Source organism: Neobacillus niacini (assembly GCF_046591715.1).
GTDB classification, from domain to species: Bacteria; Bacillota; Bacilli; order Bacillales; family Cytobacillaceae; genus Neobacillus; species Neobacillus niacini_L.
This window is the reverse complement of sequence record NZ_JAWVNQ010000019.1, coordinates 1-50,922: the sequence shown is the minus strand read 5'-3', so window position 1 is coordinate 50,922 and position 50,922 is coordinate 1. Positions and strand designations below refer to the sequence as shown.

Here is a 50,922-nt window from a genome sequence, read left to right as displayed (position 1 = left end):
AGTCACGAATGGAATCTATTCGTACCCGTCCAATGACAATTTTTATAAAAGAGGAAACGATATTTTTCAGATAATAAAGGAACTCAGAATAACTAAACAAAAGTGTTCTCCAAACACAAATAAAAAAGTACGAAGTGTTTTTGAATAAATCGTATCTAGACATACACCCAAAAGCAATTACCAACATAAGATATAGCGAGGGTCGCCCTGAAGAAGATAATTCTAAATTTTGTATACAATTACAAAAAATCGGAAAGAATAGATGTATGGAGGTGGTGTGGTTGAGTTCATTAGCACATAATCATTATCAGGAAACATGTGTTATTTGTGAAAATCAAAAACAAAAAGGGATACATCTATATACTTCATTTATATGTACAGACTGCGAGAAAGATCTAATTCAAACCGATACACATGATCCAAAATATAAATACTATCTGAAACAACTAAAAAAAATAACAACACCTGAAATTTTTTCATAAAAAGTCCGCCCGGGCTTTATTTTTTTTGTAAAAGGGGGTAGGTATGGTCATTTTTTGTTAAAATAAATGAGACTCATTTAAGGAGCATACCAATGAACAAACAAACCCGTATTCCTTTATATGAAGCATTAACAGCGCATAAAAATAAAAGTCTAATATCCTTTCATGTGCCTGGACATAAAGCAGGAATGATATTCCCACAGCAGTCTCAAACTATTTTTCAAGAGATTCTAAATATAGATGCAACAGAATTATCAGGCTTAGATGATTTACACGCCCCTCTTGGCGTCATAAAAGAGTCCCAGGAACTCTTAGCAGCCCTTTATCAGGTAAAGGAAAGCTTTTTCTTAGTCAATGGGTCTACCACGGGTAATCTTGCGATGGTCTTGTCTGTTTGCGGGAAAGATGATGTGGTTCTTGTACAGAGAAATTGCCATAAGTCAGTCTTAAATGCTCTAAAATTAGCAAAAGCCCGGCCAGTATTTTTAGAACCTGAGTACAACCATGAGTGGAGGACTGCAACAGGTGTTTCTAGGGATGTTGTCGAAGAGGCAATTGACCTTTATCCTGAAGCGAAAGCAATTGTCCTAACCTACCCGAACTACTATGGAATGGTGTATGATTTAAAAAGTGTTATCGAGCTTTCACATCTTCATAACATACTTGTATTAGTAGATGAGGCACATGGACCTCATTTTATTTTTGGAGATCCCCTTCCGTTGTCAGCAGTCCAGTTAGGAGCAGATTTGGTCGTTCATTCAGCACATAAAACTCTTCCGGCAATGACCATGGGTTCATATTTACATATAAACAGCCATCGGGTTAACAGCGGCATTGTCAGAGATTATTTGCAAATGCTTCAGTCAAGCAGTCCGTCATACGTGATCATGGCTTCACTTGACCTAGCTAGAAATTACTTAGCAACATACCAGCAAAGTGATATGGAATACTTACAAAAAGAAATAGTACGTTTTAAAAAAGAGCTCGCTGCGATTCCGAGCATAAAGGTTTTGGAGTATCCTGATTTACTAGGGGACACATTAAAGGTAACCATTCAGTCATGCTCTAAGCTAAGTGGATTTGAACTTCAAAAAAAGTTAGAAACGCTAGGAATTTTTACAGAGCTGGCAGACCCTTATAATGTGCTGATGATTTTTCCGTTATTGAAGAAAAATCACGAGTACCCGCTGCGAGAGGCAAGCAGGAAGATGACAGAACTTCTTAGAGATTTACCCTATTTTCCTATAAAGGAAGAAGTGGAAAGCAACAAAACTAAAATCTCTGAGTTAGCCATACCATTTGAACAAATGACCACTTATGAAAAGATAGCTGTGGACTTAGGAGCAGCAGCAGGAATGGTAAGTGCGGAGACGATTATTCCTTATCCGCCTGGAATTCCTCTTTTACTAACAGGCGAGCGTATTACAGAGGAAAAAATAAATCAGCTTACCCAGTTACTATATACAGGAGCCAGATTCCAAGGAGGTACGATCTTGGACAGGCAGCAGATTAATATATTTAGGACAGGTTAAGATTTTGGAGGTTTGCAATTAATGAAGAGCGGTTATTTTATCACATTTGAAGGTCCTGACGGTGCAGGAAAAACAACAATCATTAGTATGGTAGCAGAGGAATTAAAAGAAGCTTTACTAACACGGGAACCAGGCGGCATTGATATTGCAGAACAAATAAGAAGCGTGATATTAGATAAAGACAATACTGCGATGGACCCTCGGACGGAGGCATTGCTCTATGCCGCAGCGAGAAGGCAGCATCTGGTGGAAAAGGTTAAGCCGGCAATTGAGAATGGCAAGGTGGTCCTTTGTGACCGTTTTGTCGACAGTTCATTAGCCTATCAAGGGCATGCCCGTGGATTAGGAATTGATGAAGTATTCACAATTAATCAGTTTGCAATTGAAAAAATGATGCCTGACCTGACAATCTATTTTGATATCGAACCAGAAATAGGATTACAGCGGATTAACAAAAATAAAGGACGGGAAGTAAATCGGCTGGATTTAGAAAAACTAGATTTTCATCAGAAAGTCAGAGAAGGTTATCACCTCGTAATGGAAAGGTTTCCGGATAGAATTGTGAAAATCGACGCTTCAGGGGAAGTGAATGATGTCTTTGATAGAACGATGGAAATTTTAAAAGGTAAATTATTCGAACAAAGAGCCTTCTAAGTGAGGCTTTTTTATTTTTAGAGACAATTTTCAATTCCAGCACACTTCGAATATCAATGTGTGAAGGACAAATACCTGTTATAATATAGGAAAGATAACTGAAATAAGGTAAAGGGGTTGGTTGGGATGAAACTTATAATCGCTGTTGTTCAGGATCAGGATAGTAACCGTTTATCAAAGGCGCTGGTTGACAATAATTTTAGAGCAACTAAACTGGCAACAACAGGCGGCTTTTTGAAATCTGGCAATACCACCTTTATGATTGGAACAGAGGATATTCGTGTAGACCGTGCATTGCAAATCATAAAAGAAAATTGTAAATCGCGCGACCAATTAGTGGCGCCTGTTTCGCCTATGGGCGGGAATGCAGATTCCTTTGTACCGTATCCAGTTGAAGTAGAAGTTGGCGGTGCTACTGTATTCGTTCTGCCAATTGAACAATATATGCACTTTTAAAACATAACTATTGGTAAGAGAGTGATAAACTTGGTAAAAACATGGGATCAATTAGAAGAGCTGCAGCCTGCGGTGCTAAAAATGTTAAAGAACAGTTTGTTGAAGAATCGTGTTGCCCATGCCTACTTACTGGAGGGAATCAGAGGGACCGGAAAAAAGGAAATTGCCTTCTTAATCACCAAGGCCTTATTCTGTGATTCTTTAATCGAAGGCTATAAACCTTGTGAGACTTGTCATAACTGCCGGAGGATAAACAGCGGCAATCACCCTGATGTTCATAAGGTTGAGCCTGATGGATTATCAATTAAAAAGCAGCAAATCCAATCTCTCCAGGAGGAGTTCTCTAAAAAAGGGGTAGAATCGTCTAGGAAAGTATATATGATTACAGATGCAGACAAGATGAGTGTGAGTGCAGCAAATAGTTTACTAAAGTTTCTTGAGGAGCCAAACTCACAAACCACCGCCTTTTTATTAACAGAGCAGCTTCAGCAGCTGTTGCCAACCATTCTTTCACGGTGCCAAATTTTATCATTTAAACCATTATCTCCACAATCAATGATTAACCAGTTGATTGAAAATGGCGTCAATCCAATGAAAGCGCCACTATTAGCACAGTTAACGAATAGTCTTGATGAGGCATATGAATTAAATGTTGATGATTGGTTTGCACAAGCTCAAAAAATAGTGTTAAAATTATATGAGGTGTTGAAGAAAAATCCTTTAGAAGCAATGGTAACACTTCAAGGAGATTGGTTCACACACTTTAAAGAGAAAGAACAGATTAATCGTGGTTTAGATCTTTTACTTCTTATTTTTAAGGATTTATTATATATACAATTAGATAAACAGGAGCAAATCGTCTTTAAAGCTGAAAGCGATCGGTTAAGGCAGTATGCTCTTGAAACATCCGGACGGCGGTTATCGGATCAAATGTCGGCTATTCTCGAGGCAAAAAGGAAGCTTGCGGCCAATATGAATCCGCAGCTTATGATGGAAGAGCTTGTGTTAACTTTGCAGGAGGGATCTTCATTTGTATGATGTTGTAGGAGTACGCTTTAAAAAAGCGGGGAAAATCTATTATTTTGATCCAGGAGATCTCTCAATTCAAAAGGATGACTTTGTGATTGTTGAAACGGTACGAGGGGTGGAATATGGCAAGGCCGTCGTTCCTCGCAAACAGGTTGAAGAACATGATGTTGTTCTGCCATTGAAAAAGGTGGTAAGAATTGCAGATCATAAGGATCGAATGATTGTAGAAGAAAATAAACAAGCTGCCCAGGAAGCATATGATGTTTGTAATGAAAAAGTAAATGGACATCAATTAGATATGAAACTAGTGGATGTTGAATATACATTTGATCGAAATAAGGTGATCTTCTATTTTACAGCTGACGGCAGAGTTGATTTTCGTGAGTTAGTAAAAGATTTAGCATCTATTTTTCGGACAAGAATCGAATTGCGCCAGATTGGTGTCAGGGACGAAGCAAAAATGCTCGGAGGAATTGGTCCGTGCGGAAGAATGCTTTGCTGTTCTACGTTTTTAGGAGATTTTGACCCTGTTTCCATTAAGATGGCTAAGGATCAGAATCTTTCATTGAATCCTACTAAAATTTCTGGTTTATGCGGCAGACTTATGTGCTGTTTAAAATATGAAAATGATGAATATGAAGCAGCAAAATCACAGCTGCCTGACTTGGGAGAAATGATTGAAACTCCTCAAGGACGTGGGAAAGTGGTAGGATTAAATATATTGGAGCGGGTACTTCAGGTGGAAATAAAGGACCATGATCGAGTTCTGGAGTATACTTTGGATGAAATCATTAAAGAGGGTGCCTTTTCTATACAATCCACAGATTAAGAGGTGTGCGACGTGGATAAAAAAGAGATATTTGAATCAGTAAGTAATATGGAAACACAAATTGGCCATCTTTACCAGCAACTCGGGGAATTAAAGCAGCATTTAGCCGAAATACTAGAAGAGAATCATTACTTAAAGCTTGAAAACGAACATCTAAGACGCCGTTTAGATGTAACCACGGAAAAAGATAAGAAAGACGAGAAAGTGAAAAAAGGGACAACTTCCCGTGCATCTGCCGGTGATCGAACGTTGGACATCGGTGAAGGCTATGATAACCTTGCTCGTCTTTACCAGGAAGGATTTCATATTTGTAATCTTCATTTTGGAAGCTTGCGTAAGGAAGGCGATTGCTTATTTTGTCTTTCCTTTCTTAATAAGAAATAACGCAGAGGAGGTTGACCCAGGTCAGCCTTATTTTTTTACATATAATTTTGAGGTGGATTGTAGTGGTTATATTAAAAGATGATGAGCGGCTTGATTATTTGCTGGCAGAAAATTTAAGGATTATTCAGAGTCCATCCGTTTTTGCCTTCTCACTTGATGCCGTTTTGCTGGCTCGATTTGCGTACGTCCCTATTCAAAAGGGAAATATTATTGATCTATGCAGTGGAAATGGAGTTATTCCATTGTTTTTAAGTGCACGAACAAAAGGCAGGATTACGGGTGTGGAAATACAAGAGCGCTTGTATGATATGGCCGTAAGAAGTATTGAATATAACAATCTGGGGGAAAGGCTTCAGATGATTCATGGAGATATTAAAGAAGCTCCTAAGCAGCTGGGGCATGGAAAGTTTGATGTTGTTACCTGTAATCCGCCGTATTTTCCAACACCACAAAAAGAAGAAATGAATCCAAATGAACACTTAGCTATTGCTCGTCATGAAATTCTCTGTACGCTAGAGGATGCTGTAAAGGCATCAAGCCAGTTGGTAAGGCAGGGAGGGAAGGCGGCTTTCGTCCATCGTCCGGGAAGATTAATGGATATCATAACAGCAATGCGTAAGTATCGCCTAGAACCAAAGCGGATACAGTTTGTCTATCCAAAGCAAGGAAAAGAGGCAAACACATTATTAATTGAAGGAATTAAAGATGGCAGCCCTGATTTGAAAATACTTCCTCCTTTATTTGTTTATAATGATGAAGGGGAATACACTGCCGAAATCAGGAAGATTCTATATGGAGAAGAGTGAGGGGATAGAGCTAATGTGGCAGCAAAAGAGTTTTGAGAATGAGGAACATAAAGGAATACTTTATCTTGTCCCAACTCCAATCGGCAATCTAGAGGATATGAGTTTTCGTGCAGTAAGGATATTAAAAGAAGCAGACTTGATTGCAGCTGAGGATACTAGAAACACAAGAAAGTTATGTAACTACTTTGAAATCCAAACGCCTGTTGTCAGCTATCATGAACATAACAAAGAAGCGAGCGGTGAGAAACTCATTCATAAGATTAAGGACGGGATGAAAATTGCACTAGTCAGTGATGCAGGGATGCCAGCTATATCAGATCCAGGATATGACCTAGTCCTTGCTGCAATCAGTGAAAAAGTAACGGTAGTTCCTTTACCGGGTGCAAATGCAGCTCTTCCGGCTTTAATTGCATCAGGATTGTCCTGTCAGCCTTTCTATTTTTATGGTTTCTTAAACCGAGGGAAAAAGGAAAAGAAAGCAGAGTTAGAAACCTTAAAAAGACAAACAGGAACGCTCGTTTTTTATGAGTCACCGCATCGCCTCAAAGAAACCTTGACAAGTATGTATAATGTCTTTGGTAACCGTAAAGTCGCAATTTGCCGGGAATTAACTAAAAAGTTTGAGGAGTTTATTCGAGGTACCCTTGAGGAAATTTTAGATTGGGCTAATCAAGATGAAATACGTGGTGAATTTTGTTTAATTATTGAAGGTGCAGATGAAAGTAAAGTAAAGGAAGAAGAAATGAATTGGTGGGAAACCATGTCGATAGAGGAACATGTCAATCACTACATTAGTATTAAAGAGGTTCCCTCAAAAGAAGCGATCAAGCAGACTGCAATTGACAGAGGACTAAGCAAACGGGAAGTGTACCAGGCTTACCATATCAACTAGTATTAAAAAAGCTTCTCCCGAAAAAGGAGAAGCTTTTTGTTTATTATTTTACTAATTCAAATTGGCTTTTGATTTCGTTAACTAACTGCTCTGCGCCTTCACGGCTAAGGATTAGTTTTCCGCCGGCAAGTGCTAAGTTTTCATCAGAAACTTCGCCCGTTACTTGGCAAGTCATATTTGGCTTGTATTTCTTTAAGATAATGCGCTCATCATCAACATAAATTTCTAGGGCATCCTTTTCTGCAATACCAAGTGTTCTTCTTAATTCGATTGGAATAACCACACGGCCTAATTCATCAACTTTACGTACAATACCTGTAGATTTCATTTTACTAGCTCCTCTCATTATTAACCTATTAATTTATTTCTCTATCTCTATCTATTCGTCATTATTCGACATTATTTTTATAAACTAATAATACCAGCCATTCCCATTTCCGTCAATTACTTTTAAATAAAAAGTAATGGCAAATATTATCAGTTTACAAGAATGTTGATATATCAACAAATAATGAATGACTATTCATCTGAAATAGATTTTTAATACTATTGTTGTATTACTATAATTGTTTTTAATGAAATTGTAACATTCGACAAAAAACTACAATATTGACAATTTCACTTATATAATTTTCGACAGGAATCCGTAGTTTTATGGGGGGAGATATTGAAAAAATAAAATTAATCTTTTGTTTATATATGGGTTTATTGCACATTTATTGATTTTTGGGTATATTTTGATGATATAAGAGGGTGAAAAAGGGCTATAATGATTTAGTAGAAAAGTCGATTGACCTATTAGGAGGATATCAAATGCAAGGAAAATTAAAAACTTTTTATCTCACTACTCCGATTTATTATCCAAGTGGAAATTTACATATTGGCCATGCGTACACAACTGTAGCTGGTGACGCTATGGCACGCTATAAAAGGATGCGCGGATTTGATGTTATGTATTTAACAGGAACCGATGAACATGGGCAAAAAATTCAGCGCAATGCAGAGGAAAAGGGGATTTCTCCTCAGCAGTATGTTGATGAAATTGTGGATGGGATTAAGGATTTATGGAAAAAGCTCGATATCTCCTATGATGACTTTATTCGCACAACCGACGAGAGACATAAACAGATTGTCGAAAAGATCTTCGCCAGACTGCTTGAACAGGGGGATATATACCTCGATAAGTATGAGGGCTGGTACTGTACGCCGTGTGAATCTTTTTATACAGATCGCCAGTTAGTTGATGGAAATTGTCCTGATTGCGGCAGAGGGGTAGAAATTGTTAAAGAGGAATCTTACTTTTTCAAAATGAGTAAGTATGTGGATCGTCTATTGCAATACTATGAGGAAAATCCTGAATTTATCCAGCCGGAATCACGTAAAAATGAGATGATTAATAATTTCATAAAGCCAGGCTTAGAGGATTTAGCCGTTTCTAGAACAACCTTTGATTGGGGAGTAAAGGTGCCGGGTGATCCAAAACATGTAATTTATGTATGGATTGATGCCTTATCGAACTACATTACGGCTCTCGGTTATGGGACAGATAATGATAGTAAATACTTGAATTATTGGCCAGCAGATGTCCATCTTGTTGGAAAAGAAATTGTTCGTTTTCATACGATTTATTGGCCGATTATGTTGATGGCGCTTGATCTCCCGCTTCCTAAAAAGGTTTTTGCTCATGGCTGGTTATTAATGAAGGACGGCAAAATGTCCAAATCAAAAGGAAATGTCGTAGATCCTGTCACACTAATTGATCGCTATGGTCTTGATGCACTTCGTTATTACTTATTAAGAGAAGTGCCATTTGGTTCAGATGGTGTCTTTACTCCTGAGGGGTTTGTCGAAAGAATTAACTTTGATCTGGCCAATGACCTTGGTAATCTGTTAAATCGTACAGTGGCAATGATTGAAAAATATTTTGATGGGATTATTCCTGCTTATTCGGATTCAATCGGTGAATTTGATCAAGCACTGCTTCAGGTTAATCGTGAAACAGCAGCTAAATATGAGGAAGCTATGGAAAAAATGGAGTTTTCAGTTGCATTAACATCCATTTGGCAGTTAGTAAGCAGAAGTAATAAATATATAGATGAAACACAGCCATGGACATTGGCGAAGTCTGAGGAGCGCAAAGATGAGCTTGCAAGTGTCATGGCTCATTTAGCTGAATCATTAAGAAGAATAGCTGTTCTTCTTCAGCCTTTCTTAACGTTGACCCCTAATGGAATTTTTCAACAGCTTGGCGTTAATGACGATGAGCTTAAAGCTTGGGAGAGTTTAGAGACTTTTGGGGCGATTCCAAATGGAACAAAGGTTTCGAAAGGAAGTCCTTTATTCCCGCGCCTTGAAATTGCAGAAGAAGTTGAATTTATCCGAGCTAAAATGGGCGGATCAACTCCGAGTGCCGAGGAGAAGCAGGCTGTAAAGGAAGAAGAAAAGCCTGAGACATTGGATGAAATTGCTATAGACGATTTTATGAAAATTGATTTGAGAGTGGCAGAGGTTATTCAGGCGGAGCCTGTTAAAAAGGCAGATAAACTTCTAAAGCTTCAGCTGGATTTAGGCTATGAAAAACGACAAGTAGTGTCTGGTATTGCGCAATATTATAAGCCTGAGGATTTAGTTGGAAGAAAAGTAATTTGTATTACAAACCTAAAGCCAGTGAAGCTGCGTGGTGAATTATCACAAGGAATGATACTGGCAGGTTCAAAGGATGGTTCTTTATCATTAGCGACAGTTGACCAATCACTGCCTAATGGTTCAAAAGTAAAGTAGAAATTCCTAATGGAAATGTTCCACGTGAAACAAATTTCGTGGCATTTCCATTTTTTCTTTATTAGTTCGACAATAAATAATGATGATATTCGATAAAGGGGTTTGGCAAATGCTATTTGATACACATGTCCATTTAAATGCAGAACAATTTGAGGAAGATTTAGAAGAAGTAATCTCAAGGGCACAAGAAGCAGGCGTGTCAACAATGGTTTGCGTAGGTTTTGATCGGCCGACTATAAAAAAGGCTATGGAGCTTGCGGACAGATATGAATTTATCTATGCCTGTGTCGGCTGGCACCCTGTCGATGCTATTGATATGACAGAGGATGACTTAGTATGGATAGAAGAGCTGGCATCTCACCCAAAAGTAGTGGCAATTGGGGAAATGGGATTGGATTATCATTGGGACAAGTCTCCAAAAGACATCCAGAAGGAAGTGTTTAAAAAGCAAATCCGGTTAGCAAAGAGAGTTAAGCTTCCGATTGTGATTCATAATCGTGAAGCAACAGCGGATATTGTAGAAATATTAAAAGAGGAGGATGCGGCTGAAGTTGGAGGAATCATGCATTGCTTCAGCGGGAGCCCTGAAGTTGCATTAGAATGTCTAAAAATGAATTTTCTTATCTCATTAGGAGGACCTGTTACGTTTAAAAATGCCAAAAAGCCCAAAGAAGTGGCAGCGGCTGTTCCGTTAGAAAAACTGCTGATTGAAACGGATTGCCCGTATTTAGCACCGCATCCTTATCGTGGAAAACGCAATGAACCAGGATATGTAAAGCTTGTAGCACAGGAAATTGCGGAGATCAAGGGCATAACTTTCGAGGAAGTGGCAGAGGCAACAACAGCAAATGCAAAAAAATTATTCGACATAAACTGATAGACAAGTTTGTCGAAGTTAATAGAAGCTTGTCCAAATTTTTTGCTATAACTTAAAGTTCTACACGTCTCCTTTTCCTCATAGGATAACCGTGTCGAGAAGTTTTCCTTTGCAAATTTCCCAACTATATGCATAATTAGAAATACGTTCACAACAAATGCAAGGGTTGACAGCCGGCAGCATGTTTCTCAATAATCTCTCCGAGAAAAGGAGGCGTTTTTCATCGTATTCAAAAACATGAAAAACCTGTTTCCAAAGTCTTTGAGTAAGAAGAGGTTGGCAATCACTTTTGCTAGTTTTGTAGTTTTAGCAGCGCTTCTTGGTTTTTCATACTATGAAGGATCTAAGTATACGGTTGCACTGACTCTTAACGGACAGCAAAAAGTAATAAAAACACATGCCAATAAGGTTAAGGATATATTCACTCAGCTGGGTATATCACCAAACTCTAAAGACTACTTGTCACCTCCCGCAGATGCTGAGGTGAAAGACAATTTACATATTGTCTGGAAACAAGCCAAACAGGTTCAAATGGTCCAAGACAACGAGAAAAAAACGATATGGACAACAGCAGGTACGGTTGCTGAGCTCCTAAAAGAGCAAAAAATTGTATTGAACGAACAAGATGAAATCTCACCTAGACCCGAGGAAAATATTAAAAATAAGATGGAAATCAGCATTAAATCAGCTCTTCATCTTACATTAGTTGACGGCGGGATAGAGCAGCAGGTATGGTCCACTTCGGCTACGGTCGCTGACTTTTTAACACAACAGGGAATTAAACTTAATGAATTTGACCGAGTTGAACCGTCATTATCAGAGACATTGAAAAGGGATGGCGTTATAAACGTCATACGCGTAGAAAAAGTCACCGATGTAGTGGAAGAACCAATTCAATTTGCTGTTATCACCAAGAAAGATGAGAGTTTAGAAAAAGGAAAACAAGTAACAATTAATGATGGCAGGCAGGGTCTTATTTCAAGAGAATATGAAGTCATCTTAGAAAACGGTAAAGAGGTTTCAAGAAAATTAATTAGTGAGCAGAGTCTTAGAGAGAAACTCGATAAAGTTGTGGCTGTTGGAACGAAGGATTTAGATATTCAAGTTTCCCGTGGAGCAGAAACTGGAACTGAGTTTTATGTTAATACTACTGCCTATACAGCCTATTGTAATGGCTGTTCAGGGGTAACAGCAACCGGATTTGATTTACGTGCCAATCCAAATGCAAAAGTAATTGCTGTAGATCCCCGCGTGATTCCGCTGGGAACAAAGGTGTATGTAGAAGGCTATGGCTATGCTGTAGCAGCGGATACTGGCGGAGCAATAAAGGGCCATAAGATTGATGTATTCTTTCCAACTAAGGCGGAAGCGTTCCGCTGGGGAGTCAGAAAGGTCAAGATTAAAATATTACAATAAGCTTGCCATTGCAGAGGTTAATCAGCCTCTGCATTTTGCTTTTTCGCTAATATTCTTTATACTTACAACGAATACATTCAAGTATTTACTTCATAATATGAAGGCATTTGTTAATATAGACGATGGACATTACAAAAATGTTTCATTTATTTTTCAATTTTAATTTAGTTTTTTTATCATTCATGTACGGAGGAAATAATGAAGATTAAGGAATTCATTGTGGTGGAAGGAAAGGATGATACCACAGCGATTAAACGAGCAGTTGATGCGGATACCATTGAAACCAATGGGTCGGCGATTAATGAAGATACCCTTGAAAAAATTAAAAGAGCACAAAAATCTAGAGGAGTAATCATCTTTACTGACCCTGACTATCCAGGTGAGAAGATCAGGAAAACAATAGCCGAAAACGTACCGGGCTGTAAGCATGCTTTTATACCGAAGGAAGATGCTATCGCAAAAAATGGAAAAGGCCTCGGTGTTGAACACGCCTCTCTTGAGGTAATAATCAACGCTTTAAGAGACGCACAAATAATGTCAGATGTGATTAAAGAGGAAATTACACAAGAGGATTTAATTACAGCGGGCCTCATTGGAGGAGCCGGTTCCAAAGAGCGAAGAATAAAGTTGGGAAAAATTTTAAAAATTGGTTATACCAATGGTAAACAGCTTTATAAGCGATTGATGATGTTTCAAGTCAGCAGGCAGGAATTTATAGAAGCACTTGGAGTTGTTATACAGGAGGAAAAAAATGAATAAAGACATTGCTACCCCGATTCGAACACGGGCCATCCTAGAAAAATACGGATTTTCATTTAAGAAAAGTTTGGGACAGAACTTTTTAATCGATACAAATATCTTACATAGAATCGTTGACTTTGCAGAAATGGGTGATAACTCAGGGGCAATCGAAATTGGTCCTGGTATCGGGGCTCTTACCGAACAGCTTGCACGCAGCAGTAAAAAAGTGGTTGCGTTTGAAATTGATCAAAGATTACTGCCTATCTTATCGGACACTCTTTCGCCTTATGATAATGTAAAGGTAATCCATAAGGATATACTAGAGGCAGATGTTCAGGAAGTCATAGATGCGGAGTTTACCAATATCGAGGATCTTATGGTTGTCGCCAATCTTCCATACTACGTGACTACACCGATTATTATGAAGCTGCTCGAGGAACAGATTCCTATAAGAGGGATTGTGTGTATGCTTCAAAAGGAGGTCGCTGACCGCATTTCAGCTAGTCCTGGGACAAAGGAATACGGATCGCTTTCAATAGCTGTACAGTACTACACAAAGGCGGAGACTGTTATGATTGTTCCGAAAACGGTCTTCGTCCCGCAGCCAAATGTAGATTCAGCCGTAATCCGGTTAATTAGAAGGGAGAAGCCGGCTGTAACCGTTAAGGATGAAAAGTTCTTCTTTCAAGTCACTCGTGCAAGTTTTGCACAAAGGAGAAAAACAATATTAAATAATTTAACAAGTCAGCTGCACGGTGGGAAAGAGAAGAAGGAAGAAATTATTCGTGCTTTAAATGCTGCTGGAATTGAGCCGACAAGAAGAGGGGAAACTCTTTCTGTTAGTGAATTTGGAAAATTGAGTGATGAATTATATACCTATTTTCAATAGACCTGTTTAGGTCTATTTTTTTTATGCCTGTGTTAATTAGGCTGTTGATTTGCGCTAATTTGAACGGGTCATTCACACTAACTTGTGTAGTTGCATAGCCTATCAAAGAGAAACTTTATTTGGAAGGCCTATAAGCTGGTCTAATTGGAGTGACGGCAGTGGAAATAAAGATGATGGATATTGTCGGCAGACGATCCTATAACTGTGATATTCTATTCCGGGTTATTGATATTCAAATACTAAATGGCCAGAGATTTGCAGTCCTATACGGTGAGGATATTCGTTTAGTGGCAGATGCTCCTTACGAGGATTTAGTGGTGATTAACAAAAATGTAAGGTCTAAGATATTACAAGAATACAAAAACCTGGAAGAACAATCGTTCCGCCTATTTGCACAGGATATTGATTTAATAAAGCAAAGGCAGGATTATGAAGCAACAGGCGGCTATGTACAGCCTGCCAATTATTTTCAAATGCCAGGAAAGGTTCTTCACTTAGATGGAGACCAAGATTACCTGCAAAAGTGCATGACTCTATATGAGAAAATAGGTATTCCTGTTTATGGGATACATTGTAACGAGAAGGAGATGCCAAAGAAAATTGGCGGCTTAATTGATCAATTTCGTCCTGATATTTTAGTCATTACTGGTCATGATGCATATTCAAAGGCAAAGGGGAAGATTTCTGATATTAATGCCTACCGCCACTCAAAGCACTTTGTCCAAACGGTCAGGGAGGCAAGAAAAAAAATTCCTCATTTAGATCAACTTGTTATCTTTGCAGGTGCCTGCCAATCTCACTTTGAATCTTTGATCCATGCAGGTGCAAATTTCGCGAGCTCCCCATCAAGAATTAATATTCATGCATTAGATCCCGTATATATAGTTGCAAAGATAAGTTTTACACCATTTATGGAGAGTATCAATGTTTGGGATGTTTTACGAAACACACTAACAGGAGAGAAAGGTCTAGGGGGCATTGAAACAAAAGGAGTCTTACGAACAGGAATGCCTTATAATCCTGTTCAAGAAGACGAATCATAAGTCCTTATAGAAAAGAAACAGGCTCCTGGAACTTAGTAAACCGGGAAAATCAACTAGCCAAAACTTTTCTAGGACTTATTTTTTTTACTACACATAATCCTCCCTTTTTAAGGCAAACATAATGATTGTTGAAATTTGGGAGAAAAAGTAGAAGAAAAGATATTGACAATCTTTTTGTCGGACTGATATAATTTTATGTTTTTATTTGACAAGGACTATGTCAGTGTGATATACTTTACACAGTGAGGTGGACCGAATGCCAAAAACCTTAGCCGATATCAAAAAGGCTCTTGATTCAAATTTAGGGAAAAGATTGTTGCTCAAGGCAAACGGAGGACGCAGAAAGACAATCGAACGATCCGGCGTATTAGCTGAAACGTACCCTTCGGTTTTTGTAATCGAGTTAGATCAAGAAGAGAATGCTTTTGAACGTGTTTCATACAGCTATGCTGATGTTCTTACAGAAACAGTTCAAATAACCTTCTATGAAGATGCAGCAGGAAACATAGCTTTAAGTTAGTGTTAGAATATAAGGCAATATTTAGGCAGAAAATCAACTGATTTTCTGCCTTTTGCTTTTATTAATGGCTCTTATGTTATTCGTTGTTGATTTTCGTATAGGTTTATGAATATTTAGTCGGAGATTTTCCCCTTATTGTATCTAGAGAAAGCTTACGAAGCAGATATAAGTGGAGATATTCCGGTTATTTGCTTAAAATAAGAAAAAATCCAAGGATTTAGATACAATTAGCGGAAAAACTCCGCTTATTTTTAAAGAAATATGGGTATATTCCAAAATAAACGGAAATCCTCCGCTTATTTTCCAAGCATAGTGATATCAACATTCAGTTTTAACAAAGCCTTTAATAAACTTTAATGAAATAATTTCTAATTAACATACTAATAATGCCGTGAGTGTGAAAAAGGGGTTGTTTAGATGGCAAGAAGAAGAGGTGTTATGTCTACACGATTCAAAGAAGAACTCGCAAAAGAACTTGGATTTTATGATGTCGTCCAAAAAGAGGGCTGGGGCGGCATCCGGGCAAAGGATGCAGGCAATATGGTAAAAAGAGCCGTTGAACTCGCTTCAGAGCAGCTGATGAGAAACAACAGGAATAGATAAAAGAAGCTGTTCACTGTGTTCCAATTTGTTATGCCGCACTTGCTTCTCATTGTTTAAACAAAACAGACACCACGGCAGGCCAGGGGGATGAAAGCCCTCTGGCTTTAAATATTATCGCTTGACTTTTTTCCTATTTGAAGTTTTGTGGTAAAATAGGAAAAAATATATGATCGATATAGAAGTGTAGGTGGGCGTAGTGAAGCTTTTAGTAAAAGCACCAGCCAAAATTAATTTATCCTTGGATGTTTTGCATAAACGTCCTGATGGTTTTCATGAAGTCGAAATGATCATGACGACAATTGATTTGGCGGACCGAGTTGAACTGACATTATTAGAGCAGGATAAAATACATATTCTTTCCCATAACCGCTATGTACCTGATGACCAGCGGAATTTAGCCTTTCAAGCAGCTCAATTGTTAAAGGATCGATATCAAGTAAAAAAAGGTGTGCAGATAACCATTGAGAAAACAATCCCAGTTGCAGCCGGCCTTGCTGGGGGAAGCAGTGATGCGGCAGCAACGCTAAGGGGGCTTAATAAACTGTGGGGCCTTGGATTAACGTTGGACGAGTTAGCCGATCTTGGTTCTGAAATAGGCTCGGACGTATCATTTTGTGTGTATGGCGGCACGGCACTGGCCAAAGGAAGAGGAGAAATGATTACAGATCTCCCAGCTCCGCCGACATGCTGGGTTATTCTAGCAAAACCTTTTATTGGTGTTTCAACCGCAGAAGTTTACCGACGGCTGGATTTAAATGGTACGAAGCACCCAAATATTAAAGAGATGGTTAAAGCCATTGAAAACAATGATTATCAAAGCGTATGCGAGAATGTTGGAAATGTTTTAGAGGATGTAACATTAAAGCTTCATCCAGAGGTAGCACAAATTAAGGAGCAAATGAAGCGTTTTGGTGCGGATGCTGTATTAATGAGTGGAAGCGGTCCAACTGTCTTTGGTATTGTTCAGCACGATTCGAGAATGCATCGGATATATAATGGCCTAAGAGGTTTTTGTGATCAAGTATTTGCGGTTCGAATGCTTGGAGAGCGACATACTCTTGATTAAAAACGGACAATAATGATATCCTATTTATAGAATATTCGTCTTTGGGGGATTGTTATGAAGTTTCGCCGCAGTGAACGATTGATTGATATGACGAGTTATTTACTTGACCATCCGCGCCAGCTTGTGCCGCTCACTTTCTTTAGTGAACGTTACTCTTCTGCTAAATCTTCTATTAGTGAAGACTTAGCAATTGTGAAAGAGACTTTCGAACAAAGAGGTATTGGCACCTTGCAAACGGTTCCTGGTGCAGCGGGTGGAGTTAAATTCTTTGTAAATGTCAGTGATGAAGAAGCAAGACCATTTGTAAATGAATTATGTTCTTTAATTGCACACCCAGACCGTCTTTTGCCAGGGGGATATCTATACTTAACCGATATCCTGGGGGATCCAGCCATCGTACAAAAAGCCGGCCGGATTATTGCTTCTGCTTATGTAAATACAAAGATTGATGTGGTCATGACCGTCGCAACAAAGGGAATTCCCCTTGCATATGCTGTTGCGAGTCAATTGAATACACCGGTTGTAATTGTAAGAAGAGACAGTAAGGTAACGGAAGGACCAACGGTTAGTATCAACTATGTTTCAGGATCGGCAAAGAGAATTCAAACAATGGTGCTCTCTAAGAGAAGCTTGGCAGAAGGGTCAAAGGTATTAGTTGTCGATGACTTTATGAAGGCTGGCGGAACCGTTATGGGAATGATCAGCTTACTAGAGGAATTTAACGCTCAAGTAGCGGGAATAGCTGTTTTGGTGGAAGCTGAAAAAATTGAAGAGCGTCTTGTCGATGAATACAAATCGCTTGTCAAATTAACTGATGTTGATGTGAAGGAAAAAAGGATTCAAGTAACAGAGGGAAACTACTTTAAACAGAAGAACGGAGGAGTACTATGAAAATTGTTCAAACCAATGATGCGCCACAAGCTATTGGACCCTATTCACAAGGGATGATTGTTAACAATCTTTTTTATAGCTCTGGCCAAATTCCGCTGACTCCTCTTGGTGTCATGACTGAAGGCGGCATAAAGGAACAGACACACCAGGTCTTTAAAAATTTAAATGCCGTACTTTCGGCAGCAGGAGCATCTTTTGATACCGTTGTTAAGGCGACCGTCTTTATCAAAAGTATGGATGACTTTGCTTCCGTAAATGAAGTATATGGTGAGTATTTCAGAACGAATAAGCCGGCACGTTCTTGTGTTGAGGTAGCACGTTTACCTAAAGATGCCCTAATTGAAATTGAAGTCATTGCGCTCGTGAAGTAATCACGGGCGTTTTTTTTATATTTTCACTGTGAATACTATTAAAATATCTGACTTTTATAAATGTTCACTATTTTGCCTAAAATATTTTTAAAAAAATTAATATAAAAGAAGGATTTACTAGATTCCCTGTTGAATTAATTACACTAGCTTTTTAACATAAGAAAAGGGTGTGAGCACATGGAAGTAACAGACGTAAGATTACGCCGTGTTAACACGGATGGCCGTATGAGAGCGATTGCATCAATTACATTAGACAATGAGTTCGTTGTTCATGACATCCGCGTTATTGACGGTAATAATGGTTTATTTGTGGCTATGCCGAGTAAACGTACTCCAGATGGAGAATTTCGTGATATTGCGCATCCAATCAACTCTGGTACGCGTGGAAAAATTCAAGAAGCTGTCTTGGCAGAGTACCACCGCTTAGGTGAATTAGAAGTAGAATTTGAAGAAGCCGGAGCTTCCTAGAAAGTAGTATTCAACTAGAGCCTACTACACAAGTAGTGCTCTTTTTTTATTTCCCCTGATACATTCCTCAGGTTTGGCCTCTAATTTTCTCAAAATAACAAATTCGGACACTTTTCTTACATTCCTTGAAATGACTGACTAATTACGTTAATATTTTTAATGGATAAAAAGGTAAATTGGAGGACTTGAACATGCATAATCGTTATGCTGTGATTTTGGCCGCAGGACAAGGTACCCGGATGAAGTCAAAGCTTTATAAAGTGTTACACCCTGTGTGCGGTAAGCCGATGGTTCAACATGTAGTGGACCAAGTGAAAAAGCTTAACATTCAAGAAATGGTTACTGTAATTGGCCATGGTGCTGAAAAGGTAAAAGGACAATTAGGGGAAGAAAGCCATTATGCGCTTCAAGAAGAGCAGCTTGGAACTGCACATGCAGTCATGCAGGCACAAGAAATGCTAAGTGGCAAAGAAGGGATTACCATTGTTGTCTGTGGAGACACTCCTCTAATTAAGGCAGAAACGATGGAGTCATTATTTAAACATCATAGTGAATTACAAGCGAAAGCTACAATTCTAACAGCTAGAATTGATGACCCGGCTGGATACGGGCGAATCATCCGAAATGCAAAGGGTCTTGTAGAAAAAATCGTTGAACATAAAGACGCAACAGATGCAGAGCGAGAAATAAATGAAATTAATACAGGAACATATTGCTTTGATAATGCTGCCTTGTTTGAAGCATTAAAGAATGTTTCAAATGAAAATGTGCAGGGGGAATATTATCTGCCGGATGTCGTAGAGATTCTAAAGAATCAGGGAGAAGTGGTTACCGCATTCCAGACGAATGATTTTGAAGAAACTCTCGGTGTAAACGACAGAGTTGCCTTGGCTGAAGCAGAAAGAATTATGCGGAGCCGAATAAATGAAAGCCATATGCGAAATGGCGTCACCATTATTGATCCTCAGAATACCTACATCGAGGCCGATGTTGTTATTGGACAGGATACAGTTATCCTGCCAGGAACCATACTAAAAGGCAGGACTGTGATCGGAGCGGAATGTCAAATTGGCCCCAATTCTGAAATTGATAATTGCGAAGTTGGCAATGAAACGATAATTCGTCAATCTGCAGCCTATAATAGTAGTATCGGGTCACTCGTAAATATTGGTCCATTTGCTCATATTAGACCAGATTCAGCTATAAGTGATGAAGTGAAAATTGGAAACTTTGTTGAAATTAAAAAGGCTGTATTCGGTAAGGGAAGTAAGGCTTCGCATCTAAGCTATATCGGGGATGCTGAGGTTGGCAGTGATGTAAATATAGGCTGTGGGTCTATAACCGTTAACTATGATGGGAAAAATAAATTCCTAACAAAGATTGAAGATGGAGTCTTTATTGGCTGTAATTCAAATTTAGTTGCTCCTGTAACCATTGGAACAGGTGCTTATGTAGCTGCTGGTTCAACCATAACAAAGGATGTACCCGGGAACGCATTGTCCATTGCGCGTTCACAACAGGTGAACAAAGAAAATTATGTCGATAAACTTAATGTGAAAAAATAGGTAGAATATTGGAGGGCAATATGTCGAATCAATACTTAGATCCAAACTTAAAGGTATTCAGTCTAAATTCAAATCTTCCGTTAGCCAGGGAAATCGCAAAGGTTATCGGTGTAGAATTAGGAAAGAGCTCTGTAACAAGATTTAGTGATGGAGAAATTCAGATTAATATCGAAGAGAGTATCCGAGGCTGTGACGTATATGTCATTCAATCGACAAGCTCGCCTGTTAATGAAAATATTATGGAATTGTTAATTATGATTGATGCTCTTAAAAGGGCGTCTGCGAAGACGATTAATATTGTAATGCCTTACTATGGTTATGCTCGTCAGGACCGCAAAGCACGCGCACGTGAGCCGATTACGGCTAAACTAGTAGCGAATCTGCTTGAAACTGCGGGAGCAACACGTATTATCTGCTTAGACCTGCATGCACCTCAGATACAAGGTTTCTTTGAAATCCCAACAGATCACCTAATGGGCGTTCCAATATTAGCCGATTATTTCCAAAAGAGAAAGTTTGAAGGTGACATTGTCATTGTATCCCCTGACCATGGCGGTGTAACACGGGCAAGGAAATTAGCAGAGCGCCTAAAAGCACCGATTGCCATTATTGATAAACGACGCCCGCGCCCAAATGTGGCTGAGGTTATGAATATAGTTGGTAATATCGAAGGAAAAATAGCGATCTTAATTGATGATATTATTGACACTGCGGGAACGATTACCCTTGCAGCCAATGCATTAGTTGAGAACGGTGCACAGGAAGTATATGCATGTTGTACACACCCAGTATTATCAGGACCGGCGATTGACAGAATTCAAAACTCAAAAATTAAAGAATTAGTCATTACTAATTCTATTGCCCTTCCAGAAGAAAAGAAAACCGATAAAATTATTAATCTTTCTGTTGCGCCGTTACTTGGGGAAGCAATTATTCGTGTTCACGAAGAACAATCTGTAAGTACACTATTTGATTGATCTTCTACACTCCTTTTGCAAATAAAATGTTTAGACCTTCCTGTTTTGGGGAATTTTTATAGAGACAGTTCAGAACAAAACTAGGAAGGTGACTAATACATGAGTACGGTATTACAAGCAAAGGAACGCAAGGAATTGCGAACTTCTGAGTTAAGGAAAATTAGGGAAACAGGAAATATTCCAGCGGTGATCTATGGCAGGAAGGTTGATAGTAAACCGGTATTTGTCAGCTCTGCGGATTTAACAAAGACAATCCGAAGTGTCGGCCGTAATGGAGTGATATCACTAGATATAGACGGCAGTAAGCATGATGTCGTATTAACAGATTATCAAGAGGATTTCATTAAAAAGGAAATCATTCATGTTGATTTCCTTGCTGTTGATAAATCCTCTAAAATTAGCGTAACCGTAAGACTTGTCCTAACGGGTGAAGCGGCTGGAGTTAAAGATGGAGGGGTCCTGCAGCAGCCTGTACATGAACTATCGATTACATCTACTCCAGATGAAATTCCACAGCAAATTGAAGTGGACGTAACGAACCTTCAGGTAGGAGAAACGTTGAAAGTTTCCGATATCCTTTACCAGGGCTCGTTTACGATTAATCATGAAGAGGATGAAGTAATAGCCAGTATCCTACCTCCTAAGCAGGAAGAGGAAATTAACGCGGGTGAGCAGCAAGAAGGCGGCCATCCTGATAACGAAGAAGGCAGAGAGACTGATCCAGTTGGAGAATAGAAAAGCGGAAGCGCCTTGACCAGAGGCGACAGGCATAAGACAAGCGCTGACAGAAGGCGCGGTTTTTGCCTTCCGAAGTGATTGGCTTATGACCCCGAGCCTCTAGGCGCTGGAGCTAGACATTATAATGCAGACGTAACCTCGAAAAGGTTACGTCTTTTGTCGCATTTGTCACAAAAAAGCCGTATTATTAAGTGGGGAGAAAATGGATGCTTAGGAAATTATTTAACAGGTGGACTGGGCCGAAAGAGAGGGAGAAAATGAAATTAATCGTTGGTTTAGGAAACCCTGGAAAACAATATGAAAAAACTAGACATAATATTGGATTTGAAGTTATTGATGAGCTTAGTGACAGTCTGTCCATTCCCTTAAATCAATCAAAATTTAAAGGGCTGTATGGAATGGGATTTCATAAGGGTGAAAAGGTAATATTACTGAAGCCGCTGACATATATGAACCTGTCTGGTGAAGCCATCAGAGGCGTAATGGACTATTATCAAATTGAACTTGAAGATTTAGTCATTATTTATGATGATCTTGATTTGCCTGCAGGAAAAATCAGGCTCCGGCAAAAAGGGAGTGCTGGCGGTCATAATGGGATTAAGTCAACAGTTGCTCATCTGGGAACGCAGGAGTTTAACAGAATCCGCATTGGAATTGATCGGCCAAGAAATGGAATGAAGGTGCCGGATTATGTCCTTGGGCGATTTCAGGAAGATGAATCAGGGTTAGTCAAAGAGGCTGTTCAAAAGAGCGCTGAAGCTTGTAAAACCTGGTTAGAAAAGCCATTTATACAAGTGATGAACGAATTTAATCAGTAAAAAGTTCATGGGATAACCTTTCCATTCATAAAATAAATCAATTCTCTTTTTTCGTAAGGTAATCAATGAATAACTTATCCTTCCAACGTAAATACTATTAACAATAGTAGAATAGGGAGGGTACCTAAGTGGCCATTCATTACCATTGCCGGCATTGCGGTACAAATTTAGGTTCCATTGAACAGTCATCGATTCACAGTGAAGCTCTTGGCCTGCATAAATTAACAGAGCAGGAAAGACAAGAGATGGTCGCTTATGACGTGTCTGGAAATATTCACATTACAGCCATTTGTGAGGATTGTCAGGAGGCATTAGAAAGAAACCCAGATTATCATCAATATGATTTCCTCATTCATTAATCAGCTTTGGAAAGCTCTCCAAAGCATTTTTCTATTTTTTATAAACACTAAAAAGATAAAGTTAATATAGTCAGATTGAAAAAAAGATTCAGGAGAGAGGAGGAACGAGCTTTTGAAAGGCTTAAAATCATTATTTCTAGATCAGGAAGATGTACATTCCATTATATCTGGAGTGCAGGAAGGCTTGAGAGAGCAGCTAATTGCAGGTTTATCGGGTTCATCAAGGACCGTACTCACAGCTGCTATTTATGAGCAGATGAAAAGACCAATCCTCTTTATTACCCATAATCTATTGCAAGCACAAAAACTCTATGATGATATTGTAAATCTATTAAGTGAGGATGAAGTTTTTCTTTTTCCTGCCAATGAATTAATTGCAGCTGAGATGAGTATTGCCAGTCCAGAATTAAAGGCACAAAGAATCGAAGCCTTGAACCATTTGAGCAAAAGGGATAAAGGGATTATTATTGTTCCTGTTGCTGGGCTGAGAAAGGTTATTCCGCCAAAATCTTTGTGGAAAAGGTACCAGCTGTCGTTTAAACTAGGCGATGACCTGGATGTAACCAAGGTAATTAATACTTTAGTTCAGATGGGATATGTTCGGTCTGAAATGGTATCAACACCAGGTGAGTTTAGTATAAGGGGCGGAATTATTGATATTTATCCGCTTACCGTCACGAATCCTATAAGAATTGAATTATTTGATACAGAGATTGATTCTATACGCTACTTCTCTTTAGAAGATCAGCGCTCAATTGAGAAAACAACTGAAGTTTTGATTGGTCCTGCAACAGAGGTTATCCTTGAAGCAGAGGATTATAGCAGGTTAATTGGAAAGCTTGAGGATGGACTGGCTAAAAGTCTTAGGAAACTAAAGGACGATAAAGCTAAGATCCAGCTCTCGCAAAATATTAGTTTTGAGCTAGAACAGCTGAAAAACGGTCACAAACCTGACCAAGTATTTAAATATCTTTCGCTTGCCTATGAAGGTGATAGTAGTTTACTAGACTATCTCCCGCGTAATGGCATGGTATTTATAGATGAAATCAGCCGGGTTCATGAGATGAATGACTCTTTAATTAAAGAAGAGGCGGAGTGGTATACGGCTCTTTTAAGTGAGGGTCAGATTATTCATGATTTAACTATTTCTCATGATGTTCCAAATGTCCTTCATAAAAGGGAATTTCCAATCCTTTATATGAGTTTATTTTTGCGTCATGTTGCCAATACAAGTCCGCAAAATATCATAAATGTTTCTTGTAAACAAATGCAGAACTTTCATGGACAAATGCACCTGCTAAAAGCAGAAGTTGACAGGTGGAAAAAAGGAAATTACTCCATTCTCTTTTTGGGTCCTGATGATGACAGGGTAAAGAAGCTAGAGCGAGTTTTAGAGGATTATGAAATAGAAGCTTCTATTACACGCAGCAATCAGCAGCTTTTACCTGGAAAAGTGCAGATTATGAAGGGAAATCTCCAATCCGGTTTCGAGCTATCTATTCAGAAGATAGCGGTAATTACGGAGGAGGAGCTTTTTACTAAACGTGTCAAAAAGGCCGCCAATAGGCAAAAGCTTTCAAATGCCGAAAGAATAAAGAGTTATTCGGAACTTAAGGTTGGCGATTATGTCGTCCATGTTAATCATGGAATAGGAAAATACTTAGGAATTGAAACGCTTGTTATAAATGGTGTTCATAAGGATTATCTCCACCTTCGCTATCATGGAACAGATAAGCTTTATGTTCCAGTTGAGCAGATAGACCTTGTTCAGAAGTATGTAGCCTCAGAAGGAAAAGAACCGAAGATTTATAAACTTGGCGGCAGTGATTGGAAAAAGGTTAAAAAGAAAGTTCAATCCTCTGTGCAAGATATTGCGGATGATTTAATCAAGTTATATGCTGAGCGCGAGGCCGCAGTTGGTTATGCTTTTTCTCCAGATGGAGACATGCAAAGAGAATTTGAAACGGCTTTTGCCTACCAAGAAACTGAGGATCAGCTGCGCTCCATTCATGAAATTAAGCTGGATATGGAAAGAGCTAGACCAATGGACCGCTTGCTTTGCGGCGATGTAGGCTATGGAAAGACAGAGGTAGCTATTCGTGCTGCATTTAAAGCGATAGCAGACGGCAAGCAGGTTGCCCTCCTTGTACCTACAACCATTTTAGCGCAGCAGCATTATGAGACCATGAGAGAAAGATTCCAAGACTACCCAATCAATATTGGTCTGTTAAGCCGCTTTCGGACGAAAAAGGAACAAACTGAAACCATTAAAGGATTAAAGGCAGGCACAGTCGATGTGGTGATTGGGACACACCGGATTCTTTCAAAGGATATCGTATATCGAGATTTAGGTTTATTAATTATTGATGAAGAGCAAAGATTTGGTGTAACCCATAAAGAAAAGATTAAAAGATTGAAAACAAATATTGACGTTTTAACATTGACAGCTACACCAATTCCGAGAACGCTGCATATGTCAATGCTCGGCGTTCGTGATTTATCTGTTATCGAAACACCGCCGGAAAACCGTTTCCCTGTCCAAACATATGTTATGGAATACAATGGATCGCTTGTCAGAGAGGCGATTGAAAGGGAGCTGGCACGCGACGGACAAGTATATTTTTTATATAACCGTGTAGAGGATATTGAACGCAAGGCAGAGGAGATCACCATGCTTGTTCCAGATGCGCGCGTTACATTTGCACATGGGCAAATGTCAGAAAATGAGTTAGAATCCGTTATGCTCAGCTTTTTAGCAGGAGAGTTTGATGTTTTGGTCAGTACAACCATCATTGAAACGGGTGTAGATATACCGAATGTAAACACGCTGATTGTCTATGATGCCGATAAAATGGGCCTTTCCCAGCTTTACCAGCTCCGCGGCCGTGTCGGCAGGTCAAATCGTGTTGCGTATGCTTATTTCACGCATCGCAAGGATAAAGTGTTAACAGAAGTCGCCGAAAAACGTCTTCAGGCTATTAAGGAATTTACTGAGCTGGGTTCTGGATTTAAAATTGCCATGCGTGACTTATCCATTCGGGGTGCAGGTAATCTACTGGGCGCACAGCAGCATGGATTTATAGATTCTGTCGGTTTTGACCTTTATTCTCAAATGCTGAAAGAAGCAATTGAAGAAAGAAAAGGTGATTTAAAGACCGAGCAAAAAGCGACTGTGGAAATTGATTTAGAAATAGATGCTTATATTCCTGATACCTATATTAAAGATGGTCATCAAAAGATTGAAATGTATAAACGTTTTAGAGGAGTACAAACTTTAGAGGATATTGAGGAACTTCAAGCGGAAATGCTTGACCGTTTTGGAGAATATCCAGAAGAAGTGGATTACCTATTCCAAGTGGCAGAGATGAAGGTTTATGCTCTCTTAGCTGGTGTGGAAATGATCAAGCAGGCTAAACAGGAAGTAACCATTGTTGTGAATGAAAGTGCCAGCAGTACGATTGACGGACAGAAGGTATTTGCAATCAGCAGTAAATATCCGCGAATGATTGGCCTGGGAATGGAAGGACAAAAGCTTAAAATGACGCTGCAGATTAAAGGGCAAGAGACAGCATACTGGCTGAATATAGCATTTGAAATGATAAAAGGTCTCCAATCAGCAAAAAAGGGTCAAAAGAACCCTGTCTAACTTCATAAACATGGGATTATTTTCCTGTTTGTGAAAATATATTGTGAATGTGTATAGAACTTTCCAGATGAAAGATACTAAGTTCAAAGTTGGTGATGATTCCTACAAAAGGAAAAAATGTCATTACCAAGTTAGTAAAATCATCAGATGAAAGTGAGGCAACATTGGATGAAAGCAACTGGAATAGTTCGTCGAATCGATGATTTGGGTCGTGTTGTCATTCCCAAAGAAATACGCAGAACACTGCGTATCCGTGAAGGGGATCCGTTAGAGATCTTTGTAGATCGAGATGGAGAAGTTATTTTAAAGAAATATTCACCAATCAGCGAGTTAAGCGATTTTGCCAAAGAATATGCAGAAGCCCTTTTTGACAGCCTCGGAAATCCGGTATTAATTTGTGATAGAGACAGTTATATTGCGTTAGCAGGAAGTTCAAAGAAAGATTATCTTAATAAAAATATAAGTGATTTAGTGGAAAAGACTATGGAAGACCGTAATTCCGTTCTGGTTACACAACAGGGCGATATTGCATTAGCAGATGGAAATGATGAAACCATCTCATCATATACAATTGGACCGATCATTGCAAATGGCGACCCAATTGGTGCTGTCATTATTTATTCAAAAGAAGGTACACTTGGTGAAGTCGAGAAAAAAGCTGTTGAAACCGCTGCTGGTTTCTTAGCAAGACAAATGGAGTCCTAGGACTAATTGTATACTTACAATAAAGAAGGCAGCGCTTGCTGTCTTTTTTATTTGTCTTGTAAAACCCGTCAACCCCCCCGTTTAACGCGCTTTCGCTATTTATTCTATGATATAATACTTTCTAGTTTAGGCAGTTAGGAGATATCCAATGAAGCCCGTAAATCAATCGAAGGCTCTTTTTAGAGGGGCTTTTATTTTAGCAATTGCAGCACTGATAACAAAAATCCTAAGTGCAGTTTATCGGATTCCATTTCAAAATATTGTTGGCGATGTTGGCTTTTACATATATCAGCAGGTTTACCCGTTTTATGGTCTCGCTATTGTACTTGCGACAACCGGTTTCCCAGTTGTCATCTCGAAACTGATTGCTGAACAAAGGGAAAAAAAGAATCCAGATAATATTAGACGACTTTTGTTCGTCTCCTACATCATCCTGCAAATATTTGGAGCTTTATGTTTTCTAATTCTTTACTTTGGTGCTGGCTTTATCGCAAACTGGATGAATGATGAAAAGCTGGCCATTTTATTACGGGTTGTTTCTATTGTCTTTTTGCTGTTTCCGATTGTTTCTATCTTGAGAGGTTACTACCAGGGAAAAGGAGATATGCTGCCCACCGCACTATCACAGGTTGGCGAACAATTAATAAGAGCCTTTACGATTCTCTTTTTGGCTTATACGCTCACGAAGTTAGGATATTCACTGTATCTGATCGGCGGGGGTGCGATGTTTGGGTCGATTACAGGAATTATGGTATCTGCGGTTATTTTGTTTACATTCCTTTGGATACGTAAAGAATGGAAGATAATTGCTCCAAGTAAGGGGCTGCTTAAGGGATATTATCGAGAGGTCAGAGTTATTTGTAAAACTCTTGTCTTTCAAGGTTTGACCATTTGTATCAGCGGAATGCTGATGATTTTTATCCAGTTGGCAGATGCACTAAATCTCTACTCATTACTGACAGAAACGGGATATGAGATGGAAATGGCAAAGTCGGTGAAAGGCGTATTCGACCGAGGGCAGCCGTTAATTCAATTAGGAACCATTGTTGCAGCTTCGATGTCCTTGTCCCTTGTACCGTTGATTACAAGCGCAAGAATAAAAAAGGATACTTCCTTCTTAGAGGATAAAATTCAGTTGGCGATTAGAGTTAGCATCGTTATTGGAGTCGGAGCTTCTTTAGGTCTTTGGGCTATTATTGAACCAGCCAATATCATGCTTTTTGAGGATAATTCAGGCTCGTCTGTTTTAGGAATATTAAGTTTTGTGATTCTCCTTAGCTCGATTATCACAACAATCATTGCGATCATGCAGGGATTGGGATCACTGCTATTTCCAGCAGGTGCTGTCCTGGCAACTTTCCCTTTAAAATATATCCTTAATGCTTACCTCGTTCCGATCTTTGGAACTTCTGGGGCAGCATATGCAACCATCCTTACTCTGGCCTTGGTTTGTTTCTCTTTATATGTAAAATTCAAAAGGATGCAGTCAACCACGGTGCTGAAGGGCCGCTTCATCGGGACACTACTCACAGCATCATTCATGATGGTGATTCTATTAAAAGGCTGTCTGGCCTTAACCGTTATGATTACAATCCCGGTTGGCACCGAAAGGCTGATGGCAGCCATTCAGGCTTTAGGCTGTTCCTTTTTAGGAGGTTTCCTTTTCTTATTTATTATTATTAGAGGAGGAGTATTTTTAGAAAAGGAACTATCATTATTTCCTTTCGGAAGCAAATTAAGCCTTTTATTACCTAAAAAGAATAGGAGTTAAAAGAATATGGGCAATTCAATTGAAATACTCGGCTTGGGGGCGGGGGATCTTGATCAGCTCCCTTTTGGTGTTTACAAAAAGTTAATGAAGGCAAAACATGTTTATTTAAGAACAAAAGAGCATCCAGTGGTGGAGGATTTAGTTCAGGAAGGACTGACCTTTACATCATTTGACTCTATCTATGAAAAACATGAACAATTTGAGGAAGTATATCAGGAGATTGTCCATACTCTCTTGCAAAAAGTAAAAGAGGAACCGATAATTTACGCTGTGCCTGGTCACCCGCTTGTTGCTGAGCGTACGGTCCAATTACTATTGGAGTATGGTGAGAAGGAGGCTGTAGATATCAAGATAGGCGGCGGCCAAAGCTTTGTAGATGCCCTCTTTCAATCATTAAAAATAGATCCAGTGGATGGGTTTCAACTGCTGGATGGAACCTCACTGCATTCCAGTCAGCTGCAAATTGAACAGCATATGTTTATCAGCCAGGTTTATGATCAGTTTGTTGCTTCCAATGTTAAGCTAACCCTTATGGAAAGACTCCCTGATGATTATGAAGTAGTGATTGTTACAGCTGCCGGCAGTGACGCTGAGCGTATTGAGAAGGTACCTCTCTATGAGCTTGATCGAAAGGTGACCCTTGATAATCTTACCTCTGTTTACGTTCCCCCTGTACAGGATGAACAAATTATGCTGAAAACTTTCTCTAAGCTTAGAGAAATCATTGCCGTATTAAGAGGTCCTAATGGTTGTCCATGGGATAAGGAACAAACACATGAAACCTTGAAAAAATATTTAATTGAAGAGACTTATGAAGTAATTGATGCCATTGATAGCGGGGATATTGATCATTTAATCGAGGAGCTTGGAGATGTTTTGCTTCAAGTGATGCTTCACGCCCAGATAGGGGAAGATGAAGGTTACTTTGCAATCGAAGATGTGATTGAAGGAATCTCGGCGAAAATGATACGCCGACACCCGCATGTGTTTGGAAATAGGAAGGTAGAGAACTCAGACGAAGTCCTTCTAAATTGGCAGGAGATAAAGAAACAAGAGAAAGGTGAGACAGCAGACTCTCTTCTTGATGGGATTTCGATGTCATTGCCCAATTTAATAAGAGCACATGAAATACAGAAGAAAGCTGCGAAGGTCGGCTTTGATTGGCAGGAAATAACACCTGCTTTGGAGAAAGTGAAAGAAGAACTCGAGGAATTCGAGAATGAGGTCAAGACAAACAGCCTTGTTAACGCAAAAAAAGAATTTGGCGACATTCTGTTTGCCTTTGTTAATGTAGCAAGATTTTTGAAAATACATCCTGAAGAGGCATTGTTTGAAACCAACGAAAAGTTTATTAGAAGGTTCCGTTTTATTGAAGAAAAAGTAAAACAAAGTGGAAAGCCGATAGAGGACCATTCTTTAGAGGAACTCGACAGGTTTTGGGATGAAGCCAAATTAAAGGGACTATAGGAATTGGGGGATTATGAAATGAGATTAGATAAGTATCTTAAGGTATCGAGATTAATTAAAAGAAGGACAATGGCGAAAGAAGTATCTGACCAAGGAAGAATACTCCTAAACGGAAAAGAGGCAAAAGCCAGCTCAACAGTTAAGGTTGGAGATGAGCTGACAATCCGTCTTGGACAAAGACTGGTAACAGCAAGAATCGATCAAATCCAGGATACCACCCGAAAAGAAGCCGCAGCTGAAATGTATACGATCATTAAAGATGAAAGAATAGGTGAATTCGAGGTGTAACCATAACAATAAAATGGCTTGTTCTAATTCATTTGCCCCTTACATAAAAATGTACTAAAGGTTGTACAAATGATTGTGAGGGATGAATAATGAGCCAGTATTATGAAACAAACCCTGTCAAAAGCACAGTTCCAGAGCATGATGTCATCATGAGAGGCAGAAAACTCCTCGATATTACAGGTGTTAAACAAGTAGAAAGTTTCGACAATGAGGAATTCTTATTAGAAACCTCCATGGGTTTTTTAGCAATCAAAGGGCAAAATCTTCAAATGAAGAACTTGGATGTGGAAAAAGGAATTGTCTCCATTAAGGGAAAGATATTCGATTTAGTTTACCTAGACGAACAGCATGGGGAGAAAGCTAAAGGGTTCTTTAGTAAGTTATTCCGATGACCCTCTCTACTCAATTCCTTACCATGCTTTCAATGATTGGGATGGGAACGCTGTTTGGTGTAATGTTTGATACCTATCAGCGTTTCTTGGATCGCCCTAATCGGAAGTCTTGGATTGTTTTTTTCAATGACTTGTTGTTTTGGGTCATTCAAGCACTGATTATTTTTTATATCTTATTCCTTGTGAACAATGGAGAATTACGATTCTACATTTTTGTTGCCCTCCTTTGTGGGTTTGCAGCCTATCAAAGTTTGTTTAAAGGCATATACCTTAAACTGCTTGAACTCATAATCAATACGGTAATTGCTATCTACAAATTTATGAGAAAAATGTTTCAACTGCTCATCTATAAACCTGTCGTTGGTCTTATCCAATTGATTATTTCCATTGTCATCCTGCTTGGCAGGGGTCTTTATTCCCTTGTCCAATTTGTTTTGAAGATTTTATGGGTTATTCTTAAGGTTATTTTCGTACCAATTGAAAAGATAATCGTACTTCTATGGAAACTTTTGCCGAAAACTATTAAAAAATCCGTCGAGAAGTTATATAATAAAACGGCAGGAATTTTTATGGAAATCAAGAATTATTTACTAAAGCTAATGAATAAGTGGAAAAAACCAAAAAAATAAGGGGGGAAGGGAAATGAGTTCAGTAGAAGATAAAACAATAGCCAAACTGCAAACCAATTATGTTGAGCAGCAAGAAATCGCAGAAATAGCATCGGCTAGAAAGAAAAAACTGCTTTACAGAAGACTATCCTTGTTCTTAGTTTTCGCGGCCTTGATGTCCTATTTAATGATTACTAGCTTTATTTCCCAGTCCTCAGCATTAGATAAAAAAGTGGCACAAAAGAGACAGCTTGAACAAGAGCTGACTCAGTTAAAAAAGCAGCAGGAAATCCTGAAAGAAGACATCATTAAGTTAAATGATGATGAATACCTTGCTAAGCTTGCTAGAAAAGAATATTTCTTCTCTGAAACTGGCGAAATTATCTTTAATATACCGGAAGATGATAAAGGTAAAAACAACCAATAACAACCTATAACTAGTCTTATTGACACTTATTTTTCCCATTTTGTATAATATAAAGTAGTATGATTTTTTTATTTTCTTAAGGAGGAAAATTCTTTTTATGTCAATCGAAGTAGGCAGCAAGTTACAAGGAAAGGTCACAGGGATTACAAATTTCGGAGCTTTTGTGGAGCTGCCTGATGGCTCAACTGGACTCGTACACATCAGTGAGGTTGCTGATAATTATGTGAAGGATATCAATGACCATCTTAAAGTTGGTGACCAAGTAGAGGTTAAAGTCATTAACGTTGAGAAAGATGGGAAAATTGGACTTTCCATAAAAAAGGCAAAAGATAGACCAGAGGCTCAAGCTAGGTCCCATTCACATTCAAACTCACATTCACAACGCCCTCGTCAGAACAGATCAAATGATCGAAATGCTCCTAGAGTAGAAACATTTGAGTCAAAAATGGCGAAGTTTTTAAAAGATAGTGAGGATCGTTTAACTTCTTTAAAACGTCATACCGAATCTAAACGTGGCGGCCGGGGAGCTAAAAGAGGTTAACTTGTTGCTTATATTAATATAACCAGTGAAAGACAGGTCGAGCGGCTTGTCTTTTTTGTTTTGGGTAGTGTTTTTATTTGTTGTTGATTTTCGTTTAGATTGAGATTGATAGACGGAGAATTTCCGTCTATTGTATCTAGAGGAAGCTTAGGAAGCGGATATAAGCGGAGATATTCCGGCTAACTGCTAAAAATATGACAAAATCCAAGTATTTGGAGACAATAAGCGGAAAAACTCTGCTTATTTTGAAGAAAATGGGGGTATTTCCCAAAATAAACGGAAAGTCTCCGCTTATTTTCCTAAACACAGTGATATCACAATCAGATTTTAAAAAAAAATTATTGACATCTATTTTCTCTCTATGTATTATATAGTTTGTGCCTTAAATACTTGGCGGTGTAGCTCAGCTGGCTAGAGCGTACGGTTCATACCCGTAAGGTCGGGGGTTCGATCCCCTCCGCCGCTATAAAAAAGAAAAGCGGAAGCGCCTTACCTAGCCGCTTCAGCTGGAAATAATGAAAAGAAGTACCGATTCTAATCGGTACTTCTTTTTTTGCGTGAAAAATACTCCGTATTCCGACATCATTCCAATTTGTCAACATTAAATGAATAAATATAGTAGAAACCGTCGAACGAAACTTTGCATATGTTCACTGATTTGACAAAATTTTGAATCTATTAATTTTATAATAGTTTTTAACGAGAATTAATAGAGGAGTGTGAGTTATGGAAAAACTAGAACGGAGTTTACTAGAACCGGTCGGAGAGGTCAACTTTAAATCCTCTAAATGGTCTTGGGACAGCGTCTTGAAAAAATTCCAGTTAAAAGTTGAATCCTTCTTCCTTGTAAAGGGATACCTTTTACTTATAGTGGGTTTCTTATTAGGAAGAGCTTTGATATTATCTACGCTTGCTCCCTTTAGTCTGCCGTTTTTCGCTGCAGTCTTTCTAATAAAAAGAGATCGGTCCCCGCTTGCTTTAGTAGGGCTGGTTGCAGGTGCCGCAACTGTCTCCTTAAAAAATGCCGCTTTTACCTTTATAGTTTCCATCCTTTTTTTAATCATTTACCGAGTCAGTGAAAGATGGATTAAAAACGAGATGAGAATGATTCCATTTTTTGTGGCTATTATTCTGGGGACAGGTAAATTAGCAGAAGCTTTTATCATCTCTAGGCAGCTTGCATTATATGATGCAATGATGGTCGGAGTTCAGGCTAGTCTTGCTTTTATCCTAACGCTTATTTTCTTACAGAGCATCCCGTTATTAATAATGAACAAACGCAGGCAGTTGTTAAAAACAGAAGAAATTGTCTGTTTAATTATTATGCTTGCTTCAATTATGACAGGAACCATTGGCTGGAAAATATACGATCTATCGCTTGAACATATTATGTCACGCTACCTTGTATTAGTATTTTCATTTATTGCAGGAGCGACGGTTGGTTCAACCGTAGGGGTTGTTACTGGTTTAATCTTCAGTCTTGCAAGTGTTTCAAGTTTTTATCATATGAGTTTACTCGCCTTTTCAGGGGTATTAGGCGGTTTGTTAAAGGAAGGGAAAAAGATAGGTGTTGCAATTGGTCTGTTTATCGCGACACTATTAATTGGAATGTATGGTCAGGAAGGGGGCACAGGTTCCTTAACCATTACATTAATGGAATCTGGCGCAGCAATTTTATTGTTCCTTTTAACACCTCAGGTATTTACCTCTAAGCTTGCCAAATATATACCAGGAACACCTGAATATACTACCGAGCAGCAAAAATATATGAGGAAGATGAGGGATGTGACGGCGCAAAGGGTCGCGCAGTTCTCTAACGTCTTCCATGCACTCTCAAAAAGCTTCTCTCAAATGGAAGAAATGCCAAGTGTTGACGAAGAAGGACGTGAAATGGATTTCTTTATGAGCCATGTAACGGAAAAAACCTGTAACACCTGTTTTAAGAAAGAGCAGTGCTGGGCGAAAAACTTTAATACCACTTATGGGTACTTAGAAGAAATTATCCATGAGATGGACCAAAATGATGGTGTTGTATCACCTAAATTATCCCGGGAATGGGATAAGCACTGTACCCGGTCAAAGAGAGTCTATGAAGCGGTCGGCCAAGAGTTAACCTTTTATCAAGCAAATCAGAAGTTGAAGAAACAGGTACAAGAAAGCAGAAAGCTCGTTGCTGACCAACTTCTAGGAGTTTCAGAGGTTATGGATAACTTCGCAAAGGAAATTCAGCGCGAAAGAGAAAACCATCATAAACAAGAGGAACAAATCATGGAGGCTATTCAGAACTTTGGTGTCCATGTTGAACATGTTGAGATTTATAGTCTAGAGTCAGGAAATGTGGACATCGAGATGTCTGTCCCTTTCTGTAATGGACATGGTGAATGTGAGAAGTTAATAGCACCAATGCTTTCGGATATCCTCGGAGAGCAAATTATTGTTAGCTCTGAAGAATGCGCTGCCTATCCAAATGGTTTCTGTCATGTAATATTTCGTTCCTCAAAAGCCTTTACAGTTGAAACCGGAATGGCTCATGCCGCGATGGATGGAGGTTTTGTTTCGGGTGACAGCTATTCAACAATGGAGTTGGGTCTGGGAAAATTTGCAATCGCAATCAGTGATGGAATGGGGAACGGAGAAAGAGCTCATTATGAAAGCAAAGAGACGCTCAAGCTTCTACAAAAAATACTGCAATCTGGTATCGATGAAAGAGTAGCCATTAAGTCGGTAAATTCAATCCTTTCTCTTAGAACTACCGATGAAATTTTCTCAACATTAGATTTAGCCATGATTGATTTGCAGAATGCATCAGCGAAGTTCTTGAAGATTGGATCTACCCCTAGTTTTATCAAAAGGGGAAATAAGGTAATAAAAATCCAGGCTAGTAATCTGCCAATCGGTATACTGGAAGAATTTGAAGTAGATGTGGTGAGCGAGCAGTTAAAGGCTGGAGATTTACTTATTATGATGAGTGATGGAATATTTGAAGGTCCAAAACATGTAGAAAACTACGACTTATGGATGAAACGAAAAATACAAGAATTACAAACAGATGACCCTCAGGAAATATCCGACTTAATATTAGAAGAAGTCATTCGCTCAAGAGATAACTCAATTGGAGATGATATGACCATTGCTGTAGCCAAGATAAAACACAATACGCCTAAATGGGCTAGTATCCCAGTTACAAAGATGAAGAAACAAGCATAATCGATTATTTTAACCTGTTTATCCTTTCATTATGTATAAATCCCCTCCACGCTGTCGAAAATGGAAGTAACTCGAAAAAGTGGAGGGAGAATGAGTATGTATACAGGGAAAATTCGTCAGATTCTTTTAATAACGGACGGCTGTTCAAATCAAGGGGAAGATCCGATTGCGATGGCGGCTCTGGCAAAGGAACAAGGCATATCTGTAAATGTAATTGGTGTGATGGAACAGGATGTAATAGATGAAAAGGGAATGACTGAAATCGAAGGAATCGCCATGTCCGGCGGTGGAGTCAGCCAAATCGTTTATGCTCAAGCACTCTCACAAACGGTTCAAATGGTTACAAGAAAAGCAATGACCCAGACCATTCAGGGGGTTGTAAACAGGGAATTACAGCAAATTCTAGGCCGCTCGCAGACGATAGAAGACCTTCCGCCTGAAAAACGAGGGGAAGTCATGGAAGTAGTTGATGAGCTTGGAGAAACTGTCGAATTAGAAGTGTTGATTCTTGTCGATACAAGTGCAAGTATGAAACACAAGCTTCCTACTGTAAAAGAAGCGCTGCTTGACCTTTCCTTAAGCTTAAATGCACGTACAGGTGATAATCAGTTTGCTGTCTTTGTATTTCCCGGGAAAAAGAATGATGTCGAAAAAATTCTTGATTGGACACCAAAGTTACAATCTTTGACAAGTATCTTCTCCCAGCTTACAACAGGTGGAATTACTCCGACAGGACCTGCTATTCGTACTGCGCTCACTTCATTTAATTCAAAACGTTCGTTAAGGAGTCTTTTGAACGGTGATGATGAATCATTCTTTGAAGAGTCGATGTAGAGTATCACCTGGCACAATAATCACTGGAAAATGGCATTCAAACAAATATACAGTTCTAAAAGAACTCGGATTTGGAGCAAACGGCATTGTCTATCTTGCAAAGTTTAAAAACACGCAAGTAGCGCTAAAGATGAGCGATAACGGGATGTCTATTACCTCTGAGGTAAATGTATTAAGATCGTTTGCGAAGGTCCAAGGGTCAACCCTCGGGCCTTCTTTGCTTGATGTAGATGATTGGAATAGTAATCGAGGACAAATTTCATTCTATGCCATGGAATATATAGAAGGACCTGATTTGCTGACATTTATTCAGAGTAAAGGAAAATCGTGGACCAATGTTCTCTTTCTGCAATTGTTGAATGACTTAAACCAACTGCATGAAAATGGCTGGGTGTTTGGGGATCTAAAACCAGAAAACCTTATTGTGACGGGGCCAACCCCTAAGATAAGATGCATTGATGTCGGCGGAACAACCCAAAAAGGACGTGCCATAAAGGAGTTTACTGAGTTTTATGATAGAGGGTATTGGGGATTAGGAACAAGAAAAGCGGATCCCGCATACGATTTATTTGCTGTGGCTATGATTATAATTAATACCGCTTACCCAAAACGGTTTAATAAAACAACAGGCGGAATTACGCAGCTTAGGGAAGCTGTTCGAAAACAGAAGAGCCTGCTGCCATTAGAAAAAGTCATTGTAAAGGCCCTTCAGGGTCAATATTCTAATGCACTCCAAATGAGGACAGAATTATTAGAGCTGGTGATGAATCATAAAAATATTCAACCCAAGTCTCATTCAACCGTAACCAGTACTGCTGGTATCCAGCAAAAACCAAAGGCAAACCAAACAGGCCAATTTAAGAGCAGACAAACTTATCGTAAGAAAAAGAAAAAAAGCCGCTGGCTCGAAAGTGTCAGTATTACAATCTTCATTGCTCTTTTATACTTATTGTATATTTTTCAAAAACTTATCTAATTTTTGAAACTAATGGTTCAGCATTTCGTATAAAAGGGAAGGAAAAAAAGACCTAATCAATTAGGTCTTTGTTTTTGATACTTTTGTCATAAAAGTGGTAAGCTAGTGATATTCAAGAACTTTTTAAGGAAGAATGCAAAATGTTAGAAGAAAAAGTAGCAGCATTACTAAATCGCCTCTCCTTCCAATTAGAAGATAAAAAATTGGTGGTTGGAGTTTCTGGCGGTCCAGATTCACTGGCATTGCTACACTTCTTGTGGATGCAGAGGGAAAAGAAGAATCTTTCCATTGTTGCAGCTCATGTAGATCATATGTTCCGTGGTCAAGAATCATTTGAAGATGCTTTATTTGTCAAAGATTACTGTGAACAAAAGGAAATACCTTTTGAAATGAAACGAATTAACGTTCCCGAAATCATTGAAAAAACAAAAACAAACTCGCAAGTGGCATCAAGACAAGCAAGGTATGAGTTTTTTGAAGGAATAATGGAAAAATATAATTATGATTATTTAGCACTTGGTCATCATGGAGACGATCAGGTTGAAACAATCTTAATGCGTTTAACCAGGGGGAGCAGAGGTGCTGCGAGAGCAGGGATTCCGTTCACAAGACCTTTTGGGAATGGATATATCATCCGTCCTTTTCTTTCATTAACAAAGGCGGAGCTTACTGAATATTGCCAGAAGCAAAATTTAGAACCAAGGATTGACCCAAGTAATAAAAAAAATATTTATAGCAGGAATCGGTTTCGTAGTGAAGTACTTCCCTTCCTAAAAGCAGAAAATCAAAATGTCCATGAACATTTTCAACGTTTTAGTGAGGATATACAGAACGATGAAATACTTCTTCAGGAATTAACTGTCCAAAGAATGAATAAAGTAATGAAAATGGGAGTTGGAAATAAAATTACCATTGACATTAACATGTTCTTAGAAATGCCAATTCCTTTACAAAGAAGAGGTATTCAACTAATATTAAACTATCTTTACAATGTAATACCAATGTCACTTTCTGCTTTACATATTGATGATGTTCTATCTTTAATTCGACATCAACATCCTTCTGGTACACTGGATTTTCCCGCTGGTTTAAAGGTAATTCGTTCTTATTCACAGCTTTCCTTCCAATTTGAAGTGAAAGCGAGTACACCTTATTCCTTTATTTTACGAGGACCTGGTGAAATTACATTACCTAATGGGGCAAATATTAGACTGGATGTTATTGATGAAAAAGAAAACATTGAAATAAAAGGATATTATGCGCTATTTCCTGCTGACAAGATTGAGCTGCCCATCGAGATTCGAACGAGAAAAAATGGGGACCGCATGAGCCCGAAAGGTATGACTGGAACTAAAAAACTAAAAGATATTTTTATCGATAGTAAAGTTCCAATTCAGGATCGAGATTCATGGCCTGTTATTACTGACAAAAATGGGTGGATTCTATGGCTTCCTGGAATAAAAAAATCTGCTATCGAAGGCATTAATCATTCAACAAGTCAGTATTTACTACTCACATATAATAAGCAATGATCTTCTAGGAGGCACATTTATGATGAATCAGGATATTGAAAAGGTTTTAGTTTCAGAAGAGGAAATTCAAGAAAAAATTAAGGTGTTAGCGGCTGAATTAACGGAGGAATACAAAGATACTGTTCCTCTAGCTATCTGCGTTCTAAAGGGTGCAATGCCATTTATGGCTGATTTGTTAAAACGAATGGATTGTTATCTTGAAATGGATTTTATGGATGTTTCAAGCTATGGATCTGGTCTTGTTTCTTCCGGCGAAGTGAAAATCCTAAAGGATTTAGATACTTCAGTCGAGGGAAGAGACATTTTAATCATTGAGGATATCATCGACAGCGGCTTAACATTAAGCTATCTCGTTGATTTGTTCCGTTACCGCAAGGCGAAATCAATTAAAATTGTTACCCTGCTTGACAAACCAACAGGAAGGAAGAGCGCGATAAAAGCAGATTATGTAGGTTTTATTGTTCCGGATGAATTTGTGGTTGGCTACGGTTTAGATTATCTCGAAAGATACCGAAATCTTCCATATATTGGAGTTCTGAAACCGGAAGTATATAGCGATAATCTTTAAGTGAAACTAAAACAGAGTAATTTAAGAATTGGAATGATTTTCTATGATACTATCTAAAAAAGTTTTTATCGCGGGAGGAGGTAAGAGATGAATCGGATTTTCCGTAATACCATCTTTTATTTATTGATATTTTTAGTCATAATTGGCGTGGTAAGCTTCTTCAATGGCAGCAACGAACCTACGGATAACATTTCGTACAATGAGTTTGTTGCACATTTAGAAAAGAATGAAGTGGATTCATTTTCTATGCAGCCTGAACGTGGTGTATTTGAAGTTCGGGGACAGTTTGAAAAAGAGGTAAAAGACGGTAAGAACTTTTTAACGTATGTACCAAATAGTGAGAAAATTTTAGCGCGAATTGATGAAGCAGGATCTAAAGTAGAAGTAATGCCTGCTAAAGAAACGAGTGGATGGGTAACATTCTTTACCTCCATTATTCCATTTGTGATTATCTTTATTTTATTTTTCTTCTTATTAAACCAAGCACAAGGCGGCGGAAGCCGTGTGATGAACTTTGGTAAGAGTAAAGCCAAGCTATACAATGATGACAAGAAGAAAGCTCGATTTAAAGATGTCGCTGGAGCAGATGAAGAAAAGCAAGAACTAGTCGAAGTGGTAGAATTCCTTAAGGATCCTAGAAAATTTGCAGAACTTGGCGCCCGTATCCCTAAAGGAGTACTTCTTGTGGGTCCTCCAGGTACAGGTAAGACGCTTCTTGCCCGTGCTGTAGCAGGTGAAGCTGGTGTTCCTTTCTTCTCTATTAGTGGTTCTGACTTCGTTGAAATGTTTGTTGGGGTCGGTGCATCCCGTGTTCGTGATTTATTTGAAAATGCAAAGAAAAATGCTCCTTGTATCATTTTCATTGATGAAATTGATGCAGTCGGCCGTCAGCGTGGTGCTGGTCTAGGCGGAGGTCATGATGAGCGTGAACAAACGCTAAACCAATTACTAGTTGAGATGGATGGATTCGGAGCGAATGAAGGAATTATCATTATTGCAGCTACAAACCGTCCAGATATTCTTGACCCGGCATTATTACGTCCAGGGCGTTTTGATCGTCAAATTACCGTTGACCGTCCAGATGTTAATGGCCGTGAAGCAGTCTTAAAGGTACATGCAAAGAATAAGCCATTAGATGAATCTGTAAATTTAAAAAATATTGCTATGCGTACACCAGGTTTTTCTGGTGCGGACCTAGAAAACTTATTAAATGAAGCTGCATTGGTGGCTGCACGTCAGAATAAGAAAAAGGTCGACATGGAAGATATTGACGAGGCAACGGACAGAGTAATCGCCGGTCCTGCTAAGAAGACCCGTGTTATTTCTGAAAAAGAACGCCGAATTGTTGCATTCCATGAAGGTGGACATACGGTAATAGGATTAATTCTAAATGAAGCTGATATGGTTCATAAGGTTACTATCGTCCCTCGCGGCCAAGCTGGCGGATACGCCGTTATGCTTCCTAGGGAAGACCGCTACTTTATGACGAAACCAGAATTACTCGATAAAATTGTAGGTTTATTAGGCGGACGTGTTGCGGAAGAAATCGTTTTTGGTGAAGTAAGTACAGGTGCTCACAATGACTTCCAGCGTGCAACTGGAATTGCCCGCAGAATGGTAACTGAGTTTGGTATGAGTGATAAACTTGGAGTAGGACAATTCGGGCAGGCTTCAGGCGGCCAGGTATTCTTAGGACGTGACATTCATAATGAGCAAAACTATTCTGATGCCATTGCCTTTGAAATCGACCTTGAAATTCAACGTATTCTTAAAGAATGTTATGAAAGAGCGAAAACTATTCTTACTGAGAATCGTGACAAACTCGATTTGATAGCAAAAACTCTTCTTGAGGTTGAAACGCTCAATGCAGAACAAATCGAATATTTAATTAAAAATGGCCGTATGCCGGAATCTGCAGCTGAGTTAGAAGGTTTCACGGCATTAACTAAAAAAACAGATGATGTGAAAGTAACGATAAACAAAAAGAAGGATGAAGATCCTTCAAGCGAGAACGCAGAATCGGAAGAAAAGTAATTTTTCCTAAAAAAGAGTGCTTACAAAAAGCACTCTTTTTTTTCACGTTAAAAAGTAATTATGATATGATGTTTGCAGTGTTACACAAGAACAATCAGAAAAGTGAGTGATTCTTTTGATTTTTGTATTTGACGTAGGTAATACAAATACTGTTTTAGGTGTATATAACGGGGAAGAACTAAAGTATCATTGGCGAGTTGAAACGAACCGAAACCGAACAGAGGATGAATTTGGGATGATTATTAAATCCCTTTTTGATGCATCGGGTCTTTCGTTTTCCCAGATAGATGGAATAATCATTTCTTCTGTTGTCCCGCCAATTATGTTTGCTCTTGAAAGAATGTGTAAAAAATATTTCCATCTAAGTCCATTAGTAGTCGGACCGGGGATAAAAACGGGGCTTAACATAAAGTATGAAAATCCCCGAGAAGTAGGAGCTGACCGAATTGTTAATGCAGTTGCTGCTATTCATGAATATGGAAGCCCATTGATTATTGTTGATTTCGGGACAGCTACAACTTATTGCTATATCAATGAACAACGTCAATATATGGGCGGTGCAATAGCACCTGGAATTGGCATTTCAACCGAAGCGCTTTACTCAAAGGCTGCAAAACTGCCTAGAATTGAAATTGCTCGTCCAGAAGGGGTAATCGGGAAAAATACAGTAGCTGCCATGCAGGCAGGAATTGTCTACGGTTATGTTGGACAAGTTGAGGGAATTGTTAAAAGGATGATTGATCATAGTGATCAAAAACCGACAGTCATTGCGACAGGGGGATTATCTACTCTAATCGCCCAAGAATCTAATATCATTGATATCGTCGATCCGTTTTTAACTTTAAAAGGATTACAGCTAATCTATAAGAGGAATATGGATAACCTAAGAGGGCAATAAGAAGCAACTAGAAAGGAGTTACATAATGAATGATTATTTAGTAAAAGCATTGGCCTATAATGGCCAAATCAGGGCGTATGCGGTACGTACTACGGAGGTAGTATCAGAAGCACAGAAGAGGCATCAAACATGGAGAACAGCCTCTGCCGCTTTAGGGCGCTCCCTGACAGCCGGTGTTATGATGGGTGCAATGTTAAAGGGAGAAGATAAATTAACAATTAAAATTGATGGAGGCGGACCAATCGGTGTCATTTTAGTCGATAGTAATGCCAAGGGAGATGTCCGCGGCTATGTTACAAATCCTCAAGTAGACTTTGAAGCGAATGAGCACGGGAAGTTAGATGTCCGCCGTGCGGTTGGAACAGAAGGTACACTTTCGGTAGTAAAGGATACTGGACTTCGTGATTTCTTTTCAGGGTTAGTTCCCATTGTCTCAGGAGAATTAGGGGAGGATTTTACCTATTACTTTGCCACTTCAGAGCAGGTGCCTTCCTCTGTTGGAGTAGGTGTCCTTGTAAATCCTGATGATAGCATCTTAGCTGCAGGAGGATTTATTTTTCAATTAATGCCAGGTATAAAGGATGAAACGATTACCAAGGTAGAAGAGCGTTTGAAACATATTGCTCCGATATCAACATTAGTAAAACAAGGACTAACACCTGAAGAGATTCTGGAGGAGCTTTTCGGAAAGGAACAAGTGAATGTGTTAGAAACCATGCCCGTTCAATTTAAGTGTGTTTGCTCAAAGAACCGTTTTGCAGATGCTATAGTGGGTCTAGGTAAAGGGGAAATTGAGGATATGATCGTTGAAGATGGACAGGCAGAGGCGCATTGTCACTTTTGTAATGAGAAATATCTCTTCACCAAAGAAGAACTAGAGGAACTAAAGAGCCAAGCGAAATAAAAAGCACGGGGGGAGGAGTTTTTGAGACGAAAAAAGCTATGGATCATTATTGCAGCACTTATATTAATGAACTGTCTAACGATTGTCTTTTTCCTTTCAAAAGTGAAAGAGATTAGCGGGACTGCTGCCAATGAAGAAGCTGTTGCAACCGTGGGGAAAGATAAAATAACAAGACAAGAGTGGCTTAGTGAATTAGAGTCTCGATATGGAAAAGATGTACTTAGGGACATGATTGATCAAAAGGTTATTAAAGAAATGGCTTCTAAGTATAAAATTAAGGTCTCTGAGGAAGATGTAGACCGCGAATATCGAATCCTTCAAACTACATACAGTTCACCAAGTGAAAACAAAGAGATTACAGAAAAAAAGTGGAAAGAGTATATAAGGAATAGTCTTCTTCAAGAAGAAATCTTAACCAGAGATGTTAAGGTTTCTGAAAAAGAAATAAAAGCTTATTATGAATCAAATAAGCATCTTTTCGCCATTCCAACTGCCTACCACCTGTCGCATATTGTTGTGAAATCAAGTGATGAGGCACAGAAGGCGCTAAAGGAACTGTCCCAAGGGTCGAGCTTTTCTGCCCTGGCGATGGAGAGGTCAATTGAGGAATTTTCGGCTAATGAAGGCGGAGACATTGGCTACATTATGGAGGGTGAAGAACGTTATCCTTCTGATTATCTCAATGCAGCAAAAAAGTTGAAAAAGGGTTCCTGGAGTGACCCGATTAAAGTAGAACAAGGCTATGCCATTGTTAAGCTCGAAGGAAAAATAGAAGGGAAAGAGTATTCCTATAAAAATGTTAAACAGCAAATAAAGAGAGAAATTGCCCTCGAACAAATGAAAACATCAGCTCAAACCGAAGCCTTTTGGGAAGAAGCCAAGGTAGAATGGTTTTATGGAAAAGAGGGTGCAAACTAAGAGAAACACAGAAGTCATCTTTCTGTGTTTTTTGTCTATAAATTTAGAACTTTCCCTCAGCAAAATGGTTGACAAAACCGGTAGAAAACTGGTAAATTCATTATAATACCAATAAAAATACTCGGAATAAAGAAAGAGGTGCTCTAATGGTACGTGTAGCAAATTCAATTGCAGAATTAGTTGGCCAAACTCCTATAGTTAAGTTAAACAGATTAGTAGATGAAAACAGTGCAGAGGTTTATTTGAAACTTGAGTATTTCAACCCAGGCAGCAGTGTAAAAGACCGTATTGCTTTGGCGATGATTGAATCAGCGGAAGAGAAGGGTCTAATTAAACCTGGAGTCGATACAATTATTGAACCTACAAGTGGTAACACAGGAATCGGTTTGGCAATGGTTGCAGCAGCTAAAGGCTATAAAGCAATCTTTGTTATGCCTGAAACAATGAGTTTAGAGAGAAGAAACCTTCTTCGTGCCTATGGTGCGGAACTGGTTCTTACTCCTGGTCCTGAGGGCATGAAAGGTGCTATTGCAAAGGCAAATGCACTTGCTGAAGAAAATGGATACTTTGTACCGCAGCAATTCGAAAATGAAGCGAATCCAGAAGTGCATCGTAAAACAACTGGTAAAGAAATTGTAGAACAAATGGATCAACTTGATGCATTTATTTCCGGTATCGGCACTGGCGGAACGATTACAGGTGCAGGTGAAGTGCTTCGTGAGAAATTTCCAAATGTTAAAATTTATGCTGTAGAGCCTACTGATTCACCGGTACTATCCGGCGGTAAGCCTGGACCTCATAAGATCCAGGGAATTGGAGCAGGTTTCGTTCCAGGTGTTTTAAATACAGAAGTTTATGATGAAGTCGTTCAGGTTCAAGCTGAAGAAGCTTTTGCAGCTTCACGCCGTGCAGCAAAAGAAGAAGGAATCCTTGGCGGTATTTCCGCAGGTGCGGCGATTCATGCTGCATTAGAAGTTGCCAAGAAACTTGGAAAAGGTAAAAAAGTACTTGCGATTATTCCTGATAATGGCGAACGCTATTTAAGCACACCTCTATATCAATACGAAGGTTAATAGTGAACAAAAGAGGTTTTAGCAGAATGCTAAGCCTCTTTTTTTTGCTTTAAAAATCATTCTTCTTGTATGATGTAAGAAGTGAAAAAATGAGTGGAGGTTTTTAGGGTGCAGACTTCTGGGAATTACAGTATTAAATGCGGACCATATCACTTAGACTTTAGCAAAAAAACGTATATTATGGGAATTTTAAATATAACCCCTGATTCTTTCTCGGACGGTGGGAAATATAACAATATCGAGCAGGCAATTAGACGTGCCGAGGAAATGGTGAAAAATGGAGCTGATATCATTGATATTGGCGGCGAATCTACACGCCCAGGCTATACGGTTATTAATGAAGAAGAGGAAATTGAGCGAGTTGTTCCCGTTATAGAAGCAATCTCAAAATATGTGAATGCTCCTATTTCAATTGATACGTATAAGGCTGGTGTAGCAGAAAGAGCCATTGAAGCAGGTGCACATATCATTAATGATATTTGGGGTGCAAAGGCAGATAGAAGGATGGCAGATGTTGCTGCAAAATATAATGTCCCTATCATCCTCATGCACAATCGCCATGATCGAAACTACTCTCTATTCATAAGAGATGTATTGAATGACTTGTACGAAAGTATCAGCCTTGTAAAACAAGCAGGTGTACGAGATAACCAGATTATTTTAGACCCGGGAATCGGTTTTGCTAAAGATTTGAAAGAAAACATTATGATGATGCAGCACCTAGATACATTAACGGCTCTTGGCTATCCTGTTCTTTTAGGAACCTCAAAAAAGTCCATGATTGGACAAGCGCTAGACCTTCCTGTTGAAGAAAGGCTGGAAGGAACAGGAGCAACGGTTTGTTATGGAATCCAAAAAGGATGCCAAATAATGCGAATTCATGATGTTAAGGAAATGAGCAGGATGGCAAAAATGATGGATGTCCTAATGGGAAAGGGTGCTAGGCTTGGATAAGATTTATGTAAACAAAATGGAATTCTATGGTTATCATGGTGTTTTTCCTGAGGAGACGAAACTGGGACAGCGTTTTATAGTAGATTTAGTTGTTCTTGTCGATTTAAAAAGGGCTGGCGAAAGCGATGACCTGGAGTATTCCGTTAATTATGGGGAGTTATTTCAGGTATGCAAAGAAATTGTTGAGGGAAAACCGTATAAGCTTGTTGAGGCAGTTGCGGAAAAAATTGCAGAAACTGTATTGGGGCAATTTGCTCTTGTTTCAGAAGCTACAGTAAAGGTAGTCAAACCGGACCCGCCAATACCGGGGCATTATCAGTCTGTGGCAGTTGAAATTACAAGGAGAAGATAAAAATGGGAAAAACAGCATTTATTGCCCTTGGCTCTAACATTGAAAACAGGTATGATTATTTGACGAAAGCCATTGAAAAACTTGCGAAACATCCAAAAATAAAATTGGTAAATACATCCTCTATTTATGAAACAGATCCTGTCGGATATGAGGAGCAAGATTTATTTTTAAATATGGTGATTGAAGTTGATACAGATTGTAGTGCGTTAGAGCTATTAGATTTTTGTTTGAAAGTTGAATTAGAGCTTGGGAGAAAAAGGGAAAGGGTATGGGGTCCTAGAACAGTTGACCTTGACATTCTCCTCTATAACCAAGAAAATATAACATCAGAGAAACTTATCGTTCCGCACCCACGGATGCTAGAGCGGAATTTTGTTTTGATTCCTTTGTCAGAGATTAATCCAGACATCATTATTCCAAATACAGAGAAACCACTTGAAGCATGGATCAAAGAATTACCTAACAAAGAAGGAGTCCGAGTATGGAAGCGGAAAAATGGGGAAGACGTATTCGAGCCTATCGGAAGCTAAAAGGCTATACACAGGAAAGCTTCGCGAAGGAACTTAGTGTATCAGTATCAATAATAGGAGAGATCGAAAGAGGTAATCGCCTGCCTACAGGTGAATTACTAAAAAAAATCGGTCAAACCCTGAATATTACAATAGAAGAATTATCACCAAATGAATAGAGGGGAGGTATTGCATGTTTAAAATCGGCAATATTGAATTGAAGAATCAAGTTGTTTTAGCACCTATGGCTGGTGTATGTAATTCTGCCTTCCGTCTAACGGTTAAAGAGTTCGGTGCTGGTTTAGTTTGTGCGGAAATGGTCAGTGATAAAGGGATCGTTTTAAAAAATGCAAAAACGATGAATATGCTCTATATAGATGAACGTGAAAAACCACTAAGCCTGCAGATATTTGGCGGTGAAAAGAAGACTCTTGTCGAAGCTGCACAATTTGTTGATAAAAACACAAACGCTGATATTATCGATATCAATATGGGGTGCCCAGTTCCAAAAATCACAAAATGTGATGCTGGGGCAAAATGGCTGTTAGACCCAGATAAGATTTATGAAATGGTAACCGCTGTCGTGGAGGCTGTTGAAAAGCCGGTAACGGTAAAAATGCGGATGGGCTGGGATGAAGACCATATTTATGCTGTTAAAAATGCGCAGGCGGTTGAGCGTGCTGGCGGTCAAGCAATTGCTCTTCATGGACGTACACGCGTTCAGATGTATGAAGGAACAGCAAACTGGGATATTATTAAAGAAGTAAAACAGGCTATTAATATTCCGTTAATCGGAAATGGTGATGTCCAGACTCCACAGGATGCAAAAAGAATGCTTGAGGAAACCGGCTGTGATGGAGTGATGATCGGCAGAGCGGCTCTAGGAAACCCATGGATGATTTATAGAACCGTTCAATTCCTTGAAACAGGCAAACTAATGGATGAGCCTTCTGTTCGTGAAAAAATGGATGTATGTATATTACACTTAGATCGTCTCATTGCTTTGAAAAATGAGAATGTAGCGGTAAGAGAAATGCGTAAACATGCAGCTTGGTATTTAAAAGGTGTAAAAGGCAATGCGATAGTAAGAAATGCGGTTAATGAGTGTAATACCCGCGACGAATTGGTTAATCTTTTAAATGGATTAGCTGCAGATGTTGAAGAAAAGGAAAGTCTAGTTACAGTTGGATAAAGTTGACATAGTACTGGTCTTTTTCTATAATATCTTTGTTTAAATACATGACTGCCAGTGAAATACTGGCAGTTTTTATTTATAATGATTTTTTTTGATGTCTGAATTCTCAAGTTTGTGTAAAATAATAAAGTATGTAGATAAAAGTGAATGTGCAAGCTTGGATTCAAGGTTTACATAAAAAGAAAGTAATTGGAGTTGATTGGGTATGAGTCAGGAAGAATTAAATGACCAGCTGCAGGTCAGACGTGATAAAATGAACGCCATGCGTGAAAGAGGTTTAGATCCTTTTGGAAAACGCTATGACCGTTCTCATAATATTAAAGAATTGGTCGAGCAATATGCGGATTTAGAAAAGGAAGATCTTGAAGCGAAAGATGTCTCCGTTACCCTTGCAGGCAGGATTATGACAAAACGAGGTAAAGGTAAAGCGGGATTTGCTAATATCCAAGACCTCACCGGCCAGATCCAGGTATATGTTAGAGTTGATGCAATTGGTGCGGATTCTTATGAAGTGTTTGATTCTTCAGATCTAGGAGATATCATAGGTGTAAAGGGAACACTTTTTAAAACAAAAGTCGGAGAACTTTCTGTAAAAGTCCAAGAGTTTGAGTTTCTGACAAAGGCTCTTCGTCCTCTTCCAGATAAATTTCATGGGCTTAAGGATGTTGAGCAGCGCTATCGTCAGCGTTACCTTGATCTAATTATGAGTCAGGAAAGCCGATCTACATTTATTACACGAAGCAAGATTATTCAATCAATGCGCAGGTACTTAGATAACCATGGCTATTTAGAAGTGGAAACCCCAATGATGCATTCTATTGCTGGAGGTGCATCTGCAAGACCATTTATTACCCACCATAATGCGCTTGATATGGAACTTTATATGCGGATTGCCATTGAATTACACTTAAAGCGTCTAATCGTCGGCGGTCTTGAAAAGGTATATGAAATTGGCCGGGTTTTCCGAAATGAAGGTGTATCTACTCGTCATAATCCTGAGTTTACGATGATAGAGCTATACGAGGCATATGCAGATTACCAAGACATCATGAGCTTGACTGAAAACCTAATTGCTCACATTGCGAAAGAAGTATTAGGAACAACAACTGTCCAATACGGTGAGTATGAAGTTAACCTTGAACCAGAGTGGAAAAGATTACACATGGTTGATGCGATAAAAGAATTTACAGGTGTAGACTTCTGGAAGCAGATGAGTGTAGAGGAAGCCCGGGAACTGGCAAAGGAACATGGTGTAGAAATTACTGAACATATGTTATATGGTCATATTGTTAATGAATTCTTTGAGCAAAAGGTTGAAGAAAAGTTAATCCAGCCAACTTTCATTTATGGTCACCCGGTTGAAATCTCTCCATTAGCGAAGAGGAATGAAGAAGACCCGAGATTTACGGACCGCTTTGAGCTATTTATCGTTGCTCGTGAACATGCTAACGCATTTACCGAATTAAATGATCCAATAGACCAAAGAGAACGTTTTGAAGCGCAATTAAAAGAGAAAGAACAGGGCAATGATGAAGCACATGAAATGGACGAGGACTTTGTAGAGGCCTTGGAATATGGAATGCCTCCTACAGGCGGTTTAGGAATTGGTATCGACCGTATTGTTATGTTACTAACAAATTCTCCATCTATTCGTGACGTACTACTATTTCCATTAATGCGACATCGTTAATAAAGAAAAGTCAAAAGCACCAGGCAGCTGGTGCTTTGTTGTTTTTTAAATGAGTAGTTTGAAAATTGTTATTTTAGTATATTAGATAAATATCTTAGAAAAGCTATTGCACTGGTTCGATAATGGTGGTATATTAATATCTGTTGTTGCGAAACAAACAACTTTTCAAAAAAAGAAATTAAAAAAGTTATTGACATTAAGTTGATAACTTGGTAAGATGATTAAGTCGCTTTTGAGCGATATAGT

General features: G+C 38.9%; 52 protein-coding genes and 1 tRNA gene. 52 read left to right on the top strand and 1 reads right to left on the bottom strand.

Translation table 11 applies throughout. From position 1 onward, the window contains the following. Window positions 1-266: 266 nt before the first annotated feature. The 9 genes from SFC47_RS23985 (at window position 267) to rsmI (ending at window position 7,064) form a co-directional block, all read left to right on the top strand. The gene (locus SFC47_RS23985) at window positions 267-482 is read left to right on the top strand and encodes a sigma factor G inhibitor Gin (protein ID WP_411257076.1); all 216 of its coding nucleotides are present in this window, start codon (window positions 267-269) and stop codon (window positions 480-482) included. 92 nt (window positions 483-574) lie between these two features. After that, entirely contained in the window at window positions 575-2,014 is a 1,440-nt protein-coding gene (locus SFC47_RS23980) for an aminotransferase class I/II-fold pyridoxal phosphate-dependent enzyme (RefSeq protein ID WP_411257068.1), read from the top strand. A 21-nt stretch (window positions 2,015-2,035) separates the two neighbouring features. After that, a complete protein-coding gene (tmk, locus tag SFC47_RS23975; RefSeq protein WP_411257066.1) occupies window positions 2,036-2,668 on the top strand; it encodes a dTMP kinase in 633 nt (210 codons plus the stop codon). 126 nt (window positions 2,669-2,794) lie between these two features. After that, window positions 2,795-3,124 (top strand): cyclic-di-AMP receptor, encoded by a 330-nt coding sequence (locus SFC47_RS23970; RefSeq protein WP_132097048.1) that lies wholly within the window; start codon window positions 2,795-2,797, stop codon window positions 3,122-3,124. Window positions 3,125-3,154: 30 nt separating this feature from the next. After that, window positions 3,155-4,162 carry a DNA polymerase III subunit delta' gene (holB, locus tag SFC47_RS23965; protein WP_411257064.1) on the top strand — a complete coding sequence of 336 codons (1,008 nt, stop codon included), beginning with the start codon at window positions 3,155-3,157 and terminating at the stop codon, window positions 4,160-4,162. Then, complete coding sequence (locus SFC47_RS23960; RefSeq protein ID WP_411257063.1) at window positions 4,155-4,982, top strand: PSP1 domain-containing protein; 828 nt, start codon at window positions 4,155-4,157, stop codon at window positions 4,980-4,982. The genes holB and SFC47_RS23960 overlap by 8 nt, the downstream gene beginning before the upstream one ends. A 12-nt stretch (window positions 4,983-4,994) precedes the next feature. Next, window positions 4,995-5,366 carry a DNA replication initiation control protein YabA gene (yabA, locus tag SFC47_RS23955; protein ID WP_411257061.1) on the top strand — a complete coding sequence of 124 codons (372 nt, stop codon included), beginning with the start codon at window positions 4,995-4,997 and terminating at the stop codon, window positions 5,364-5,366. 62 nt (window positions 5,367-5,428) lie between these two features. Then, entirely contained in the window at window positions 5,429-6,172 is a 744-nt protein-coding gene (locus SFC47_RS23950; protein ID WP_411257060.1) for a tRNA1(Val) (adenine(37)-N6)-methyltransferase, read from the top strand. A 13-nt stretch (window positions 6,173-6,185) separates the two neighbouring features. Beyond that, entirely contained in the window at window positions 6,186-7,064 is an 879-nt protein-coding gene (gene rsmI, locus SFC47_RS23945) for a 16S rRNA (cytidine(1402)-2'-O)-methyltransferase (RefSeq protein WP_411257075.1), read from the top strand. Window positions 7,065-7,107: 43 nt separating this feature from the next. On the opposite strand, the gene abrB is transcribed toward rsmI, so the two are convergent. Beyond that, window positions 7,108-7,392 (bottom strand): transition state genes transcriptional regulator AbrB, encoded by a 285-nt coding sequence (abrB, locus tag SFC47_RS23940; RefSeq protein ID WP_411257059.1) that lies wholly within the window; start codon window positions 7,390-7,392, stop codon window positions 7,108-7,110. Between the two features lie 485 nt (window positions 7,393-7,877). Here abrB and metG point away from each other — a divergent pair, with 485 nt between their 5' ends. The 43 genes from metG (at window position 7,878) to lysS (ending at window position 50,676) form a co-directional block, all read left to right on the top strand. Further along, window positions 7,878-9,845, top strand: a complete 1,968-nt coding sequence (gene metG / locus SFC47_RS23935; RefSeq protein ID WP_411257058.1) for a methionine--tRNA ligase — start codon at window positions 7,878-7,880, stop codon at window positions 9,843-9,845. 109 nt (window positions 9,846-9,954) lie between these two features. Next, entirely contained in the window at window positions 9,955-10,722 is a 768-nt protein-coding gene (locus SFC47_RS23930) for a TatD family hydrolase (protein ID WP_411257057.1), read from the top strand. 237 nt (window positions 10,723-10,959) lie between these two features. Then, window positions 10,960-12,138, top strand: coding sequence for a ubiquitin-like domain-containing protein (locus SFC47_RS23925; protein ID WP_411257055.1), 1,179 nt, complete (start codon window positions 10,960-10,962; stop codon window positions 12,136-12,138). Window positions 12,139-12,336: 198 nt separating this feature from the next. Further along, on the top strand, window positions 12,337-12,897 hold the full coding sequence (rnmV, locus tag SFC47_RS23920) for a ribonuclease M5 (RefSeq protein WP_411257053.1): 561 nt from the start codon (window positions 12,337-12,339) through the stop codon (window positions 12,895-12,897). Next, window positions 12,890-13,768 carry a 16S rRNA (adenine(1518)-N(6)/adenine(1519)-N(6))-dimethyltransferase RsmA gene (gene rsmA / locus SFC47_RS23915; RefSeq protein ID WP_411257052.1) on the top strand — a complete coding sequence of 293 codons (879 nt, stop codon included), beginning with the start codon at window positions 12,890-12,892 and terminating at the stop codon, window positions 13,766-13,768. Before rnmV ends, rsmA begins: the two co-directional genes overlap by 8 nt. 158 nt (window positions 13,769-13,926) lie before the next feature. Further along, on the top strand, window positions 13,927-14,811 hold the full coding sequence (gene yabG, locus SFC47_RS23910; protein WP_411257050.1) for a sporulation peptidase YabG: 885 nt from the start codon (window positions 13,927-13,929) through the stop codon (window positions 14,809-14,811). 256 nt (window positions 14,812-15,067) lie between these two features. Then, window positions 15,068-15,331: a biofilm formation stimulator Veg gene (gene veg / locus SFC47_RS23905; protein WP_045515579.1), complete on the top strand. Its 264-nt coding sequence runs from the start codon at window positions 15,068-15,070 to the stop codon at window positions 15,329-15,331. Window positions 15,332-15,748: 417 nt separating this feature from the next. Then, window positions 15,749-15,934, top strand: a complete 186-nt coding sequence (locus SFC47_RS23900; protein WP_411257049.1) for a small, acid-soluble spore protein, alpha/beta type — start codon at window positions 15,749-15,751, stop codon at window positions 15,932-15,934. Window positions 15,935-16,130: 196 nt separating this feature from the next. Next, window positions 16,131-17,000 carry a 4-(cytidine 5'-diphospho)-2-C-methyl-D-erythritol kinase gene (gene ispE, locus SFC47_RS23895; protein ID WP_411257048.1) on the top strand — a complete coding sequence of 290 codons (870 nt, stop codon included), beginning with the start codon at window positions 16,131-16,133 and terminating at the stop codon, window positions 16,998-17,000. 54 nt (window positions 17,001-17,054) lie between these two features. Next, the gene (purR, locus tag SFC47_RS23890) at window positions 17,055-17,891 is read left to right on the top strand and encodes a pur operon repressor (RefSeq protein ID WP_411257047.1); all 837 of its coding nucleotides are present in this window, start codon (window positions 17,055-17,057) and stop codon (window positions 17,889-17,891) included. Continuing rightward, window positions 17,888-18,262: a RidA family protein gene (locus SFC47_RS23885; protein WP_411257046.1), complete on the top strand. Its 375-nt coding sequence runs from the start codon at window positions 17,888-17,890 to the stop codon at window positions 18,260-18,262. The genes purR and SFC47_RS23885 overlap by 4 nt, the downstream gene beginning before the upstream one ends. 177 nt (window positions 18,263-18,439) lie before the next feature. Next, window positions 18,440-18,730: a septation regulator SpoVG gene (gene spoVG, locus SFC47_RS23880; RefSeq protein ID WP_003347151.1), complete on the top strand. Its 291-nt coding sequence runs from the start codon at window positions 18,440-18,442 to the stop codon at window positions 18,728-18,730. 191 nt (window positions 18,731-18,921) lie between these two features. Further along, window positions 18,922-20,295 carry a bifunctional UDP-N-acetylglucosamine diphosphorylase/glucosamine-1-phosphate N-acetyltransferase GlmU gene (gene glmU / locus SFC47_RS23875; protein ID WP_411257045.1) on the top strand — a complete coding sequence of 458 codons (1,374 nt, stop codon included), beginning with the start codon at window positions 18,922-18,924 and terminating at the stop codon, window positions 20,293-20,295. Window positions 20,296-20,315: 20 nt separating this feature from the next. After that, window positions 20,316-21,272, top strand: a complete 957-nt coding sequence (locus SFC47_RS23870; RefSeq protein ID WP_411257044.1) for a ribose-phosphate diphosphokinase — start codon at window positions 20,316-20,318, stop codon at window positions 21,270-21,272. Between the two features lie 99 nt (window positions 21,273-21,371). Next, a complete protein-coding gene (locus tag SFC47_RS23865) occupies window positions 21,372-22,007 on the top strand; it encodes a 50S ribosomal protein L25/general stress protein Ctc (RefSeq protein ID WP_411257043.1) in 636 nt (211 codons plus the stop codon). Between the two features lie 260 nt (window positions 22,008-22,267). Continuing rightward, window positions 22,268-22,828 carry an aminoacyl-tRNA hydrolase gene (gene pth / locus SFC47_RS23860; RefSeq protein WP_411257074.1) on the top strand — a complete coding sequence of 187 codons (561 nt, stop codon included), beginning with the start codon at window positions 22,268-22,270 and terminating at the stop codon, window positions 22,826-22,828. Window positions 22,829-22,956: 128 nt separating this feature from the next. Beyond that, window positions 22,957-23,187, top strand: coding sequence for an anti-sigma-F factor Fin (gene fin / locus SFC47_RS23855; RefSeq protein WP_289341811.1), 231 nt, complete (start codon window positions 22,957-22,959; stop codon window positions 23,185-23,187). A gap of 112 nt (window positions 23,188-23,299) precedes the next feature. Beyond that, window positions 23,300-26,833: a transcription-repair coupling factor gene (mfd, locus tag SFC47_RS23850; RefSeq protein WP_411257042.1), complete on the top strand. Its 3,534-nt coding sequence runs from the start codon at window positions 23,300-23,302 to the stop codon at window positions 26,831-26,833. A 168-nt stretch (window positions 26,834-27,001) separates the two neighbouring features. Beyond that, window positions 27,002-27,538: a stage V sporulation protein T gene (spoVT, locus tag SFC47_RS23845; protein WP_179603560.1), complete on the top strand. Its 537-nt coding sequence runs from the start codon at window positions 27,002-27,004 to the stop codon at window positions 27,536-27,538. 148 nt (window positions 27,539-27,686) lie between these two features. Next, complete coding sequence (locus SFC47_RS23840) at window positions 27,687-29,309, top strand: putative polysaccharide biosynthesis protein (protein WP_411257041.1); 1,623 nt, start codon at window positions 27,687-27,689, stop codon at window positions 29,307-29,309. A gap of 6 nt (window positions 29,310-29,315) precedes the next feature. After that, window positions 29,316-30,776, top strand: a complete 1,461-nt coding sequence (gene yabN / locus SFC47_RS23835; protein ID WP_411257040.1) for a bifunctional methyltransferase/pyrophosphohydrolase YabN — start codon at window positions 29,316-29,318, stop codon at window positions 30,774-30,776. Between the two features lie 18 nt (window positions 30,777-30,794). Continuing rightward, window positions 30,795-31,064, top strand: a complete 270-nt coding sequence (locus tag SFC47_RS23830; protein ID WP_411257039.1) for an RNA-binding S4 domain-containing protein — start codon at window positions 30,795-30,797, stop codon at window positions 31,062-31,064. Window positions 31,065-31,153: 89 nt separating this feature from the next. After that, window positions 31,154-31,456, top strand: coding sequence for a sporulation protein YabP (yabP, locus tag SFC47_RS23825; protein WP_095250671.1), 303 nt, complete (start codon window positions 31,154-31,156; stop codon window positions 31,454-31,456). After that, entirely contained in the window at window positions 31,453-32,085 is a 633-nt protein-coding gene (yabQ, locus tag SFC47_RS23820; protein WP_411257038.1) for a spore cortex biosynthesis protein YabQ, read from the top strand. The genes yabP and yabQ overlap by 4 nt, the downstream gene beginning before the upstream one ends. Before the next feature lie 13 nt (window positions 32,086-32,098). Then, window positions 32,099-32,491: an FtsB family cell division protein gene (locus tag SFC47_RS23815; RefSeq protein WP_411257037.1), complete on the top strand. Its 393-nt coding sequence runs from the start codon at window positions 32,099-32,101 to the stop codon at window positions 32,489-32,491. A 97-nt stretch (window positions 32,492-32,588) separates the two neighbouring features. Further along, on the top strand, window positions 32,589-33,032 hold the full coding sequence (locus SFC47_RS23810) for a S1 domain-containing RNA-binding protein (protein ID WP_411257036.1): 444 nt from the start codon (window positions 32,589-32,591) through the stop codon (window positions 33,030-33,032). Between the two features lie 392 nt (window positions 33,033-33,424). Next, a tRNA-Met gene (locus tag SFC47_RS23805) sits at window positions 33,425-33,498 on the top strand. 260 nt (window positions 33,499-33,758) lie between these two features. Beyond that, complete coding sequence (gene spoIIE / locus SFC47_RS23800; protein ID WP_411257035.1) at window positions 33,759-36,239, top strand: stage II sporulation protein E; 2,481 nt, start codon at window positions 33,759-33,761, stop codon at window positions 36,237-36,239. Between the two features lie 96 nt (window positions 36,240-36,335). Further along, window positions 36,336-37,073, top strand: coding sequence for a vWA domain-containing protein (locus SFC47_RS23795; RefSeq protein ID WP_411257072.1), 738 nt, complete (start codon window positions 36,336-36,338; stop codon window positions 37,071-37,073). Further along, entirely contained in the window at window positions 37,042-38,049 is a 1,008-nt protein-coding gene (locus SFC47_RS23790) for a protein kinase domain-containing protein (protein ID WP_411257071.1), read from the top strand. Before SFC47_RS23795 ends, SFC47_RS23790 begins: the two co-directional genes overlap by 32 nt. Window positions 38,050-38,189: 140 nt before the next feature. Further along, the gene (gene tilS, locus SFC47_RS23785) at window positions 38,190-39,581 is read left to right on the top strand and encodes a tRNA lysidine(34) synthetase TilS (RefSeq protein WP_411257034.1); all 1,392 of its coding nucleotides are present in this window, start codon (window positions 38,190-38,192) and stop codon (window positions 39,579-39,581) included. Window positions 39,582-39,603: 22 nt separating this feature from the next. Beyond that, the gene (gene hpt, locus SFC47_RS23780) at window positions 39,604-40,149 is read left to right on the top strand and encodes a hypoxanthine phosphoribosyltransferase (RefSeq protein ID WP_486348382.1); all 546 of its coding nucleotides are present in this window, start codon (window positions 39,604-39,606) and stop codon (window positions 40,147-40,149) included. 87 nt (window positions 40,150-40,236) lie between these two features. Continuing rightward, window positions 40,237-42,183 carry an ATP-dependent zinc metalloprotease FtsH gene (gene ftsH / locus SFC47_RS23775; protein WP_411257032.1) on the top strand — a complete coding sequence of 649 codons (1,947 nt, stop codon included), beginning with the start codon at window positions 40,237-40,239 and terminating at the stop codon, window positions 42,181-42,183. A gap of 115 nt (window positions 42,184-42,298) precedes the next feature. Beyond that, complete coding sequence (locus SFC47_RS23770; RefSeq protein WP_411257031.1) at window positions 42,299-43,081, top strand: type III pantothenate kinase; 783 nt, start codon at window positions 42,299-42,301, stop codon at window positions 43,079-43,081. A 25-nt stretch (window positions 43,082-43,106) separates the two neighbouring features. Continuing rightward, window positions 43,107-43,985: an Hsp33 family molecular chaperone HslO gene (gene hslO / locus SFC47_RS23765; RefSeq protein WP_411257030.1), complete on the top strand. Its 879-nt coding sequence runs from the start codon at window positions 43,107-43,109 to the stop codon at window positions 43,983-43,985. 21 nt (window positions 43,986-44,006) lie between these two features. After that, window positions 44,007-44,903: a peptidyl-prolyl cis-trans isomerase gene (locus tag SFC47_RS23760; RefSeq protein WP_411257029.1), complete on the top strand. Its 897-nt coding sequence runs from the start codon at window positions 44,007-44,009 to the stop codon at window positions 44,901-44,903. Between the two features lie 146 nt (window positions 44,904-45,049). Then, window positions 45,050-45,976, top strand: a complete 927-nt coding sequence (cysK, locus tag SFC47_RS23755) for a cysteine synthase A (protein WP_411257028.1) — start codon at window positions 45,050-45,052, stop codon at window positions 45,974-45,976. A 180-nt stretch (window positions 45,977-46,156) separates the two neighbouring features. Continuing rightward, window positions 46,157-46,930, top strand: coding sequence for a dihydropteroate synthase (folP, locus tag SFC47_RS23750; RefSeq protein WP_411257069.1), 774 nt, complete (start codon window positions 46,157-46,159; stop codon window positions 46,928-46,930). Then, window positions 46,923-47,282 (top strand): dihydroneopterin aldolase, encoded by a 360-nt coding sequence (folB, locus tag SFC47_RS23745; RefSeq protein ID WP_411257027.1) that lies wholly within the window; start codon window positions 46,923-46,925, stop codon window positions 47,280-47,282. Before folP ends, folB begins: the two co-directional genes overlap by 8 nt. Before the next feature lie 2 nt (window positions 47,283-47,284). Next, window positions 47,285-47,812, top strand: a complete 528-nt coding sequence (gene folK / locus SFC47_RS23740; RefSeq protein ID WP_411257026.1) for a 2-amino-4-hydroxy-6-hydroxymethyldihydropteridine diphosphokinase — start codon at window positions 47,285-47,287, stop codon at window positions 47,810-47,812. Further along, entirely contained in the window at window positions 47,764-47,970 is a 207-nt protein-coding gene (locus SFC47_RS23735; protein WP_411257025.1) for a helix-turn-helix domain-containing protein, read from the top strand. The genes folK and SFC47_RS23735 overlap by 49 nt, the downstream gene beginning before the upstream one ends. Before the next feature lie 14 nt (window positions 47,971-47,984). Beyond that, window positions 47,985-48,983, top strand: a complete 999-nt coding sequence (gene dusB, locus SFC47_RS23730) for a tRNA dihydrouridine synthase DusB (RefSeq protein ID WP_411257024.1) — start codon at window positions 47,985-47,987, stop codon at window positions 48,981-48,983. A gap of 208 nt (window positions 48,984-49,191) precedes the next feature. Further along, complete coding sequence (gene lysS / locus SFC47_RS23725; protein ID WP_411257023.1) at window positions 49,192-50,676, top strand: lysine--tRNA ligase; 1,485 nt, start codon at window positions 49,192-49,194, stop codon at window positions 50,674-50,676. Window positions 50,677-50,922: the final 246 nt, after the last annotated feature.

Bases quoted from the DNA above. Each gene is read 5' to 3' on its own strand.
- SFC47_RS23985 (WP_411257076.1), top strand. From the start codon at position 267: ATGGAGGTGGTGTGGTTGAGTTCATTAGCACATAATCATTATCAGGAA.
- SFC47_RS23980 (WP_411257068.1), top strand. From the start codon at position 575: ATGAACAAACAAACCCGTATTCCTTTATATGAAGCATTAACAGCGCAT.
- tmk (WP_411257066.1), top strand. From the start codon at position 2,036: ATGAAGAGCGGTTATTTTATCACATTTGAAGGTCCTGACGGTGCAGGA.
- SFC47_RS23970 (WP_132097048.1), top strand. From the start codon at position 2,795: ATGAAACTTATAATCGCTGTTGTTCAGGATCAGGATAGTAACCGTTTA.
- rsmI (WP_411257075.1), top strand. From the start codon at position 6,186: ATGTGGCAGCAAAAGAGTTTTGAGAATGAGGAACATAAAGGAATACTT.
- abrB (WP_411257059.1), bottom strand. From the start codon at position 7,392: ATGAAATCTACAGGTATTGTACGTAAAGTTGATGAATTAGGCCGTGTG.
- metG (WP_411257058.1), top strand. From the start codon at position 7,878: ATGCAAGGAAAATTAAAAACTTTTTATCTCACTACTCCGATTTATTAT.
- SFC47_RS23930 (WP_411257057.1), top strand. From the start codon at position 9,955: ATGCTATTTGATACACATGTCCATTTAAATGCAGAACAATTTGAGGAA.
- SFC47_RS23925 (WP_411257055.1), top strand. From the start codon at position 10,960: ATGAAAAACCTGTTTCCAAAGTCTTTGAGTAAGAAGAGGTTGGCAATC.
- rnmV (WP_411257053.1), top strand. From the start codon at position 12,337: ATGAAGATTAAGGAATTCATTGTGGTGGAAGGAAAGGATGATACCACA.
- rsmA (WP_411257052.1), top strand. From the start codon at position 12,890: ATGAATAAAGACATTGCTACCCCGATTCGAACACGGGCCATCCTAGAA.
- veg (WP_045515579.1), top strand. From the start codon at position 15,068: ATGCCAAAAACCTTAGCCGATATCAAAAAGGCTCTTGATTCAAATTTA.
- SFC47_RS23900 (WP_411257049.1), top strand. From the start codon at position 15,749: ATGGCAAGAAGAAGAGGTGTTATGTCTACACGATTCAAAGAAGAACTC.
- purR (WP_411257047.1), top strand. From the start codon at position 17,055: ATGAAGTTTCGCCGCAGTGAACGATTGATTGATATGACGAGTTATTTA.
- SFC47_RS23885 (WP_411257046.1), top strand. From the start codon at position 17,888: ATGAAAATTGTTCAAACCAATGATGCGCCACAAGCTATTGGACCCTAT.
- spoVG (WP_003347151.1), top strand. From the start codon at position 18,440: ATGGAAGTAACAGACGTAAGATTACGCCGTGTTAACACGGATGGCCGT.
- glmU (WP_411257045.1), top strand. From the start codon at position 18,922: ATGCATAATCGTTATGCTGTGATTTTGGCCGCAGGACAAGGTACCCGG.
- SFC47_RS23870 (WP_411257044.1), top strand. From the start codon at position 20,316: ATGTCGAATCAATACTTAGATCCAAACTTAAAGGTATTCAGTCTAAAT.
- SFC47_RS23865 (WP_411257043.1), top strand. From the start codon at position 21,372: ATGAGTACGGTATTACAAGCAAAGGAACGCAAGGAATTGCGAACTTCT.
- pth (WP_411257074.1), top strand. From the start codon at position 22,268: ATGAAATTAATCGTTGGTTTAGGAAACCCTGGAAAACAATATGAAAAA.
- spoVT (WP_179603560.1), top strand. From the start codon at position 27,002: ATGAAAGCAACTGGAATAGTTCGTCGAATCGATGATTTGGGTCGTGTT.
- SFC47_RS23840 (WP_411257041.1), top strand. From the start codon at position 27,687: ATGAAGCCCGTAAATCAATCGAAGGCTCTTTTTAGAGGGGCTTTTATT.
- yabN (WP_411257040.1), top strand. From the start codon at position 29,316: ATGGGCAATTCAATTGAAATACTCGGCTTGGGGGCGGGGGATCTTGAT.
- SFC47_RS23830 (WP_411257039.1), top strand. From the start codon at position 30,795: ATGAGATTAGATAAGTATCTTAAGGTATCGAGATTAATTAAAAGAAGG.
- yabP (WP_095250671.1), top strand. From the start codon at position 31,154: ATGAGCCAGTATTATGAAACAAACCCTGTCAAAAGCACAGTTCCAGAG.
- yabQ (WP_411257038.1), top strand. From the start codon at position 31,453: ATGACCCTCTCTACTCAATTCCTTACCATGCTTTCAATGATTGGGATG.
- SFC47_RS23815 (WP_411257037.1), top strand. From the start codon at position 32,099: ATGAGTTCAGTAGAAGATAAAACAATAGCCAAACTGCAAACCAATTAT.
- SFC47_RS23810 (WP_411257036.1), top strand. From the start codon at position 32,589: ATGTCAATCGAAGTAGGCAGCAAGTTACAAGGAAAGGTCACAGGGATT.
- spoIIE (WP_411257035.1), top strand. From the start codon at position 33,759: ATGGAAAAACTAGAACGGAGTTTACTAGAACCGGTCGGAGAGGTCAAC.
- SFC47_RS23795 (WP_411257072.1), top strand. From the start codon at position 36,336: ATGTATACAGGGAAAATTCGTCAGATTCTTTTAATAACGGACGGCTGT.
- SFC47_RS23790 (WP_411257071.1), top strand. From the start codon at position 37,042: ATGATGAATCATTCTTTGAAGAGTCGATGTAGAGTATCACCTGGCACA.
- tilS (WP_411257034.1), top strand. From the start codon at position 38,190: ATGTTAGAAGAAAAAGTAGCAGCATTACTAAATCGCCTCTCCTTCCAA.
- hpt (WP_486348382.1), top strand. From the start codon at position 39,604: ATGAATCAGGATATTGAAAAGGTTTTAGTTTCAGAAGAGGAAATTCAA.
- ftsH (WP_411257032.1), top strand. From the start codon at position 40,237: ATGAATCGGATTTTCCGTAATACCATCTTTTATTTATTGATATTTTTA.
- hslO (WP_411257030.1), top strand. From the start codon at position 43,107: ATGAATGATTATTTAGTAAAAGCATTGGCCTATAATGGCCAAATCAGG.
- cysK (WP_411257028.1), top strand. From the start codon at position 45,050: ATGGTACGTGTAGCAAATTCAATTGCAGAATTAGTTGGCCAAACTCCT.
- folP (WP_411257069.1), top strand. From the start codon at position 46,157: ATGGGAATTTTAAATATAACCCCTGATTCTTTCTCGGACGGTGGGAAA.
- folK (WP_411257026.1), top strand. From the start codon at position 47,285: ATGGGAAAAACAGCATTTATTGCCCTTGGCTCTAACATTGAAAACAGG.
- SFC47_RS23735 (WP_411257025.1), top strand. From the start codon at position 47,764: ATGGAAGCGGAAAAATGGGGAAGACGTATTCGAGCCTATCGGAAGCTA.
- dusB (WP_411257024.1), top strand. From the start codon at position 47,985: ATGTTTAAAATCGGCAATATTGAATTGAAGAATCAAGTTGTTTTAGCA.
- lysS (WP_411257023.1), top strand. From the start codon at position 49,192: ATGAGTCAGGAAGAATTAAATGACCAGCTGCAGGTCAGACGTGATAAA.